Source organism: Streptomyces sp. NPDC102270, assembly GCF_044766405.1.
Classification (GTDB): domain Bacteria; phylum Actinomycetota; class Actinomycetes; order Streptomycetales; family Streptomycetaceae; genus Streptomyces.
Genome location: NZ_JBIWLX010000013.1, coordinates 227,529 through 282,131, shown reverse-complemented (window position 1 = coordinate 282,131; position 54,603 = coordinate 227,529). Strand labels below are relative to the sequence as shown.

The window sequence follows — 54,603 nt, the reverse complement described above, 5'->3', positions numbered from 1 at the left end:
TGTCGAGACCGATGGGCAGGCGGTGATAAGTCTCGTGGAGGCGGACGACGGGGACAAAGCCGCTGCGTTGAAGGATGCTGTGGGCTTCCGGATCGCCGCCGCGGGCGAGGACTTCTCCGGAGTGCGCGTCGCGCTCCAGGGTCAGGAAGCGATCGGCAAAGGCCAAGAAGCTGTTCTTTCTGTCGGGTCAGCGGGTCAGCGGGTCAGCGGATCAGCCGGGCGCCGGGCGTGGGAGGCACAGCAGTCGTCCGGGTCGAGAGGGGCACCGGCCGTGCGGTGGCGGGCAGGGCGGCGGCGGTCGCGTCGAGGTCCTGCTGGATGCCGTGCAAGCGGCGGGCGATCAGCTCCAGTTGGTGTCCGGCGTCTGGACCGTAAGCGTGCGGGAGGCGGTCGAGACGGTGGGCCGCGTGTTCGACGAGGCCGCGCACGGTGGCGAGCGGACCGGTGTTCTCGTCGGCGAGCTGCCGTAGCAGTCCTGCGAGGTGTGTGGTGGCGTCGGTAGTGCCTGGTGAAGCGCCGTTGGCCGGTTCGGTGGACCGCTCCGTGAAGCGGGGGGTCTGCTCGGGATCAAGATCGGGCCGGGGAGAGCGGAGAGCCAGCTCGGCCTCGATGCGCCGGCACTCGACTCCCAGGAGCGGAAGAAGCTGGCGGTGCTGCGTGATCCAGGTGCCATCCGACCGGATGAGGTTGGCGAGCAGGTCGAGGCGCCCGGGCTGTGCCTGGACGGCGATCCAGCGGCAGCCCTGGTCGTCCCCCGGCCGCTGGATGCCCGCCATGCGGGCAATCCGGTGGGCGATCTCGGACCACTCGGGGCCGGTGAGGTCGCGATCGCTGGGGTGCAGGCGCACATCCGCGTGCCAGATGGCGCGGCGGTCGTCCTGCGGACTGACCGCGAAGGGGTGCTGCCAGCTGGGGTCGTTCAGGTGCTCGGCCCACTCGGCGGAGGTCCAGGTCTTCTGCTCGTCATCGAGCGTGTAATAGTCCAGCCCCGGCCAGTGGGCGACCACGGTGTGCTCGGTCAGGCCCTCTTGGCCGCTGGCCGGGCGGCCGAGGGCTTCGGCGAGCGGCGCGGTGGGGCTGATGTCGCGTGGATGTATACGGATGATCATTGTGATGTGGGCTTCCGACGCCGGTGGGCGAGTTGGGTCAGGTCGTACGCGGAGGTGATCAGGGTGAAGCCGCGCAGGCCAGGTCCGTGTTGCGCCCGGGGCTGGGGGTCATCGCCCGCCTCGGGCGTCGGCGACGTGTACCACCTGATTGAGGTGGTTGACCGAGTACCAGCCGCAGTCGACGTCCTGTTCGGCGCCAGCCAGGCGCGGAACCAGGTAAGTGCGCAGTGCCTGCTGGTAGATGAGGCAGTCCGGGCAGCGGCTGGAGAGATGGGCGAGGTAGCGCGGGTGAGCGGTGAGGTACGTGCGCTCGCCGCCGACCGGGTCGTACAGCCGCCACCCGTCCTCGTCGGTCGGTGTGTGCCACGAGGGCGTGACGACCCTGTAGGAGTCTCCCCACAGTTCGCTGCTGGCAACGCCCTTGAGGATGATGACCTGGTCGCCGGGCCGGAAGTGCTGGTGGGTGATGTCCCGTTCGGGGGTGACGACGTCACCTGGAGCATGCGGATGGCGGGAAACGGCGTCGGTCACAGCGGGGGGTTCCTTCCACGATCAGGCGCAGGGGAGGCGGTGGGAGGAACAAGGATCCGGACGATCCCCGGTTTCGGTAACCGGGGATCGTCGGGTATAAAACCCCGCGTCTACCGGAACGGATTCTCGGTTCCGATGTCGTTGCTGGTGGCGGCGTCCAAGAGTTCGGGCAGGTCAGTGCCGTCGGCGTCGCGCTGATCGATCCACCACCCAACGCGGGTGACGGTGCGGATCGTGTCCTCCAGGACGGCCCAGTCGGCCTCGTCCCAGCTGCCTTCGGTCACCAGCGCGTTGTACGCGGTCGTGACGAGCTGGTGGCGGGAGCGCTCACCCCAGGCGAGGGCCTTCTCGGGTCCTTCGAGCGGCGGCATGTCGAACTTCTCGGCCCACTCGGTGGCGGCCTGCTGTTCCTCGGCGCGCTTGGCGGCCAGCCACTCCTCCTTGCCGGCGCTGTCCTCGTCGTGGGCGGCCTTCCAGCAGTCGGTGCAGTCGCGTCCCTCCAGCCAGCGGGCGAATCCGGCCCGCCGGTCGGCGGGGCGGTTGGAAAGATCATGCGAGATTTCGTGTCCACAGCTGTGGACGATGTTCCACGTCGTCTGGACGGCCATATAGGGGCGAATCTCCTTATTGTCATGGGTGGTTCGGTGTGTTCCGGGCATTCGGCGGGACCTGGGCGTGGTGCTAGCACGGGCAGTGGCCCTGGTGATGACCTTGGCCTGGCAGTGGCGGGTCGTCCGGTGGAGCTTGGTGAGCGCCTCACGTGCTTGGGAGTGGTTGTCGACAGCGGGTGGACCTCGTCCTGTGCCGAGTGAGTCCCAGTTCCAGGTCAGTGGTCGCCCACCGGTGCCGCTCCCCGCTGGAGAGCACGACCACCGTGTTGCCGGCGGCGCGGTGCAGGGTGATCTCGCCGAGGAAGTCAGGGCAGCGGGCTTTCGTCTTGGAACGCCGGGTCAGCGCCGTGGCCGCTGCGGGGTGCCAGCGGGCGAGGGCTGCGCGGTCATGGCAGTCTTCGCGCGGCGCAGCGTCGGCGGTGCGGACGCTGCGGCCGGGGTGGGGCGCAGGTCAGGGTCGAGGTCGACGCTGTAGAGGGCTGCGGTGAGCATCTCCGCAGCCCAGGTGGCGTGTTCGTTCTCCCAGGTGCGGCCCAGGTCGAACGGCAACCGGATCCACACGCCGCGCAGCGTGGAATAGGTGTCGAATCCAGCACGGGCCAGGACGCTCGCGGCGAAGGCATCGACCGGGCCATCGACTTCGACTTCGCCGCCCAGGCCGCGGGTGATGCGGATCGCTTCGTCGCTCATCGGCTCCGCCCCTTTCCGGCTGTCTGTGCTCGGTCGCCCACGGGCACAGCGGCGGTCTGCGGCACAAACTCAGGGAGGGTGGCTGTCGGGGCGGTGAGCCTTTGCGGGGAGCGGGTGGCCGCTGCCTGCGCGATGGGGTTGCGCCGCTCCATCAGCTTGTTGGGCACGGCCGGCTGCGGTGGGCCGGCGGTGAGGGCGGGGTCGAGGGGGTAGTCGGCCTGCACCTCGTAGCCGTGTCGGCGAAGGTCGAGGACGGCCTGGCGGGTACGGCGGACCCCGTCCTGCTGGGGGTGGGTGAGCCGGTACAGGCCCGGGGTTTCGGGGACCGGCTCGAACTGTTCACGGACTAGGAACCAGTCGGCCAGGTGCGCGGGGATGTTCGCGGTGGCGGCGGCCACGAAGCCGTGGTCGGGATGGGCGCCGAAGCGAAAGTGGTCAGACAGAGGCGAATCCTTTCTTTGAGCGGTCAGCGGTGCGGTGCAGCGGAGCGCGGGGCGGGCAGTGGCGCGGGGCGGGCGGTGAGCAGTCGCGGGCTGGGCGCGGACAGCGCGGCCGGCCCGCCCGGTACGGCGGCGCGGGCCTGGCGCTCGAACGCTTCGCTGTCGGCGAGCCACGTTTCGATCGCGGGCAGGACGGCGAGGCCGAGCTGCCCGCGGACCTGGCTCCATTCGTGGGCCGGCAGTGTGCGGGGGATCGAGTACAGGTCATGGCGCAGGTCGTTCCATTCGTTCCAGGCGTCCTGGCTGTGGTCGAGTGCCTCGCGCAGGCGGGTCAGGGCCGCGGCGTCTTCGGGCCAGGGGGTGGCGGCGGGACGGCAGCGGGTGAGCAGGATCGGCGCGTGTTCGAGCACGTCGCGGTAGGACAGCCAGGCGTGGTCGGCGAAGTCCCGTTCCAGTCCTGAGATCAGGCGGGAGTTGCCGAGCGGAACGCCGTCGCTGTACCGGCCGGAGTCCTTGATCGCCTGGAGGGTCTGGTGTTCTTCCCGGATGCGCTCCAGGGCGCGCAGGACGTTGTTCAGGTCCTGGTTGTGCAGGGCGCGACGGTAGGCGGGCAGGAACGTGCGCGTGACGGCGTGGGCGGCGAGGCCGGGATCGGCGGGCAGCACGATGCTGTGAGGCGTGGTGGGGTCGTCGTGGGGGTCCTCTTGCTCCCGGTCGGTGAGAGCGCCGAGGAGATATCCGCTGCGGTGGCCGGGGCGCTCGATCAGCAGCAGCTCGATGCCGGTGCCATTCTTCAGGACGGACGCGAACGGGATGCGGTGGCCTTCGAGGGCCCGGTATATCTCGCCAGCTTCCCAGAGCATGGGCCAGAGGTCTTCCTGCCACAGCGGGTGGCTGTAGATCTCCAGCTCGGCGCTCCAGGTGCCGGGCAGCCGGGCGGCGATCGCGGTGCCGATGTCGCCGAGGTAGGGCCGGCTGCTGGTGATGATGGTGGCGCCGTGTTCGTGGGCGTGATGCACCAGGGCGCTGGCTGTGTCCCGGGCAGCCTGCGCGTCGGCCAGCGGAGCGGTGAACACACCGTTGGGCAGACGCCTGAACCCGGCGTCTTCCAGCGCTTGATGGGCCTGCGGGTACTTCTTGCCGGAGGCGATGGCGACGAGCCCCAGGGGGCGGCTGGTGGTGAGGGTGATCTCGGCGGAGGGGATGGGCATCAAGGTCCTGGTGGGTCGAGACCGCGGGCGAGTTCGTCCAGACGGACCGGGCTCAGCGGGTCTTCGGGGCGCGCTTGGGCTCGGGGGTGCGCGGTGGTTCGGCGTGCGGAGGCTGCGCCGAGGGGCGGCGGGATGGCGATGAGACGCGTTCGATGGTCACCAGCGGGGCGACGGCGCCGGGGAAAGGGAAGGACATGGAGCGCAGGGTGGGCCGGGGATCGAGCGTCTCGGCGACGACCGCGTGCATGAGGAAGGGCGGCGTCTTGTCCGTGAACGAGATGTCCCACAAATGGCCGAGGTCTTCCGGGGAGGCGGCCAGGTGCCAGGTGATGGATGGGTCTCCGTGGATGGGCGGCGCTGGCGAGTCCACGGGGCGGCCGACCACGGCGGCGTGTCCGTCATGCGAGATGAATCCGGAGAGCCCGAAGTCGTCGAAGTGGGTCCAAGAGTCGACGTCGACGTAGAGCTCCCGCAGGCCGGGCTCGGCGCCGATGCCGTAGACGACGTGATCCGGATCGGCGGCCAGTTCGCCTGCCAGGGTGCCAACGAGCCTGGCGACGAACTCGATCGGCACATTGCCCGCGATATCCGCACGCCAGCGCTCAGCAGCTTCTTCGTCGGTGCGGGCTGAGATCACCATATGAGGGCCTCGGCCCACCACTGCTTGGTCGTGGCGGATCGTGATGCGTCGGCATGGGCTGGTCACGGTCAACGACGACGCGTCGGCGTGTGCGCTCCACGCAGTTTCCTCGGCGAAGATGTCCAGGAGCTGATGGTGGTCATTGGGGAGGCTGGCGGCCAGGTAGCGGGGAGAGATGAGGATCTTCTCTCGGGGACTGTCCTGGTCGGGGTCGTTGGGCATGGTCCTTCCGGTGGGATCGGGGAGCGGGCGACGAAACGGGGCGCCTCAACTACGCGGCGGAGGAGGCGGAATCGCGGAGAGCACGCGCTGCGGCGTGCAGGCTGGCACCGAACCGGTGGGCGAAGACCCGTGCCTTTCCCTCCAACTCGTCGTAGGAGTCCTGCGCGGTCATCTGCGCGGCATGCTTGCGGTACCGGTAGACCGGAACGGGCAGCAGGATTCCCGGGGCGAGGCAGGTGATCGCGAGAGCGCAGTAATCCTCGCCCTGTACGAGACCGCCCATGGGGGCCGCGCGCACCAGGTCAGTTCGGGCCAGGAGGGTGGTCGGGCCGAGCGGGATGGTGTCGGCCGGGTCCTGCCAGTACCGCCATACGTCCCCGGCCTCATGCCGGCCGGGCGGCGCCGGGCACCGCCACAGGGTCGTGGACCCGTCCGCGTGCAGGTCCTGGCTGTATCCGGCACACCAGCCCACCCCGGTCTCCTCCAGCGTGCGCAGCCGCAGCGCCATGGCCCAGTCGGTGAACTCGTCATCGTCGTCAGCCCATTGGACGTACTCGGTGCGCACTTCGTTGAGGGCGAAGTTGCGGGCGCAGGCCGCGCCGACCGAGCGCGGCAGGGCGAGGGTGCGGATGCGGGGGTCGGCGGCGAGCGCGGCGGGCAGCCGGGTGGGTTCGGCGCCGTCGAGGGCGACGACGGCCTCCCACGGGACGCTCTGGCGGCACAGGCTCGCGTGCATGGCGGTGAGGAACGCCAGCCGCTCCGGGCGGAGTTGGGTGGCGATGACCACGGTGATCTTAGGGTGAGGGTGCGGCGACAGGGGCTTCTCCGGGCGGGCTTCGGTAGGGACGGTGCGGGCTGCCGGGGCTATCGGCGGGCGCCCTTGCGGGGCGCCGGCGCCGATGCGGGAGCAGTGGCGGACAGGCGCGGGGCGGTACGCGGCGGCACGACCGGCGCCGAAGAATCCGGGTTCCACGCGCTGGGATCGGCGACGATGCGGCTGCGCGGGTCGGTGCCCCACCCGACGACGGGTCCGCGGTCGTACGCCAGCAGGCCGATCACTTCGATGCCAGACTCGTGCAGGACATAGGCCCACTCCAGGTCCTCGGTGCCGTCCTGCGTGATCAGTTCACGCTCGGCCGGGGTGCCGTCGGTGTTGTACACGTTGGTGAGCTGGCGGCTGGGGTACTCCTCGCCCCCGGTCAGGGAGCGGCGCAAGGTGGCGGGAGCACCGTCGAGGAGGTCCGTGCCCAGTTCCTCCCAGCCGTGGTGCACCTCGTCGATCAGGTGTCGGGCCATCGCCTCCACGTCACCGGCGAACCGGTGCTGGTAGGCGGCCAGGAGCAGCGGGAGTTTGCTGTCGGGGTAGCCGTCGAAGTGGACGTACATGCCGGCATAGCCGTCGGCGGTGGGGCGGGCGATGACCGCACGGGTGGACAAACAAGTCTCCTGGGGGATGGGGCGGGTCAGTGCGAGCGGGCGCGCGGCGCCGGAGCCGAGGCGGGGGCCGGCCGGGCTGCGGCGGGGCCAGGTGTGCTGGTCCGCGCGGTGGTCGGGGGTGGTGTGGTGGCCGGGATCGGCTGGTCGGGCTTCCACAGCACGGGGGTGTCGCGGAGCCGGACGCGGGGGTCGGTGCTCCACGCGACGAGGGGACCGCGTTCCACGCCGGGCGCGCTGATCACTTCGATGCCGCGTGTGGAGAACGTATCCCCAGTTCAGGCGGGACGCCGTCCGCTCCGTGTAGACCAGAGGCGGCACGGTCGGCCGGGCCGAGTAGCGCTTGCCGGGCCGGTCGCAGCCGGCGGCGAGGCGGTCGCGCAGGGCGTCGGGCGCTCCGTCGAGGAGGTCGGTGCCGAGGGAGGACCAGCCTTCCGGCGCGTCGTCGATGAGGTACGCGGCCAGGGCCTCGGTGTCGCCGGCGAACCGGTGCTGGTGCGCGGTGAGCAGCAGCGGCAGGTGATGGCTGGGGTAGCCGTCCCAGTGGACGTACGTCCCGACGTAGCCGTTGGCGGTGGGGCGGGCGATGACAGAACGAGTGGACAGAGAATCTTCCTGTCGACGGGGCGGGTCAGCGGGAGGGGCGGCGTGCGGGCGCGGCCGGTGGCGCGGGTGCCGCGGCGGGGCCGCTCGTGGGCGGTGCCGGTGCTGACGGGTGCGTGCGCCTGTAGGTGTCGGCGAGGTGGTCGTCGGTCAAGTAACCGAGTTCGTCTCCGAGTTCGGACAGCTGCTCGGCGTGCCGGCGGTACCGTTCGGCGATCTCCGGCTCGTGGTTGCGCTCGCACCACTCGGCGGCCGTCTCCAGGAACTGGTGCAGCTCGCTGAGAGCACTGTGTCCGTCGCCGAGGACGGCGGTGGCGACGGCCTGGAACTCGGCGGTCGTGCGCACCCCGTACAGCTGGCGGGTCCAGGCGATGACGCTCTGCCCGGCGTCCTCGATCGTGAGGCCGTCGGTGAACTGCTTGGCGTCGTGGGCGGCCCAGCGGTGCAGGTCGTCGGTGGTGGGCCGTTTGCCGCGGTGGTCTTTGATCTGCTCGCCGGTACGACCCACGTTGTCGGACAGCTCGAAGTTGGGGTGGGACAGGGACAAGGAACTCCTCCGGGTGTGGAACCGGGCCGCGGTGCTACGCGTAGGTCGTCAGTCCGGAAGCGACGGGCGGCCCGGAGGCGTCGGTGCGGGTGGCCTTCGTCATGGCGTCGTGGCTGCCGGTGTCGGAGGTCGTGCAGGCGGACGCGGTGAGCGTGACGGTCGCGAGCGTGGTGAGCAGCAGGGCGGCGCGGCGGGCGGGGGTGTGTGAGGGGATGAGGGCGCTCCGGGGAGGGGATCAGCGGGATCGGGATGGAGGTGTGGTGGCCGACGGGGAGAGCACGGCGGTCGCGGCCGGTGGCGTGCGGGTGTCGGCAGCGGCGCGCAGGTGCTTCGCAGCGCGGGCGAGGTAGATGCGGCTGTCGCCGAGGCGGTCTTCGAGCCGCTGGCGCTCGGTGGTGATCGCCCGGTCGCGGGCGGGCACAGGGATCTGGTGGGAGAGGTTGGCGAGATGGCCGAGGTGGTGAACGGCGGCGCCGAGGGCGGCGAGCGCGAGCCCGGTGGGTTCGGCGGCGTTCGCGAGCGCGAGGGTCGTGCGGCGCACCGTGGTCGTGGGCCGGGCCGGGGAGCGGGTGGCGGCCCGGTGACGGAAGGCGCTCTCGCCGGCCAGGAATCCCAGCAGGCGGCCCAGGTGTCGGACTTCGTCGTCCAGGATCTCGCTCAGTGCTGGACCAGGGTGGATCTGGTCGGGGAGCGGAAGGTGGTCGGCGACGGTGTTGAGCCGGTCGGCCACGTCGTGCAGCAGCATCCGCTGGTCGGGATCGGACAGCGGCAACTCCTTAATACGGGCGCCGGGTTCTACCGGCGGAAAGTGGATTTCGGGGAGGAGGACACCATTGGCAGCACCTTGCTCGCGGCTGCTGATGCCGCAGTGGGAGGCAGGAGGGGAGCGGCGCGGCGGAAGTTGACCCCGATGTCCTGGAGCGTGAGCCGCAGGGCCGCCCCACAGGGAGCAGCAGGCTCTGGGTGATCGCGGCGGCCCGGATGGGATCGTTGCGGATCGCGATGCCGTCCGGCTCCCGCACCGGAGTGATCTGGTGCAGGGGTCATGTCCTCGGGTTCCAGCGGGGTCACCGCGAACTGGTGGCGGTAGTGGGGCCCAGCCGGTGACGTAGAGCTGCTCACCGTCGGGAGCTGTGCAGGACGGCGTCGTGACCTGGGGCGCGCTCGGTGGTGAGGCATCCGACGTGGCTGGCGTCCCAGGGGCGGTCGACGATGGGCGCCTGGTCCGCGGGGGCGGGATGGTGGTGGTACTCGCTCGTCCAGGTGCCGGGCAGATGATCGGCGAGTGCAGACAGGTCGGTGCGGGGTGTGGACATGGCTTCCTGAGGTGCGGTTGTGCGGCGGGTGATCGATCCGTCGGCGCACAGCGTCGGGCCCGGCACCCCTGGCCGGGGCCGGCGGGGGGCGGGGCGGGGCTGTTTAAGGAGCGCGTCGAGGGAGGTGCGGGGAGGTTCTCGGGCGGGCACGGTGCCAACCGCCATTCGCGGCGGGGTGGTTGCGTGTCCGAGATCATCCGCTGCCCGTGTGGGCGTTGTTCGCAACCGTGTACGGTGCAAGGGGTGTTGGGTCGGATGCGGCGAGGGAAGCGTTGGATATTCGGCATCAGACGGAGAACTTCGTCAACGCGTCATGGTCCTTGGTGGAGTTGCGTGACCTGATTTTCAACATGCTCAGCCTGCTTTCCGCGGAACTCGGCGAGAGTGGGGGCATGGCCGGCGACGACGAGGCGGGACGGGCCTTCGCCGCCGTGTACCAGGAAGCGGTCAAGACGGTCTTCGAGCAGGCCGGCTTCGCTCATCGGGTGATGGCTAATGGCGCGGGTGCGCTGCTGAAGTCCGCCGAGGAGTTCCTGAGGACGGAGAGCCGGATCGCCGAGGAACTCTTGGCCAATAGCCCTCAGGGCCCCGAGATCGGATCACAACCGTCCGGTCCGGACTGCAGCCTGCGTACGAGTCACCACGCCGAGGACCTTCCCGAAGTAGTCGGCGAGACCAGCGGAGTGGACCAGTACGTGTTCAACGAGCGCTTCCTCGGGCAGCCGGTCAAGCTGCGGGCGGTGGCCGGGTCCTGGCGCAGCGCGGGCAAGATCCTAGAGAGCGCGTACTGGGACTGCGAGACTGCGTGGAAGACCGCCACCCTCGACGAGGTGGGGGCGACGGCCGATGCGGTCGAGGAGTTCTTCACCAGGTTCGTGGGCAAGCGGTCGCCGTCCAGTACGGTGAGCGAAGACGAGACCCTGATGGCGAACCTGCCGTCCGCGTGCAAGATGCTCGCCGATGCCTGCGAGGCGTACGCCGATCACATCGAGACAGCCAAGCGGCGGCTTCCGTACGAGCAGACCTCACCTGCCAGCGAGGTGCTGATGCCGTGGGAGCAGCCTAGGTTCGGCGGGGACGGCTACGACGGTGGACTGCACGACCTGATTGCCGCCGACACTCGGATCACCTCGCTGGGTCAGATCCCGCCCGCGCTGGACAGCTCCCAGGCCCGGGTGAAGATGCCGCAGCCGGACAAGCACAGCGTTCTGCCGGGTCTGCCCCCGTTCCTGGCTCCGCTGATCCGGGTCCCGACGCTGGTCCCGGTGGCCTACCGGCCAGCCAACGGCCCCCGCGTCCAGCCGATCTCACCGGCCATCCCGCCCGACCCGCGTTTCCCGCCGCTCTCGCCGGGCGAGCGCACGAAGTTCCAGACCTGGCTGAGCTCGCTGCGCGAGGGCGACTTCTCCGGGGGACGGCCGGCAGAGATCGCCTACCAGCGGCGGGTGGCCGGCTATCCCGAGTTCGAAGTGCCGATCCCGCCCGGGCTGAGCGCGAAGAGCACCCTGATGGTGGACGGCTTCCGCGACAGCGACGGCATGGCGATCGAGGCCAAGTACGTCAACAAGCCGGACCAGCGCTGCTACCGCTCCCTCGACGAGCTGCGCGAGAACCATGCGTCGGGCAAGAAGGACTTCCTCTACCGGTCGGACCGCGACGAGCTGAAGAAGTACGCCGCCGCGCTCCACGACCCGCGCAATGCGCAAATGCGGGGCGTCGAGACCGTCACCAACAATCAGGACGCCGTCCAGTACTGGCGCGTCATGATGGCCGCCTACGGAGTCCAAGGCCACGCCCGCTACGTTCCATGACCACTGTTCACACCGCCCGCAGCCCAGGAAGCAGCCTGTCACGATGGAACCGGAAGAGATCGCAGCACTGCGCACCATGTACGTCTTTACCCCGCCGGAAGGTGAGAGCTGGGGGCTGACGTACGAGGATCTGGCTGCCAGACTGCGCGAGCGTAACCCCGATGAGTTCATCCGTACCGACGATGGTACGGACGGGCCGGTCACCGGTTCCTCGATGCACTTCGGCGTCACGGTGGACGGCGAACAGATGGAGGGCATGGCCCTACTGTCGCCCGAGGGTGTGTCCGCCATGGACTGCACCGTCGGCTTGGCGGCCGGCTTCGTCACCTGGCTCAGGTCCGACGTGGTGCCGGAGGGTATGGCCGTCACCTTCAACACGGAGTGGGGGCTGGAAGCCGATCTTCCCGACGCGACCGTCCCGGACGCCGATCCCCTGCACATCGCCGCCGTCTTCGCCGAACATCTCGTGGAGACGGGTGACCTGGACTGACCGTGTAGAGACGCCTCTTGCGGGCTGGTCCGCATTCCGGAACCTTTCAATGCATGCGGGTGTCGGTGTCGAAGAGCGCCAGTTCGTGGGGGTGCAGGAGGTGCTGCACGATGAAGCTGCGCCCGGCCACTTTCCACAAGCCTCGGCCCCGGTTGAGGTGGGAGATCGCGTCGGTCTCCACCGAGGTCAGGCCCAGCAGGGCTGCTGCGGCATGGAGTTGGTCGGTCTCCTGCCGGTAGATGATGCGGGTGGAGCAGTCGGCGAGCAGTCCTTCGGCCAGGGCGCGGCCGCGGGATCCGGCGTCGCCGGCGCTGAGCAGGTCGGACAGCCGGTGGATCACCATCAGGTTCGCGATGCCGAGTCCGCGGCTCAGCTTCCACTGGGACTGCATGCGCTGCAGGAGGCCGGGGTGGCGCATCAGGCGCCAGGCTTCGTCGTAGACGATCCAGCGCCGGCCGCCGTTCGGGTCGGACAGTGCGGATTCCATCCACGCGGACGCGCAGGTCATCGCCAAGACCAAGGCGGTGTCGTCGCCGGATCCGCCCAGGCGGGACAGGTCGATGGTGAGCATTGGCGAGTTGGGATTGAAGGCCACCGTGCTCGGTGCGTCGAACATCCCGGCGAGGTCGCCGTGGACCAGCCTGCGCATGGCGTGGGCGAGGTCGCGGGAGGCGTCGCCGAGGCGGCCGGACATGATGCCGCCGGCCACGTCGAGTTCGTCGGGGTTGTTGAGGGTGGCGGCGATGTCGCCGAGCAGCGGGGTGCGACCGGTGGCGGCGGCGCGGGTGACGACGGCATCCAGCGCGACGTCGAGGCCGGTGTGCTCCATCGGCAGCAGGTCCCGCCCGAGCACGGTGCGGGCCAGCGAGCCGAGCAGCAGCAGGCGGCGCTTGCGGATCTCGCCCGCCCAGTCGGCCTCAGAGACGCTGTTGGGCCGCGGCGCCGCGTCCAGAGGGTTCAGCTTTCCGGGCAGGCCCGGCCCGAGCGCGATGGAGGTACCGCCCAGCGCCTGCGCCACGGGCGTCCATTCCCCTTTCGGATCACACGGGACGTAGACCCGGTACCCGAAGGCGATCGACCTCAACGCGAAGCTCTTGGCCAGCGCCGACTTGCCCTGTCCGATCACCCCGGCCAACAGCACGTTGGGGTTGGTGAAACCCTCGACCTTGCCGTACAGCGCGAACGGATCGAAGCAGAAGCTGGCTTCGGCGTGAACGTCGCGGCCGATGTAGATGCCCTCGGCGCCGAGGCCGCCTTCGGCGAGAAACGGGTACGCCCCGCTCGCGGTAGCGGTGGTCATGCGGTGGGCGGGCAGCTTGAGCCTGTTGTTGCGCGAGGACGCGGGGCCGGGTCGCCCGGCGGGTGGGAAGAGGGGCGCCGGCATCTCCTGTTCTGCTACGCCAGCGCCGCTGGTGTGGGCGGCTGCTTCGAGGCGGGCCTTCGCGGCGGCCTCGGCGAGCTGCCGGCGGGCAGCCTTGCGGGAGGCGCGATCGGTGCCGTGCGGGGTGAACAGGGGGCTGGCGCTGGCGCGGCGGGCGCGGCGCGCAGGCCGGTGGCTCATGACGGGGCGGCTTTCAGGTGACGGCGGTCTGGACGCGGCGCGGGGTCAGACGACTGGCGAAGCGGTGAACAGAATCGGGCTGCGATAGCTCTTGCCGTCGCCCGACCAGTCCAGCTGGATGTAGCCGTCGGCGAGGTAACGGCCGGAGTCCGCCTTGGACTTGAGGGTTCCGGTCGAGTAGGAGCCGTTGCCGTTGCCGCTGCTGTGTTCGAGCGCGTGCTCAAGGCCGGTGTAGGCGCCGGACTTCACGACCGGGTCCGTGCCGCTGACGCTGCGCTTGGTCTGGAGCTGGAACTTGGCCTTGTTGAAGGTCAGGGTGCTGCGGTTCTTGGCCGTGTACGGGCCGTCCCAGTACACGGTGGCGGTGGTGTAGATGTAGCCGCCGGACCGCATGGCGCAGAGCGTCACGTCGAAGTCCCAGTTGTCGGAGTCGGGTCCGCAGTAGCTCGGGTCGTCGACCGAGTGGCTGCTGGTCTTGCAGTGGTAGCTGGCGGCGGATGCCGGGGTGGTGGTGGCCAGGGCGGCGGTGCCGGCGAGCGCGGCGATGACGACGGCGGCGGAGGTGGAGCGCTTCAGGGCGCGCATTGAGGGCCTTTCGGTGGTGGGGGTTACTGGCTGCAGGTGGTGGTGTGGCCGTGCAGCGGGGTGTTGAGGTCGCTCGGGGTGGTCTTGCGGCGGACGACGTGACCTGCGGCGAGGTGGCGCTGGCAGATAGTCAGGACGGGTGGACCCTCGGGCAGCCGCTCGGGGTGGCAGCCCGTGTCCGTCGGGGTCTCGTCCGTGACAGGCAGGCGGTGGAAGGCGTCGTGCACGGCGGCGGCGGCCTGGAACAGCCGGGTGTGCGCGGTGGCGAGATGGCGGCCGACGGCGGGATGCGGGGGCCGAGTGGATTCGGCGAGCTGGTCGAGGAACTGGTGCAGTGCGGTCAGATGGGTGTGCAGCACGTCGAGGTGCACGCGATCCACGGGTGAAGCGGTGTGCTGGGTGCGGGGGGTAAGGGTGCGGGCGTGGTGGCGGATACCGGCGCTGGCGGCCCGCAGGTACGGGTACGCGTCGCCGACGGGGATGGCAGAGGTCAAAGGGGAGAGTTCCTTCCTGCCATGGGGGCAGGACGTCGGCTGGTGCCGGAGTGGGGCTACAGGGCTGTGCGGGCGAGGGGGAGGGCACCGAGAGCGAAGGCGTCGGGCTGCTGGAAGAGCAGGCGCCGCAGGTCGACCTGGGCGGTGACGGCGGCGGTCTCGATCTGCGCGCACGCGGCGTCGAGCAGGGTGTCGGTCTCGGCGGACACGGTGAGCAGCCCGGTCAGCGCCACGTCGGCGTGCCCGGCGATCAACTGGCGCTCGCGGGCCTTGACGTCCGCGTATTCGAGGGAGTCGGCTTCGGAGTCGACCTGTCCGCGACGCGAGCGCTCGTTGGCGTCGGCGATGATCGCCGCCTTCTTGCGCTGCACGTCGCGCATCGCGGACTCGAGCCCCTGCGGTACGTAGAGAAGGGAAAGGGTGCGCCGGACGCCGGCGGTGAACATTAGGCCGTGCAGGAAGCCCGCGCTCGTTTCGGTGCGGGGCCAGTCCTCGACCCAATAGGTGGCGTGCCGGGCGGAGTCGGTGGCGAGCCGGTCGTACTCCTCGACCTGGACCACGGGCCCGGCGGCTGCCGGGTCGGCTTCCGCCCGGCCGGAGTGGGACCACTGCTGCAGCGCGGACAGCGCCCTGGGGTCGTAGGCGGTGCGGATGACGGCGGCGATCTCGCGGGCACTGAGCCAGCCGGTCACCATCAGTCCGGCGCTGCGCGCGGCCTGGGCGATGGAGGACGTGGTCTGTTCCATCACGGTGAAGGCGCCGGGCAGTCCGCCGCCGGCCTGACTGATGAGGCGCTTGGCGGCCTTGAGGTCGAGGGAGATAGCCAGGTACGCCTCGTGCGGGGCGGCGGCCGGGCCGGCGGAGGCGACAAGGTCGGCGTACACCTGTCCGGCGACCGGCGTTTCGGGTCGCCCCTGCTGGGCCCAGTGGCGGGCGAGGGTGTCGCCGGAGTCGGGCACGGTGCGCTCCAGGACCTGCACAGTGGCGACGTGGCCGGTGCGGGCGATGCCCGCCAGGGCCCGCCCCCAGCTGCTGACGTTGTGGTTCTGCCTAGCCGGGTCGAGGAGTGCGAAGGCCCTGCTGGAGACGTGGGCGACGGCGGTCAGGGTCTGACCGTGCGGGTCGTGCACGGCGGCGGCCTGGTTGGCGGAATCGCCGGGCGTGACCACGCGCAGTGAGGCGGCGGTGCCGGGCAGATGGAGGATGCCGTCCTGGCGGGGACGCGTGACGGGCCGGGCGAGCCACAGGGTCTGGCCAGTGCGCCGCCGCCGGGCGAAGCGCAGGACGATCGGCGCCCAGTCGATCAGCGAGCGGCCGTGCCGGCGGACGACGACCAGGGCGGAGACCGCGGCCCACAGCGGCGCCAGGGCGATGGCGCCGAGCAGCCCGGTGGATACCACCGTGACCAGCAGCAGAGCCAACGCGCAGGACACGAGGACGAGTTGGGGCAGGGAGAGGCCGAGCAGGATGCCGCGCCTGGACCGGTGGGGGAATTTGACGGTGAGTGGTGTGACGGTGAGATCTGACAATGGCCGTTCCGATGGTGCGCGGGGCGGTGGCCGGGGCGGCGCGCGGCGAGGAATACGCAGCGCGTGCCGCCCCGGAGTCGGGCAAGCTCACAGGCCGGTGGGTGGGGGCGGCGGTGCCCCGGTTCCGCTGGAGGCGCCGGCCGAGTTCGGTGCCGGCGGGGCGCCCTGCGGCGGTGGCGTCGAGGCGCCGGCGCCGGGCTGCGACATGAAGCCGCCGCCGTTGGAGGGCGATCCGGAACCGCCACCCTGTCCGGGTGTACCGCCGACCTGACCACTGGTGTCGTCATGAGGGCTGGTCGGTGGGGGCTGGACGGCCTTCTCCAGACCGCTCTTGATCCCCTCGCCCCCGGACGACGGGGCGTTTGAGCTGCCGCCTTCCTTGCCGGTGTCCGGCGTGGGGTTGGTGGCGATGTCGCCGGGGAAGCCGCCCGGAACGGAGTCCGGGCCCTGGGGAGCGGCGCCTGCTCCGGCCGCGGCACCGCCACTTCCGGCAGTGGCGACCGCGGCGGCGGCCTTGCGCCCGGCGCGTTCGGCGTGCTGACGGGCCATCTGCGCACCGGCTCCGCCGGAGCGGTGCAGGGCCTCGGCGTCGGAGCCCTCGGAGGCGGCCCAGTGCACGAACTTGAACGTGGCATACGGGCACAGCAGGACCAGCGCCAGGATGACGATGCCGGCCATCACGTCGGCAAGGGCGGCGATGCCGTCCTTCGCCTCGGTCTTGCCCATCGCGGCGATCCCCAGGACGAAGATCACAGTCATCAGCAACTTGCTGACGACGAGGGTGGCAGTGGCTTCGATCCAGCCCTTGCGCCAGCGCCGGGCGACCTCCCAGCCGCCGCCGGCTCCGGCGAAGACGGCGAGGGTGACCATGACGAGGATGCCGACCTTGCGGACCATCATCACGCACCAGTAGAGGAAGGCGCCGATCGCGGCGCCGACACCGACGAAGACGGTGACGAGCCAGCCCAGGCCGGACAGGGAGGCGATCTGCCCCACCTTGACGATCCGCCGCACTGCCGTGGCGATGTCCAGGTTGGCGGCCTTGAAGAGTCCGGCGCTCAATGCGTCGACGACTTCGATGGCGACGGTGGTGAAGGCGATCGCGGTGAACGCGAACAGCACGCCGGTGGCGGTGCCGGTGAATGCCTGGGTGAGCGCCTGGCCGTCGCGGCGGATCGCGGCGCGCACGAGCTGGGCGCAGAACGTGGCGACGAGGACGACCAGGCCGATCGGCAGGATCATCTCGTAGTTGTCGCGGAACCACCCGGCGTTGAGGTCGACCTTGGTGGTGGTGTTGACCGCCTCGGCTGCCAAGTCAGCTGCGGCTGCGGCGAGTTCGCCCGCGCTCTTGGCCATCCAGTTGCCGATGGCCGTGCCCGGGTCGGAGGCGAAATCCACGGCGTCACCGACGGCGCAGAGTTTGTCCGCGAGGGGGAGGTCGCAGAAGCCCAAGGGGGAACCCCTCCTTTCTCAGGTGGGCTAGGGGCAGGTCAGGGCACGACGCGGGGGGCGATGGAGACCAGCGAGCAGTTCGCGTTGGGGCGGCACTGCACGGCGAGGGTGATGGAGCGGTCCTCGGCGCCGGCTCCGCCCTTCTTCCAGGCGATCTGCTGCTTGCCGGTGACGGTGACGGCGTAGATGTACGCCTCGGTGATCGCCGACGGATCGTCCGCCAGGGCCTGCTTGAACGCCGAGGGGTAGTGGGCCTCCGTGACGGTGGCGGTGGCGTACTGGTCCTGGTCGGCCATCCGCGACCACAGCACCGGATCCGGCACCTGTGTGGCGATCGAGGACCAGTCGGCGTACTTCGTCTCCGCCGTCAGCCACGCCCTCATTCCGGCGAGCTGCTGGTCACGGCTGGTGGTGCGGGTGTCGTACGACCACAGTGTTGCCGCGGCCGCCTTGGCGAAGGCGACCGGGTCCGCCAGCTGCGGGGGCTTGGCCACCGAACCGGCCCCGGCCGACGCCGTCGGGCCAGCGGACGCGGAGGTACTGCTGCTCGGCCCGGAGGACGGAGCGGCGGCCTGGCTGTTGCCGGCTGTGGTGCGGCCGGTGAGCAGGGCGACGACGACGGCGAGGGCCAGCAGGACGGCGAGGCCGGTCGCGAGGACTGTGATGCGCTGGCGGGTCGACCAGCCGAGGCCGTAGCCGGACAGGGAGGGGAATGGTTTCGGCATCAGTGGACCTGCGACCCCAGGGCGGAGAAGAACGCCACGACTCCGTTCGCGGCGCCGAGACCAAGGGCGGCGCCCGCCGCGACGACCGCGCCCTTCTTGCCGTTGGCCTCGGCCTGGTGGCCGCCGGTGTGGTGGCCCCACGCCCACACGCCGAGGGAGACGGCGAGCGCGCCGACCACGGCGACGATCGCGAACAGGTTGATCGAGTTGACGACGTTCTTGAGCACGGCGAGGCCGGGCAGGCCACCGCCCGAGGGCGTGATGCCGGGGTCGTAGGCCAGATACTGCACGGTTTCGAGCAGGTGCAATGAGGCTCCTTGGGTACGCCGAAACCCGGCGCGCGGGAATCACAGAAAGAGGGGAGGGATGAGGCGACCGCCTCGAGCAGGAAGGCCGGCAGCGGTGCGGGAGACGGCTGGCCCGGTCGGCGCCCGCGAAGGGGCGACGCGGTGCGCACGAGGACGCGCAGCCTTCGTGCCGAGGCCGGGGCGAAGCCACAGGGGGGCCGGGGCTGCTGTCGACGGCGCGTCGGCTCAGGCTCCGAACCGGCTGCCGGGGAGCCCTACTTCGGGATCTTCGGCTTCGGCGCCGGGTTGGACTCGTAAGGGTTTGCGCAGTTGTAGATCATGTAGCCGCGAATCTGCTTGCCGTCGGACTTCCGGGTGACGGTGCCGCGGGTGTACCAGGTCTTCTCGGCCTTCTTGTACGCCCACTGGTCGTAGACGACCTTGTCGTGCCGGTAGCCGATACCCACGACGGTGGACGTCTTCGACGGGGCCTTGCGGATCTTGACAGCACTGCAGCTGATCGTGGTGGTGCCGGTGTCGTACGCCTGTGCCGTGCTGGCGGTGGCTAGGCCGCCGGCGGCGACGGCCAGGCCCAGAGAGGCTGCCGCGAGGGCACGCTGGGTGCGGTGGCGGGTTATCAAGTAGGTGCTCCGTGCTGTCAGGGGAATGAGGGTGGGCAGGACGGCGGGTCCTGCGGGGCCCGTCCGAGGTGAGTTCGGAAGAGGCCCAGGGGATATCCCGGTCAGGGGGTGTGCCGGGGATGTGGCGCCCCGACCGGGGTCAGATGACGCGGCGGGCGGCGAGGATGTCCCAGTCCGCGAGCGGCGTGATCCGCACAGGCTTTCCGGTACGGGGTGCCTCGATCGCGAGGCCCGAGCCGATGTACATGCCGACGTGTTCGGGGCGGGTGGCGCTGCCGCGGGAGAAGATCAGGTCACCGGGCTTGAGTGTCTTGGGGGACACTGCCTTGCCCTCGTCGACCTGCGTATACGTGGTGCGGGTGAGCTGGATGCCGGCGTGCTTGTACGCCTGCTGGGTCAGCGAGCTGCAGTCGCAGCGGCCCATCGGGTCGGGGCCGTGCGGCGCGGTGCAGGCGCCGCCCCACTGGTACATCGTGCCGAGCTGCGCCATCGCCCAGGCGATCGCCTTGCGTGCCTTCGGATCGGCGTCCTTCGGGATCGAGTAGCCCTTCGGTACCGACCCTTCCGGGATGGTGCCGTACCCGGAGCCGTCCTCGGCCGCCGCACAGGGCGCGGTACTGGAGGTGGTGTTCGTCTCGCTGGTGTCCTGGTCGGCTTCGGGGAAGGTCGCGGCGATCGCCTTCTGGAGGGCGGTCGCCAGCTCCTCCCAGTCGGCGTAGGCGTCGGGGTAGCCGGAGCGCTGGACCTTCTGCGCGGCCTGGGCGACGGTCAGCTGCTGCCAACCGTCCACCGCGAGCAGGTGCTTGTAGAACTGTTCGCTCGCGTAGACGGGGTCGTGGATCTCCGTAGCGGTGCCCCAACCCTGGCTCGGCCGTTGCTGGAACAGACCCAGCGAGTCGCGGTCGCCAGAGTTCAGGTTGCGCAGCCGTGATTCCTGCATCGCGGTGGCGAGCGCGATGATCTGCCCCTTCTTAGGCACGTGGAGGCCGATCCCGGTGGCCACGATCGTGCGGGCGTTGGGGATCTGTTCCTCGGGCAGGGACAGGCCCTCGACGCGCACGTCCTTGGCGGTCGCACCGTTGAGGATCTTGGTGACCTGCTCGACGACCGTGTCGGTGTCGACGTCGCCCACGCAGCTGAAGGACGAGTAGGTAGTCTTCGCGGCCTCGCTGCTGGTGGCCATCAGCATGGCCGTGCCGGCGAGGAGGAGAGGAGAGAGGACGAAGACGCCGATGCAGGCGGCCACGCCCTTCAATCGGGGACGCCTCCCGGGCGGCCGTCACGGGCCGAGGATCGGTGCGCGGGCAGGGGAGGGTAGAGCGATGTCACAACGAGGTCCTTGGTGAAGTCCCGGCGGCGCGTGCGTCGTTGAGGAAAGGGCGCGACGGCCGGGTGGTGGGTAAATCGGGGGCCCAGGTGCACGTGCGCGAGTTGCCGCTCGCACCGGCACGGGGCGTCGGGTCAGGTGTGCCAGGACATGGGGATACCTCCACGAAGGCAGGGGCGGGGATGCGCCATCGGCGTGGTCTGCCGGGCAGTTCCAAAACACTAAGGGCGGATCCCCGGTTGCCGAAATCGTCTCTGATCAAGGCTCTATTTCGGGGTTTTCGGCGGCGATAGCGCTCAACCGGGGATCGTGCCCTACAGTTTTGGCTCCTCCCCTCGCCCCCGCCGCTGCGCGGCCCGCAGTGCCTTCCTGCCCGCATGCGGTCCCGCGGGTTATCCAGGCGGGCCGGAGCGTCTCTCCCTCACCTCACCGACCCGAATTGGGGTATCTCTTTGCCTTTTTCCCTGCACCAGGGCGACGCGCTCGGCGTCCTCGCCGAACTGCCGGACGACTGCGTCGACTCCGTCATCACCGACCCGCCGTACAACAGCGGCGGGCGAACGGCCAAGGAGCGCACCTCCCGCAGCGCGAAGCAGAAGTACACCTCCGCCGACGCAGGTCACGAACTGCCGGACTTCACCGGCGAGAACATGGATCAGCGGTCGTACGGCTTCTGGCTGACCCAGATCATGACCGAGGCACACCGGCTCACCAAGGTCGGCGGCACGGCGCTGCTGTTCACCGACTGGCGGCAGCTGCCGATCACCACGGATGCCATCCAGGCCGCCGGCTGGCTCTGGCGGGGCGTGCTCGCCTGGCACAAGCCGCAGGCCCGCCCCCAGAAGGGACGTTTCACCCAGAACTGCGAATTCGTCGTCTGGGCCAGCAACGGACCGATCGACGCCTCCAGGAACCCGGTCTACCTGCCCGGCCTGTACAGCGCCTCGCAGCCGTCGGGCAAGAGTCGGCAGCACATCACGCAGAAGCCCGTCTCCGTCATGCGTGAGCTGGTGCAGATCTCCCCGCCCGGCGGAACGGTGCTCGACTTCACCTGCGGCTCGGGCTCGACGGGAGTCGCGGCCCTGCTGGAGGGCCGTGATTTCATCGGCGTCGAGAAGACCAGGCACTACGCCGCGATAGCCGCCGACCGGCTCACCGAAACGCTGCAACAGACTTTGTCCCAGGACGACTTGACCCTCACGTCCTGAGTCCTGTCGTGCAGCGCGGCACGGCCTGTCGTGCGTGGCCCGTCACGCCGTGGTCGTGCCGTGCGTGGCGTTATAGCAGCACAGTCCCGGTTACCGAAACCGGGGATTCTCCGGATGGTTTGAGCCGCAATTCACGCCCAACGGCCGCGGCTCAAGGAGGCCCTTTTCGTGCCTGAATCCATAGACCCCCCGGAGGACGGGGAGACGGAACCGGTCCGGCTGCCGGAGTCCGATCTGGAGAGCATTGAGGCGAGCGTCCGCAGACTGCTGGACCAATCTGCCGAGCAGGCCCGCCAGCTCGACAGCCTCGCCTCCGCACCGCCGCCCACGGACTCACCGTTCGGCGCCTTCGGCATGCCGGGGTTCGCGGGCCTGCCGCCGCAGCCCGTCCCGCCGGAGCCCCGCCCGATCCTGGAGCTGGAGGGCGTGGAGTACGAAGACGAACTCGACGCGCTGTCGGACTGGGTGGATGACTTCCTCGTCCGGGTCTACGGGGCGGAGATCACCACCGCCGCCCCGTGGTGCGAGCAGTGGCAGGAACACGCCGACGTCGTCGCCTGGCTCCACGCCCTGTGGCTGGCCTACCAGCAGCACAAGGATCCCGAGGCCGGTCTGTCCGGCCTGTTCGTCTGGCACCGGGACTTCCTCACCCACGCCATGGCCACGGTCAGGGCTGCCGGCGGGCCGCTGTCCGCGTGCATGACCGATCCGGACCGACCCGCCCACCGCCTGCTTCCCGGCCCGCCGCCATCGAGTCGGACCACCGCCGAAACCGCAGCGTCAGAGGAGAACGGCGCACCCGGCCAGGGGGCCGGATGAGCGGCCACGACCGGCCCGCCTTCGGTCTCTCCTTCGACCCGCGCGCCCTGACCGACCTTCTCCAGGCCCCCAGCGACATCCGCGACCTGGCGCTCGCCCAGCTCCAGGACGTCGTCAACGCCCGCCTGTTCGGCGCCAAACTCACCCGAGATCTCGCCGGATGCCGCAAGGTCTACGTCGATCACCGCAATGCGTGGCGCATCGTTTACGCCCAGCGGCCGGCGCCTGCCAACTACACGCACACCACCGAGATCCACGTCGTGGCCGTACGCCCGCGGGAGGCGCACGACGTGTACGACACCGCCCGCGCCCGCCTCGGCATCACCCGACGGCCCCTGGGCGAGCGCACCCACGCGGCCCGCACCCGCTCGCCGCAGCTGGAAGCGCGCCGGCCCATCCCCAAGCCAGGACCACCGCCCTACGCGATGCCCGGCCTTCCCCGACCCGCACTGCCCCCGACCCTGAAGGGCCCCGTTCGTTGACGCAGTTCCCCACCCTGATCGACCAGGTCGCCGCCGCCGTACTGGCGCCGGCCGATGTCTCCGAGAACCCGCACCACCGCGCCATCGTCGATGTGTTCGTCGAGATCCAGGACCTCGACCGGCAGCTCGCCGCCCTATCCGGCGCCGACCGTCCCGCCCACGTCAGTGCCACCGAGCAGCTCGACACGCTCACCGACCTGCTGATCGAACGCATGGCAGCTGGAGCCGAGTTGAGCGCGCTGCTGTCCACCTCCTGCTGTTGTGAGGCTGCGTACCAGCCCGCACCGCCCAGCGAGTACGAGCCGGTGGAGGACGAAGAGCCCGACTTCGATCCGGACCTCGATCCCGACTTCGAGGATCTGGAGGGTCCCGACGACTTCGACGGCTTCGACGGCCTCCACGAGGCCACGTGCGAGGAGTTCCTGACCTGCCCGAACCGGCTGAGGACGATCGTCCACGCCTGCCTCGACGTCTTCGACGTCCTGGGCGCAGACGAGTACGTCAGCACCGCGGAGCTGGTCGCGCGCCTGCGCGAGCTGCCGGGCGAGGCCGATGGACGCTGGCGCTACGCCGACCTCACCCCGGTCCGGCTTGCCCTTCTCCTGCGACCCTACGGAGTCCAGTCCCGCAAGCCGCGCGCCGCCGGCGGCAGCCGATACCGGGCCTACCAGCGCGGCGACCTACTGGCCGCCCGCCCGGACTGCTCCTGCTGACCCACCCCGCCCTCGCGCGTACGCACCCGGTGACAGCGGCGGACTGGGACCTGGTCGCCGCCTTCCACGCGCAGTGTTCCGAACAGAGCCTGTTGCGCCGCTGGGGCCGCACCCGCCTCACACCCCGTGATCTGACACGGCTGCTCGCCCAGGCGCAGTGCTGGATCGGACTCGACGCGGACGAGCGGCCACTGGCCCTCGTCTGCGTCGGGCCCGTCAGCGGGGAGCCCGGCGTCGTCGACCTCGGACTTCAAGTCGCCGACGACCGCCACCGGCAGGGCATCGGAACGGCCCTGGTCCGGCAGGCGGCCCGGATCGCCCGCACGCGCGGGGCGCGCACCCTCACCGCGTTCACGCAGGCGTCCAACGCGCCGATGCTCCGGCTCCTGGAGCGTCTGGGGCCGACCCGGCACACCCGCGACGGCCCCTACGTCGAGGTCCGCATCGCCCTGGACGCACACGCCTCGGACACTCTCCCGCCCACACGAACCGCTCCGACATGACCTCACCCCCCGAACCCTCGCCCGACCGCCACCCGAGCACCGTGCTCGACCAGCGGATCGAGACGGCCGTGGGGCGCAGCATCGAGAAACTGTGGCGGCACCGCGACGACGGTCTCCTCGACGCACCGCACGCGGCCTTGGCGGACGCTCACCGCGGCCTCGTCCGGGCCGAGCGGGACGTCACCTTCCAGCGCGCCCGTCTCGCCCGCCTGGTGTCCGGCGAATTCCCCGTCGATCAGGCATTGTTCGCCCGGATCGAGCGCACGGTCGACCAGCTGGCGCATGCCATCGACGAGCGCGACGCCGAGCAGGCCACGGCCGCCGCCGCGCTGGAGCCGATCGAGGCCGCCGCCCCGCGGCAGGCGCCACGGCAGGTGCCGACGAGAGACTTCGCGGCCCTGCTCGCCATCGCCCAGGGCGCCAAGCTCCACGAGAACCTCGTCACCCACCGGCTCGCCGTGGCCACCCCCTCCCGCACCCGCATCTCCTACGCCCAGCTGCAGCGCCTGCAGGCGAACGGCCTCGTGGACCGTGACACCTCCCACCCAGTGCACGCCGGCCAGCCCGTCACCCTCACCGACGCCGGCCGGGCCGTCCTTGCCGCCCCGCGCCCCGCAGGTCCGCCTGGCACCACGTCGTCGCCCCGGCCAGCGTCATCACCCGCTCCCGCACACCTGCGTCGCTGAACAGCTCAACACGCCCTGCCTACGGCGCCCATGGCGCCGTCGCACCGAAAGCACCGATGCCCACCAACGACCCGGATTTCCGCCTCGACGGCTACGAAGCCGTCAACGACCACGTCGCCGACCAGTTCTGGCAGCACATCACCATCGAGCAGGACATGCTCACCCTGCTGGCCGAGCACCACACCGAGGATGGCGAGCACAGCTTCTACGTGATGCACAACCGCGCCGTCACCTGGGGCATCCCCGGGGAACCGCAGCTGATCGCCCTGCACCTCAAACGCGACTCGGCGGCGCGCACCTTCCGCTTCACGCACAAGGAACTGCCGCTGCCGTCCATGGCCCAGTCCTGGCTGATCGCCCGCGGCTGCCCCGAGGACAAGATCCTCCTGCCCGACGGCATGGGCACCACACCCGCTAACCAGGCCACGCGCGCCCTGGAGAAGCGACTGCGCAGCGACGGCGACCATTTCGCCCTGCTGACCAGCTACACGCACGACGCCGAGCCGATGGAGACCACCGTGCTGCTGCGCGCCATCGACGAGAAGGCGCCACTGCCGTTCCGGGTCCTGCTCGAAGAGGTCGACACCGACGCGTGGACGCACACCCTGTGCGAGGGCGCCTTCGCCACCTTCGAGGCAGCCACCCAGTGGTGGGAAGCGCACTGGAACGGCGAGGCGATCCCGCTGCCGGCCGCATCACCGCCAGCCCGCCACACCACCGCTCCGGGCGTCCCCGCTCTGCCCGCGCGCCCCGCTCCACCGCGCGGTCCGAGCCGCTGAATTCGCGGCTACCCACCGGCTTTCCCCTTCCCCGCTCGGTGAAATGCCGGCTGCCCTGAGCTGGGCGGCGCGGAACATAGCACGCAATCCCCGGTTACCGAAACCGGGGATTCTCCGGACTCTTGTTCTCGGCCCGCACGGCATCAGCCCGGGTTCATTTCCGCATTCCCTTCCCCGTTTCCATGGAGGTCAATTCCCCATGCGCACCAGCCGCATAGCCGTCTCCGCCGCCGTTCTCGGCGCGCTCGCTCTCCCGCTCGTCTCCATCCCCACAGCCAGTGCTGCACCCGCCGTCAGTAGCTGCTCGGCAAAGCCGCTCCCGTACAAGGTGCACGCGAAGGCTGTGACGATCCGCTCCAAGGCGTCCTCCAAGTCCACGGCGCTCGGCGTGCTCTACCGCAGCCACAAGTTCACCGTCCACAAGAGCAGCGGGAACTGGCGCTACATCACGGACAAGACCACCGGCGTAAAGGGGTGGGTGTCCGGAACGTACGTCTACCGCGACACAGCCATGTGCCTGGACTAACAGACCGGACCCCAATTCCCCTATCCGGCAACCGGGGTTCGCGGACCGCTCCCGCACGGACTGGATTTGCAGTGCATTTTTCCGCCCCCGAACAGCGAATGAAAGGAGCCTCTCCGTGCCCGAGTTCAGCGAGGACGTGATGGGCGTCGTCACTGAGCGGATCGAGGACCGCTTCCAGATGCCTCTCGCCGATCTGCGCCGGGCGGTTCAGGCGGCACCACAGGCCAACCCCGATGCCACCAGTGTCGTGCACTGGTACGGCCTGCTCGCCGAAACCCAGAACGCACTCGACACCGCGGAGGACGCGCTCGTCGAGGCACTCGGCACGCAGCCGGGCGAACTCGACGACGCTGTCATGGAGTTGGCGCACCAGGTCAACGCCGCTGTCACTGCACGTGATGGTCGCGTGATGGTCGTGAACTACCTCCTCGACCCCGTCGCCCCTGGCAAGCGCGGGCCTGGCGCCTGGCGTGGTGCCAGCCCCGCCGCGCGCCGCGCTCCGGCGCTGCCCACCTCGGCGCCCGCGCTGCCCGGCGAGCGGGGTATCCCGACGCGCGGGGTGACGCGATGAGCGTCATCGACAAGTCCACCAGCCGCGACACCGCGCTGGAGGAGGCGTTCGGTGCCTCCGTCGCCGAGCTGTATGCGCAGGCAGCCCATCTTGAGGTCTGCGCCGCCCTCCACCGTGCGCTGGAACTGCGCAGCTTTCTCGCGGTCGCCGAGGAGCAGGTCGTCCGCGTACGTGATCGCGTCCACGCCTCGATGTCCTGCGACCGCGACCTGGGCGACCTGTCCGCCGAGGACCTGCGCTGGGACGCCCAGTGGCTGGAAGCGGCCCTGGCCGGCCGGGACGGCTACGTCGCCGCCCTCGACGACCTCCTGCGGACCATGCCCGCTCCCGATCAACGCCCCGCGCAGCCGGTGCAGTTCGCCCAACCGAAGATCACCGCCACTGCTCCGCCCGCCCCGGCAACCCACCGTGCCGGGGCGGTGCGGACCCGTCGCCCCTGAAAGCCCGCCGTTTGCCCGAGCCCGACGCCACCGCCCACGCCATCTCCGAGATCATCGCCCAGCGCATCGAGGCGCTGTACGGACAGTCGCTCGGTGAGCTCGAAGCGCTCGCCGACAGCACCCCCGATGCCACCCTGCTCGCCGCGCTCACCGGCAGTCACAGCGATCTGGTGCTCGCTGAGCGCAGCATCGCCTTCCAGCTGGAGAGGCTGCGCGAACTCATCACCCCTGAGCGGGAGATCGGCCGTTTTGCCGCCGGTCACATCGTCGACTGCGCCCGCCGTATCGCCGAGTCCGTCGCCGCCCGTGACGCCTACGCCAAGAACACCGGCGCGGTCCTGGCGGGACTGCGCCGCGCACCGGCCCCCGACACCCCACCGCCGGCTGTACCCGTACCCGCCGCCCCGGCGACCGCCGCCTCCCGCACCCGCTGATCTGCCCGCACTGCTTGAGGAGCCCCATCCTTGGCCACCACCGCTCAGCCCCCCACCACCCCGAACGACTACTCCAGCGTCACCAAGACGCTGGATCTGCTCGCCCCGCGCTGGAGCGTGTGGGTGCTGATGACCCTCTCCTCCCAGCCGCTGCGCTACGCCGAGATCAAACCCCGGCTGCCGTGGCTCGCCGACGGCCAGCTCCACCCCCGGCTGCGCCACCTCACCAACGCCGGCGTGGTCGAACGCACGGAGTACGCCCCGCGCCACGTCACCTACGGCCTCACTGGCCGCGGTGCCGAGCTGCTCCCCGTCCTGGCCGTGATCGCCTCTTGGGGCGACACCTACCTGGAGAAGCAGCTCGTCACGAGCAAGACCACCGGTGAGCTGGAGCCCGAGCGGATCCCTCCGGCCCAGAACATCGACGACACGATCACTCTGATCGCCCCGCGGCACGCCACCCCGATCCTTATGACCCTGCAGGCCCGGGGCCGTGCGAGCGCCAAGGCCCTGGCCACCGAGGCTATGCCTGGATACGGGCTGACTGCTGTCTACAAGCCCCTGGACCGACTGGTGGCCGACGGCCTCGTCACGGTCACAGGCAGCGGCGACTTCCAGCTGTCCGCCAGCGGCCAGGCACTCGCCCCCGTCTTCCAGGCCATCACTACGTGGGCTGTCCTCCCGTCCGCCGGGGCCGACCCGCTTCGCCGACCGGGGACCGCCCCGTCGCAGACCCGCTCCGGCACGTGGGCGACCACCCCGACGCGCCTTCCGGCACCCGCCATTCCGGCCGCATCGTCTGCCGCCCCTGCCCTGGCAACCACCCCGCCTCCGGACGGCCCGGCGTGGAAGTCCAGCGACCTCTTCTCCCACCAGATACCCGCCCGCCCCATCACCCCGGCAGGAGGCCCGCGCCGATGACAGCCGCCCTGCCCACCAGCGTCCTGCGCGAACGCCGCGCGATCCGGACCCTGTCCCTGCCCGGCCTTATACGCCTGATCACCGAGATCGACGACAACGGCCCAATCAGTCGTCAACGCGGCAGCCTGCAGGGCGCCCTCGGCGACCTCACCAATGGACAACTGCGCCACGCCATCGACACCGCACGCGACCTCGGCCTCATCCACGCCCGCGGACACGCCTTGGCCCGCTACCAGCTCACCGCGAGCGGCAAGGACCTAGCCGAGGTGTACGACACCGCAGCATGCTGGGCCCGAACCAACCAACTCCCCAGCCGCACCAGTGACTTCGTCGCGCGCGTCCAGCACGCCTTCCAGATGCAGGACGGCGGCCCGGGGCAATCCGGAGCAGCGACCGAACCGTCGGCTCCGCGCGCGGCGCTGTCAGAGTGGCTTACGGCGTACCCCCGCGTCCTGCGCCAGGACATCGCCCGCTCCTCCTGTGCGGCGGAGGAATCGGGGCGCGCTGCGTGAGATCCCGTGTCGGACCCTGGCATGCCCGTCGCCCGGTCCCCACTCTGCTGCGCGGCATCTACCTGCCGCGCAGCACGGACGCCGCAGCGTTCGCCATGGCCACCTACGGCATCCCGCTGCTGGTACTGGCCACCACCAACTCGGCCACCCTGACCGGCCTCGCGTTCGCGCTGGAATGGGTGCCGAGACTGGGTTCGTTCGCCTTCGCAGGGGTTCTGGTCGACCGCCACGGGACCACCGCCGTACTCCGTTTCGCCTCTGCGGGCCGGGCCGTGGTTGTCCTGGCCACCGCGTTCATCTTGCCAACGCAGGCGGGCCTCAGCGCGACGGCCACCGTCATGCTGCTCGCCGCGTCCACCGGGATCCTCACGGAATGCTCCTACATCGCGGCCGAGACCGCGGGCGGAGTCGCCGGCCGCGAGGCCGGCGCCCGCGCCCACCGCGTTCAGTCGGTGCTACTCGGCATCGACCAGTTCGCCACGCTGATCGGCCCCGCACTCGCCGGGCTGCTCCTGCAGCGGGCCGGCGCGACCGGAATGCTGATCGTGATCGCCGCCTTCTCGATGCTCACCAGCGTCTTGGCCCCGCGCCAGTGCCACCGGAGCAAGCCCACCGCGCCGCAGCCCGTCATTAAGGGGCTGCACACCGGCTGGTCGACCCTCCGCGCGCTACCGGCCCTCGGCTGGCTGGTGACCGGACTGACCGTCTCCAACCTGACCGTCGGCCTGCTGCAGGCCGCCACCCCAGTGATCATCGTCAAACAGCTCGGACACTCCACGGCTGACGTGGGGCTCATCTGGTCGGCAGCCGCCGTCGCCTCTCTCCTCGCGGTCGCCTTGTGCCGCCGCGCGATCGACCGCTTCGGCCTGTGGCCGATCGGCGCCGTGTCCGCCACGATCGCCGCGTTGGCGTGCCTGGCCATCTCCTTCGCCGACACCTACGGCAGCTATCTCACCCTGATCGCTGTCCTCATGGCCGGCGAGGGCGGCATGACCGTCGTGCTGCGCACCCTGCGCTCTCGCCTCATCCCCGAACCGGTGTTCGGCGCCACCCTGTCGCTGACCATCCTGCTGCTCCTGCTGCCCTTCCCCCTCGCCGGTGTCCTCGTCGCCACCGTGCCGCCCGCCCAGCTCGGCCACGTGATCACCATCTGCGCCGCACTGCAGGCGCTGGGCCTTGTCGCCGCCTTCGCCCGGCTGCGCACCACCCCCGCCCTGCGCACCTCCTGCGCCTGACCCGCCCGGTCACCCTCCCGCTCACCACCGGAGACCGCCGCCATGCCCACGTCCCACACCCTTGCCGACCCCTACGCCCTGCCGGTATCCCGAGCGTCGTTTCGAGCGGGCTCGCGCCCGACGCTGACCGACCGGTTCTTGGCCTTCGATGCTGAGCATCCGTACGTCTACAGAGCCCTGGAGCGCCTGACGGCTGACCGACTCGCCGCCGGCGCCACCCGGGTCGGGCTCAAGGCCTTGTTCGAGGACCTGCGCTGGCAGCTGCCCGCGGGCGTGCGCGGACTGAACAACTCCTTCACCGCCCTGTACGCCCGCAAGTTGATCGAGGACCACCCCCAGTGGGCGTCTGCCTTCGAGCTGCGGCGCCGCCGCACCCCCTGACCCAGGCCCCCTTGCCTCAGCTCTCCGTTCCCCTGCACTGTTTGGAGCCTTGTTGTCCTCTCGCCCCGTCGTCCTGGTCGTTGCTGCCTCCGACATGGAGGCCCAGGCGTATCGCGGCACCTGCCTTCAGAACGTCGCCACCCACTACGACGTCGTCCTGATCTCCGGGGCCGAGCCGACCTGGGAGAAGGAGCTCCTCCTCGACTACGAGGTCGCCGACCCCGCCGATCAGGCGGCGCTGACCGCGGCCGGGCACGCGCTCGCCGAACGGCACGCGCTGGCCGGCGTGATGACGTGGACCGAGTGGTATCTCATCACCGTCGCCCGACTGGCCCGCCGGCTCGGCCTGCCCACCACCGCTCCGGAGGCCCTCCAGGGCTGCCGCAACAAGCACACGAGCCGTAGCTTGTTCGCCCGCCACGGGGTGCCCTCCGCCGCCTCCGTCAGCGTGCGCACCGAGCACGAGGCGACCGATGCAGCCCGGCGCATCGGCTTCCCCGTCGTCCTCAAACCCGCTGCGCACGCCGCGAGCATGGGCGTCATCCGCGTCGACACCGCCGACCAGCTGCAGGCCGCGTACGCCTTCGCTGCCAAGACCGCCAGCCACGGAGTGGAGAGCACACAGGTCCTGGTCGAGGAATACCTCGACGGCCCGGAGGTGAGCGTCGAGTGCGTCACCCACCAGGGACAGACCACTGTCGCCGCTGTCACCCGCAAGACCGTCGGCATGCCGCCCCACTTCGAGGAACTGGCGCACGTGGTCGACGCGAACGACCCGCTCCTTGCCGCCGTGGCCCCGGCCGCCGTCGCGGCCATCGACGCCCTCGGTGTCACCGACGGCGTCAGCCACGTCGAGATCCGCGTGGTCGACGGCCGCCCCCGCCTCATCGAGGTCAACGCCCGCCTCGCAGGCGACATGATCAGCCACCTCGTCCACCTGGCTACCGGCGTCGACCTCGCCTGTGCCGCCGCAGACATCGCCTGCGGACGTACTCCCGACCTGACGCCGACTCGCCACCAGGCCGCGGCGATCCGCTTCATCTACCCCGCCTACTCCGGCACCCTCACCGGCCGCCGTGTCACGGAACCCACAAGGGGAGTGGAGCGCGTGCGCTTCCAGCGACAGGCTGGCGACCAGCTCGTGCTGCCGCAGGACGGGGGCGATCTGTTCACCGCTCGCATCGGCTACCTGATCACCACCGGGCCGACCGCCACCATCGCCCAAGCCCGCGCCCAGGAGGCGTACCGCAACCTCGACGTCCAGGTGGCTGCGGTCGCGCAGGCAGCCCCGGTCACCCGGCAGCACGCCGCGTGAACCAGACCGCGGGGCCCGAGCTGGCGCGCAGCCGCCGGCTGCTGACCGGGTACTTTGTCGGCTTGGGTGTGGTGATGGCCGTCTGGGGCGCACGCATGCCGGCCGTTCAGAACACCGCCGAGGTGTGTTGAACAGCGCTGAGTGGTTCAGTCGCGCACGAAACAGTTCAGCGGTTGGTTCAGTAGCGCAGTGAACTGTTCAGCGACGGTGGGTGCTTCATAGGCGAGCCGGGGCAGGCGGCGCCGCCTGCCCCGGCTCGCCTATGAAGCACGGGTGTGAGCAGTTGGCGTACAGAAATTAGCGCCGAGGCAGTACGCGCACGAGGCCAAGGCGCTCCCCGTCGAAAGCTTCGAGGTTATCGACTCAGACGGCTTCCAGCTCCGGTACGCCGGCGACCGTTCATGCCGATCGCCTGCCGATGCCGCCTGCACTAACCTATTTGGGATTATCTGGACTGCCGTCTTCGTCATCGCGTGCCGCCTGTTCTGCACTCGCTCACGCATGTTACGCAGTACCGTCTTCGCCGTCGCCTGGTTCGGTTTCTCCGGTTGGTTCATCCTGTACATCGTCACCTAAGCGATGTGCAGGACACTTCCTTACTTGCACCTGGGGGATTTCGTGAATTTGACCCACGCAGCCGAGGGGCGGATAGTTAAGTCTGGCTTCCAAACCCATGTCTGTAGATCCACAGTGGCGGGATCTCCTCTCTCGCGTCGATTGAATTCGTCATAGGATCTACTCACGAAAGCAGTGTCTCCGCTCGAGACCCACCCCTTGCTGTTGCGATCCTCAAAGTAGGCGCTCGGCCGCCCACTTTGCTTCTGTTTGGCGAGATCGGATGGGATCTCGAGTTCTTGAGCATGCGCCATGGCACTTGCGAAGTCGGCTCTTACGTAGCTGCATGCTGGCAGTAGCATAGGATCGGAGTTGATGTTGGTTAAGAGGGTCGTCCCCTCGGCCTGCTCTCTCGCGGTGACGCGAAATATCACGTAACTCAGTGCGAAGGGATTCGGGTTGTCGAGCGTGACGGACCCGTCTAAGGCAGTTACGAATTCAACTCTCTGGGCAAAATCCACATCTGCATTCTTCTTTTGCTCTGCCTCCTGTTGGCGCTGCTCCTGATATGTAGCCAGCGCAACGTACGATGTCGCTGCAGCGGTGAATACCGTCATCAAAGCAGCGATCCCGGCAAAGGCCGTTCCCCAGGCGTTCAGCCCGGAATGGCGACTCTCTCTGGCACGGTAGTCCACCGGTTCAGCATTGGCCTGGGATGAAACTGCGACGGTCTGAGCCGACGCTCCCGCGGCCGACGGTTCTTCCCCTGACCCCTGTGGTGGCGTTGTCGTGCTGCTCGTCACCTTCATCACCCCTGAGTTGGGTCATACCCGTACCCGTGGGCATCAACCGGTGTCGCACTATTGCTCGATGACGAAGGCGCCGGGGGGGCTGGTACCCGCGCGTAGTCCCTGTCACGAACGTGCCGAGCATCCGCACCGTCCAAGGTCTACGCACTGATCCGATTAGTGCGCAGATCCTCAATCCCAGCAGCCCAGAAGAGAGTTCAGTGCCCAGGACAGAGCCTCGGGCACTGCATTGTTTCCTCCCGTCCGACAAGGTGAGCACCGCCGGGCTCGCCCTGGTCCTGCTGGCCGCTGCCCTGGGCATGGTCGCTGGACTCCAGACCGGCGGACGCCTCGCCCACCCGGCCCGCCTGCCCGCACTACTGACCGGCGGTGCCATCGCCCTCGCCGTCTGCCTTGCCGTCCTCGGAATTTGCCGCAGCCTGGAGAGCCTCCTGGTGGCAGCGTTCGTCTTCGGCGCCGCGCACGGCGTCCTCGACGTCGCAGTCAATGCCGCTGCGGTCCGCTGCCAGGACGCTCACGGTCGCCCCATCATGGGCCGGTTGCACGCGAGTTTCAGCCTCGGCGGCCTCACCGGTGCCGTGCCGACCTCAGCCACCGCCCACACCCCGCACACCGTCCTGTTCGCCGGCGTCGCAGCCACTGCCGCCACGGCGGCAGGTGCAGCGACGCGCCTTACCCGCTGTCTTGCCAGCCCTGGACTCGAGCCCGTCCACAACCATGTGGCACCGGGCTTGGACGAGCGCGGGAGTCTGTCGCGGCCCCGGTTGTGGCTGCTGGGCGCACTGGCGGCCGGAACGCTGCTGGGAGAGGGGGCCGCGGCCGACTGGGCTGCCGTCCACCTGCACGACCTCGGTGCGACCGCCGCGACCAGCGCCGTGGCGTACGGCGTCTACAGCGCCGCCATGGCCGCCGGTCGCCTCGCCGGAGACCGGCTCACCGCCCGTTTCGGCGCTCCCGTTGTTGTCCGGGCCGGCGCCGCCCTGGCCTCGCTCGGCCTCGCAACCGGGCTCGCAGGCTCCACCATCGCCTTTGCCCTCCTCGGGTGGGCGGCCTTCGGCCTGGGGTTGTCCGTCACCATCCCCAGCCTGATCACCGCCGCAGGCATCGGCGGCCCCCGCGCGGTCGCCACCGTCGCGGTCACCGGCTACGTCGGCCTGCTCGCCGGACCCGCCCTCATCGGCGCCGTCGCCACCGTCACCGCCCTGCCGCACGCGCTGCTGCTGCCCGCCCTCCTCGCCGCCGCCGTCGCTGCCCTCGCTCCCAAAGCCCTGGAGAAACCCACCCCTTGACCCACACCTCCGTCTCCCCAAACGGCGTGGACGCCCTACTCCTCGGCTACAACGGAGTCCTCGGACTCCAGCCCAGCACCGGCATGTGGACCCGCCTCGCTGACCTCGCCGAGTGGCCCGACCGACACCTCCCTTCCTTCCAAGAAGCCTTCTGGGCCCCCCGGAACGCGTACGACGCAGGCGAACTGAGCGATCTCGCCTACTGGGCCAAGGTGCTCGGGCACCACCCCGGACCGCGGTGGCTGCGCACCCTGCGCGCCGCCGACACCCAGATGTGGACCCGCACCGACCCTCGCGTCCTCGACATCCTGTACCGCGCCCGAGCCCAGGCCGCAGGGCTGCCCATGGTCCTGATCTCAAACGCGCCCGCTCACCTCAGCATCGTCCTGGACGCCACCGACTGGCGGCGTGAGCTGATGACCGACGCCCTGTACTCCGCCCGCCTGGGCCTGTGCAAGCCCGATCCGGCCGCCTACGAACGAGCCCTGGCCGCCACCGGCGTCGCCGACCCCGGACGTGTGCTGTTCGTCGACGACCGCGAGGACAACTGCTTGGCCGCCGCCGAGCTGGGCCTGCGCACCCTCCACTACACCGGCCCACCCGCCGACCTGGAGCAGCAGTTGCTGCCGATACTCGCGGACCGCACCAGGCTCTGACTCGGCACCGCACTGCTCACCGCCCAGCCTCAACCCCAGGACTTTCGTGCCCGACACCGAAGAGATCGACGGCGACGTCTACGTCTCCCCCCGCTACCTCGCCGGCAGCACCTACATCGGAGACCCTGCTCTGGAGCCGCTCCTTGCGCTCGGCTTCGACCTGCACAACGACGACCTTGGTAACGCCTACGTCACCGCTCCCGACCACCGCATCCGCCTCGGCTTCCTGCCCGAGGGAGACGACGACGGACTGTGGCGGATCAACGCCTACCGCGACCGCTTCGGGCCACCCGCATGGGGCGTCAGCTTCAACGACTCCGCCCCGACCGAGTTCGTCACCGCCCTCACCACCGCCCTCGCCCAGGCATACACAGCCGGCCCCGACACTTACCTCGCCGAGCCCGACCTTAAGGACCCCGAGCTCGGCGCCTTCGACGCCGTCGTCCCGCTGATCAAGAACGGCTGGCAGTTCCAGCACCCCCGCTGGGGGGTGATGGAACTCAAGGCCCCGGACGGCATGGCCACCTGCGAATACACCACCGGCCACCTCAGTGCCGAGAAGGAACTCACCACCCTTCAGGCCCGATGGCACCTCTGGGGTGGCCCGAAGAACGGCTACGCCCGCTGGTACGCCACCGCCACCACCCACACTCCCATCCCGCTGGTGAAGGCCATCACCCAGAGCGTCTCCGACCCGGCGCCCCTGCCGCGCTGGAAGGACTCAATGCTCCCCTGGCTGCGCGAGGCCGCACAGCTCACCCCTGTCACACCGCCCGCGCCCCAGGTTCCGACCCCGCTCGACGTCCAGCGCGCCCTCACCTGTCGACCGCCGGCACTCGGCACCCGCAGCGTCCCGCGCTGGAGCACGGCCACTCTTCCTCCGGCGTCCGCCGCCCCACGCACGGCAGCGCGCCGCTGATCCGCTGCCGCCCGCGACCAGCAACTCCCTCCCGCCGAAAGGACCTTGTGTCACTGAGCCCTCTGGACAATCTCGACGACCACGACGTGGTCGAGGTCCTTCCCCGCCACCTCGCCGGCCCCGGCATCCACGAGCTCGTCGACGTCTGGCCCTTCCCTTTCGATCAGGGCTGGACCCTCCACCACTCCGGAGACGGCCCGGCCATCGTGATCAGTCCCGGCATGCGGCTGCTCGTCGGGCACGTATCGTCCGAGGATCACGTGCGCGGTGGTGAGTGGTTGGTCGCCGCACACAAGGACCCCTTCCGGCCGGCCACCTGGACGGCCACGCTGGATGCCAGTACCCCCGTCGAACTCGTTCGCGACTTGTATGCCGAAGTGCTCGCGCTGTGTGAGGCGGACAGGAGGGGCGAACGCGACCTGCTGCGCCCAGACGACGTCCGCCCCCAAGACGTATACCTGCCGCTGCTCACCGCTGGCTGGCAACACACGGTCAAGACGGACGGGGTCCAGTATTTCCGCAGCCCGGATGGCTACGGCGTGCTGCAACACGCCTACGTGCGTAAGAACGTGGCCGCACCCGTCTGGTCCGCGTGGGGCGGGCCACGGACTACCCGCTGTGGAAGGCCACGTTCTCCTCCGCCGTGCCCGCCTCCCTGGTCGCGGCGTTCGCCTCCTCCCTGGCCTCACTCGTGCCGCTAGCCCGGGCCGTGTGGAACATTCCGGCCGACACCCGTCTCCATCTCACCCTCCCCGCCGCTCTGACCGATGCCGCCGCGCGCCAGGGTGCCCCGGTACAGAGGCGAGCGTCGGCACCCTCGTCGCCGACCCTGCCGTCCGAGCACGCCGGTGTCGCGGCCCCGGGCACCGGGCCCGCGCCGACTGTCCATCCCGCCCCGTCGGCCGGCCGACGCAGGTAGCCGCCCCGCAGAACTGTCCGCTGCCGAGGAGTACCACCACCGTTGTCCCTGCACGCCCAGCACTTCTTCACCGACTTGCTCGACCTGCCCGTCCACGAACGCCGAGTGATCGGCGACGCCTGCTACGCCGTCGTCTCGCCCGACTCCCCGCTGCGGCTGCGCATCGAGTTCGCCCAGACCATCCGAGAACGTGAGTACGGCGGACTGCGCCTGAGCATCCTCCACCCGGACCGTGGCGCCCTCGACCACGCGTACCTGTCCTTCGCCGACCACGGCACGTTCGCCGTCCGGGATGCCCGCCTCGGCAAACAGCCCGGACATGACGGCTACGGCGTTGTACGGGACTGGCACCACGACGACACCTCACCCTGGATCGGCGCCGCCGTCATACCCCTGAGCCATGCCATCCAGGACTACCTGAAGGTCTGGACGCCCGAACCGCCCCCGCCCGGCAGCGCCGACAGAGGACGGCGGCGACCGGCTCAGCTCGATACGGATCCTGAGCCGTACCAGGGATGCTGGCTCACAGACGCCGACTTCCTCACTCGCCTCCACCGGGCCACACCGGTCTGGCTGGACATCGTCGACAGCGTCCTCGACGACGGACTTCCCCTCACTCAAGCACTGACCGGCAGCCGCGAGTACGCTGCCCAACTGCTCGATATTCCACCGGCGTTCGGCCTCCTGATCGAAGCCGAGGCTGCGGCCCGGATCGTGCATGCCGCCGGCCTACCGGTAGGCAGACTGCGCGGTGCCTCCGTCGCGCAGGGCCTATCCCACATCGCGACGTTGCCCATCGAGGACCTACACCACCTCGTCCGGGCCGCCGCCCGCGGAAGCACGATCGACGCCCCCGCGCACCTTCCAGGGCGAACCCGTCCGGCCCCGCCGCCCCAGCCGTCGCCAGCCCCTACCCGCTGACCGGCATTATCCCGCTTGCACCGACCGGCAGCCCTGCCCTCGTACCCTCCAGGAGAGTTCCTTCTTGCGTATCCGTTCCACCCGTCGCCTGTCCGCCGTGGCCGTCACCGTTGCCACGGCGACCGGCGTGATGGCCTTGGCCCCAGCCGCCTCCGCGAAGACCCCCGAGCCGTCCCCGTCCACGTCCATTACTCCGCTGAGCGCGGCCGGGAACGGCGGCGTCACCATCCTGAAGAAGGACTCGGGCGGCGATGTTCTCGCCGGCGCCACGTTCACCCTGCTCGACTCCACTGGCAAACAGGCCGCCAGCGGCACCACCGACGCCGAGGGCCAGCTGACCTTCCAGGACCTCGCGCCCGGTGTCTACCAGCTCAAGGAAGTCTCCAGCGGTAGCGCGCTGCACGAGGTCGTCGACGACCAGGACGTCATCGTCACCCCCGGTGCCGACACTCCGCTGACCATCATCGACCCGTTTAAGCCCGCCTCAGTTCTGCTGAAGGCCAACGACGACAAGACCGGCAAGCTGCTGGCTGGATCCACGGTCAACATCGGCAGCGGCGACAAGACCATCCTGACGCTGACGACCAGCTCCGACGGAACGGCCACCGGCAAGCTGCCCATCAACGCCCGCACCGGCACCGACTTCTGGGTCAAGCAGGTGAAGGCGCCCGAGGGCTACGACATCTACAAGCACTCGAAGGCGTTCAAGGCCAAGCCGGGCGCCCCCGTGACCGTGACTGTCACCAACGCCAAGAGCGCCACCACCGCGGCGCCCACGGAGAAGCCGACCGACAAGCCCACCGACAAACCGAGCGCCCAACCCACCCCGGACAAGCCCGGCCAGGAAGAGGACACCGCGACGCCGTCCGCCTCGGGTCCACCGACCTCCGACGAGACCGAGTCAAGCACCGTGGCCCCCGCCCCCGCAGGCTCGCTCGCGCACACCGGCGCCGACGCCACCCCGTGGCTGATCGGCGGCGCCGGAGTCCTGATCGCTGCCGGCGGAGGCGCCCTCTTCGTGGCCCGCCGCCGACGCACGGAGAACTCCACCGACGACGGCTCCACCGCGAGCTGACCTCACCCGCCCCACTCCCCAGAGCCCCCGGAATCGAATCGTTCGATTCCGGGGGCTCTGGCGTGAGCGCTGGGACCATCGAGGGCGCGGGAGAAGTCGCCGACCAGCGGACGAAGGGTCAACCGGCAGCGCTGTGCTCGGCCTCCGGCACCGGGGGCAGCCAGTGCACAGCGTTGTCGCGGAAGGACGCGTGAATGGGCACAAGGTCTGTGCCGCTGGTGTCGTCAAGGGCGGTGACGTTGATGCCGATCTCCGGGATGTCTCTGTCGATCGCCGCTACGCGGCTGCCACAGGTCGGGCAGAAGCCGCGCCTCGCCTCGCCCCCGAAGGTCTCGTACCAGGTCGGCTCGCTCTCGCCGGTCCAGGTGACCGTCTCGAATCCCACCCACCACATCACGGGGGTGCCGCCGAGCTTCTGGCAATGCTCGCAGGCGCAGGTGTGGGGAAAGACGGCCGGACCCCGGGTGGTGAAGCGGATACGGCCGCACAGGCAGCCGCCGGAACGTCCCTCGGCTTCTTCGGCTCCCTGGGCGTCGGCGGCCGGGGTGGCGTTCATCAGGTGATCTCCCAGGCGCGATGGGCAAGTTGGGCCCATCAGTGTGCCATCGGTTCCATGATCGTCAGGACGCTGTTAGCAGCTCTGGCCTGGCCCCGACCGCGGGCGCCGATTACAGAGGCGTCACGGGCCGGGCGGCAAAACTGCGGCTCAGCGGCGTCCGAGGGCGCGGACGGTCCATCCGGCGTCGCGCCAGGTGTCGGCGTTCAGGGTGCCGCGGCCGTCGATGACGCGCGGGGTGGCGTCGCGGCATCGGGGCAGTAGGCGCCTCGTTAGCCTGCAGCAGTGATCGAGCCCTCCTCTCTGCCCGGCGACCCCTCCGAGCTACACCTGCGCATCTCCTACGACGACGAGCTCTGGGACACCCCGCAGGCTGACACGCTGGAGCGGTGGAACGTGGCCGTCCTGCACCGTCGGCGAACGCATGACGGCGGCCAGGACCCGGTGCCGAGCAGCGGCTGCGTCACCGTGAACTGCCCGGTCGTGCACGGTGGAGGACGTCGCCGTCGGGTCGATGACCTTCTATCGGGTGCATCTCGACCGCGGCCGGAACGCTTACTGGGCCATGGAGGACGAGTCCGAGGAGCTGTACGAGACCGCCCAGGTCCTCCTCGACCGGCAGACTGGTTCGTTCACCAGCGAGGTCGGCGAGCTGCTGGAGTACGTCGGCTCCGCACTGCTCGTCATGGACCGGGTGACCCTGGAACCGCAGCGGCGCGGCCAGGGCCTGGCGGCCGTACTCGGCATCGAGGCGATCCACCGACTCATGCCCGGCTGCCGGGCCATCGTCTGCTCACCCGGCATCACCGACCTCAGCAGCCAGCGTCTGAGGGACCGATCCGAGTGGGACCGCGTGAACGCCAAGATCGCCCAGGGGTGGGAGAACATCGGGTTCCGCCTGTACCGCGACAACATCTATCTCCTGTCGCCCGCCTCGCAGGATCTGGAGGAGCAGCGCGGCGTGCTGCGGGGGCGGCTCGCGGAACTCGGCGCGTCCTGGCGGACCGCGGCCTCGTGACGGGCGCCGACGACGCGGCGAGAAGCATCGTGTTGTGACGGGGAGCGGCTGAGGATCACCAAGACCGATGCAGCTCGTCCTGGAACAGCACCCGCAGATCCTTGGGCACCTGGTCACCGGCAACCACCACACCTTCGTTAGACACCAGGTGCGGTTCGCTGACAAGTTCGTGGCGGACTTCGTAATCGGCGGGGTCACGTCCATGGGCGTGATCTGGCGGCTCGTCGAGTTGGAAAGCCCCACAGCGCGGCTGGTCCTCAACGACGGGCAAGCCTCAAAAGAGCTCCGCAAGGCCACGCAGCAGATTCGGGACTGGCGCCGGTGGATCACAGAACACTTCCACACAGCCGGCGCTCCCGAGGACCGCGGCGGCACAGGGCTTGAAGGCATCCGGGTGAATCCCCCAGGACTCATCATCATTGGACGCGACAACCCTGGCGCGCCGACCGAGGCGATGCGCAACGAGTTCTTGGAAGAGAATCGCATTGAGATCCGCACCTATGACTGGCTCGTCCGAGCGGCTACGTCCCGTCCGCCGATGCGCATCGGAGCTCTGGACATCGAACTCGATGAATCTTGGGACGAGGAGGACTGACACGCCGGACACCGGACGTCTGCCGACTTGCGGTCTTAAGGATCAAACGCGCAGTTCCCCCAGGCGAAGCAGAAGCCCTCGGCGCCTGTGGGATCTCAAGGCCCGCATCATGTCCCGATGCTGCGACCTGCCGGTCTCCTGTCTGTCTCACAGCGATGGCCACGCTCCTGTATCAGGAGTGTGGCCATTTCCCCACTCTGGTTAAGTCGCCCCGCGGTTCCGGGGGCGACGGGGTGCCGCCGCAGCCCCGGTCTCATTTTGCGTTGACGTGGGCCAATGGCGGAACGTCGGGGTTAATCCCGCCGCCGCCCTGCATGACTATGCTGCGCCATGCCGCCCCCGCGCTCTTTGCCAAGGAGGTACTCCCTGATGAGCCGCCCCAGAACGTCCCCCTCGTGGGCGCGTTCGGTGAAGACGGCTCGTCGGAAGGCGTCGCGCTCCTCGCGCTCCAGGAAGGCCACCATGTGCTCAGCCTTCGGGTGCTGGTAGCCGCAGCACATCAAGTGGGTACAGACGTTCCGTGACGTGCCGAGCTTCGGCGTGCGCCAGGGATAGTGCGGGTACCTCCGCAACTCCGCCTTGCAGCTTGCAAGGATTTCGGACAGCTCGGTTTTGTTCCGATGCCGCTCATCCCCATAATGCAGGCGGAACCACTCGCGGCGATCCATGTCCGCTATCTCCCGCTGTACGCGCTCCACGCGCCTCGTGATGCCGGCGTAGACCGCGGGCCGCATAGCCCGCGTTGCAAAGCCCGCCTTCGGATACCTGTGGTGCAGGTCCATGTCCACTACCCAGCGCCTGGCACTGCGGCCCTTCTTCCAGCGATTGCAGTCATCGCAGGCCGGAACGAAATTCCACCAGATGTCCGCTCCCTGGTCAGCGATGGGCTCCTCGTGGTCGATCGTCGTAGCAGCCGACCGGCCACAGTAGGTACACAGTCCGCGCTGTGCTGTTAAAACCATGAGCCATTGCCAGGTCTTCTGCTTCCCCCGCTCGCCGCGACGGATTGAGTCCATCACACGCCCTCCCTCTGATCAATCGAGAGGATCGTAAGGGGGACTGGCATTCGACGCGCGTACCACCGACTTGGCCGGGTGAGCCATCTCAGTCCGTTTCCCAGGTCGGAGATCACCCCGCGGTCGGTGAAGGTCCTGAGCGTGCCACGACCCGGTGGGAGAGATTTGCGCCCAGATCGATCAACTTCGAAGCGATGTAGTGGTGATGTGGTCGAAGATGGGAGCGGTTGATCATTCTAGGCGGTCGGTGGATCGACTGAGGCTAGGCTGATCGTCACATAGTGGCCACCCTCGGTGAGCCGTGAGGCTCGGGAGACGATGGGTGGGGGTAGACAGGTGAGCGAGGAGACCTTTCGCCGCCAGGGCGCCCCCTCATCTGCCCGTAAAGAAGTGGCAAGCCTCGCTGTGATCGAGCTCCTCGCGAACGGGGCAGGGTGTCATGTCAGCGACCCTCGCCTTGACTACAACTGCGTTGATACAACCCTTGTATCCGATGAGCCGCATAGGTACGCCTTGCCCAGGTTCGACATCCAGGCCAAGGCGAGTAGTAGTAAGTCGAAGGTTCGTCGACTGAAGAACGGCGACTACTCGTTCCAGCTTGAAGCAGACGACTACGCCGTCCTGCGGCAGCCGCGCATCACCCCCGTGAAGTTCGTGCTGATGATCCTCCCGAGAGGGGTAGACGTACCCAGGCTCAAATCGAGAGGAGGGCGTTGGAGCATGGATGGCATCATGCTTTGGTCCGACCCTCGTGACTGGGCACCGCTCAGGCCAGGTCAGAAGTCGGGCACTGTCCGCCTTCGAGTCGAGGACGAGTTCAGCGAAGAGTACATCCGAAGTGAGCTGAAGAAACTGGGCGATGGGGGTGCAGCATGAGCGAACGCGACATCGGCGATTTCCACTCGCTCGCTTCAACGCTCCCGCCACATCGCGTCTCCGACTTCCTAGCGCTGCAATCTTGGGTACTTGTTGAAAAGCGCGAAGGACTGTATGAGCGATGGGCGCCACCTGGATTCGATCCAGATAGCTACCCGCAGACTCTCTATCTTCTTCCGCTCAATAATGGGTACGCCGATTATGAGCGGCGTCTTGTAGAGATTCTCGTCGAGCTTTCACGTATCTATGAGTGTGATGCTGACGGTCTCCTGCAGCGAATCCAACACGGCAGATCGGATTCACTGTTGGTTCGCCTAATTCATCACGATTCAAACAGTGAATCTGTGGGGCTAGCTGAAGCTAAAGATACATTGAGTGTAGTTCATAGACTATTTGATCTGTCGGCTCGATACACATATGACTCGAATAGCTCCTTTAAGGGGCGACCTAATCGCGTCGTTGCCTCCTATTTGAAGGATAGGGTTGCGCTTGGTCATACGCTTCGAGGGAGCTTCATCTTCCCCTTCTACTCGCTACTGCATGCTCGAGGAGACTCGTCACAAGGGTTCGCTCGCGGTGTCTTTGACAATCTCGCTAAGGGGTTGCAGTGGATCAAGGGTGATATCTCTGACCTGGTTGAAAGGGAAGCGGAGACGTTGGATTTGAGCCGCCTCGGCCTAGCCCTGGCCGCAGCCTTGAAGCCAATCGCAAAATTCCCTGATCTGGCATCATTCGACATCTCCATTCGTAGATATCAGGTGTTTGTTGGTCGGGCTGATTCGCCTGTAGCTTTGGGATTGGCCTTCTCGTTTACGCCCGATGAAATCAGGGGTCCACGCTCTCTAAGGCGATCTTCGCCGATCAGTGGAAACGTTGAATCCCCTCGCTTGACTCAAGCAATGCAAATGGCAAGTGAATCGAGATCGATAGATTTCACTGGCCTAGTGGTGGCTGTCACTCTCGATGAGAGAGTGGCAGGTAAGAATGGCGGTAGCGGGTACTCTGCCGTTGTTCGCCGAGTTGGAGGCGATGAAGATTCCCACGAAGACTTTTATGTCGAGATTAGTGAAGATGACTATTGGCGTGCAATTGAGGCCAACCGTCAACGCGACGAAGTGAGAGTAGTTGGCTTTGTTGATAGGCGTCGTGGTGTGAGGAGGGTTCGCGGGGAAATCGATTTCTCCCTGAGTTCCCCCAGGGGTGATGACCTTCCACTGGACCTGCCAATACGATTGAGAAGCACGCGCAGCCGAGAAGGCGAGTAGCGTACCTGGACCGCTGCCCATAAGATGAGGCCGCCACCACGGCATATAAGCGGCTAGGGTTTGTGCAGCGCCAAGAACAACGCCTCGGCACGGTCAGGCGATTAAACTCTGCATGCTCTCATCTGTGCCTTGCTCTCCACAACCACGTGTCCGTCGGCGTTGTAGCTGGCCGCGGCGTCGTGAGCTGGGTCGCTGCCTGGCGATTTGGTACGGAGCCTCAGCGGCCCCCCGTGACCGGGTCGGGCTTGGCTCGGACCGCGAGCCACGTCTCATTGTGCTCTCGTCATGGCCCGGGGACTCGGACCCATCAAACCGACGACCTGTTTCCCGGTGGTACAACCCTCGGGTTTGTTACACCGGGCCGGCGAACTCAGGCCGGGATCTGAGACGTTGGAGGCTGTCCCAGCCGGTGTGCCTTCAAGGCCGGCTGCGGTCTCGTTGTGTTGGCTGCCGCCCGCGTTCTCGCCCCACACGACCAGTCTCACTGATCACGCGAACCTCCCCGCCCCATGCAATGGCCGCATCGCCACGATGCCCGCCCACACCGGGGAGGAGGTCAATTACCGGTTGCCGTCATTCAAAGGGGGAGCAGTCCGAACAGTGAGTCTCATCAGCGCTTCACATATGCAGCCGATGTGCAGTCGAGCCTGAGATTGTGAAGCGCATTTTGAGATCCAACAGCGCCGTCCAAGGACAAGTTCGCCGGTGGCAGACAAGGAAGATCACCCAAAGGACTGGTGGACGCTGCAACGGCATGTCAACCTGAACGACCTTCCGGAAAATCCCTGGTCAGAGAGGTGATGCTGTGGCATTGGATGCGGCGCATTCTGGATTCGCCACGACGATCGCGGCTCTGCGGATCCGCTCCTGGAAGCTCGGTGCCGGCCAGCCGATGGAGGTGATCGACCAGTTCTCGGAGCCCGACTTCACGCACATCGTCGACGACCGTGGCGACGTGCACGTCAGCTCGCGCGACGGCCGGTTCTACCTTGGCTACTTCCCGAACGGTCGGCCCGGCGGCGCTGACGAAGACTGGGTCATCGCCGTCACTGGTACCGCCAACGTCCCCGGCTACCGGATGGCCTTCGGTACGGACACGCCGGCGGAGATCGTCGCTGGCGTCGTGTCCCGGATCCTGTCAACCTCCCGGCCCCTGTGACGGGCGCATCCTCTTCCTTAATACGCGACGCGTACCCTGCCCCTGCTCTCGCGGCCTTGCCCGCTACTGCTAGGAGAACGCCTTGGACCCGCACTCGCCCGAGATGACCGTCGGCGACATCCTCGACCTGCTGTCCACCTGCGACCGTGACACACCCGTCCGTCTTGCCATCAACCCCTTCTTCCCCATGGCCCACCGTCTGGGCGGCGTGGAGAAGGCCGTGGACGAGCACGGTCGGCCGATGGTCTACATCGCCGAGTCCCCGGAGGCCGAGCAGTTCGGCACGCTGCCGCCCGCCGTGGCCGTCGCTCTGACCTGGCAGGACCCGGTCGAGGCGCCCCCGCGCCGCCGGCGCGGCGCGACCGGGCCGAACGACGACCAGTGATTCACCCCCGAACCCATGGAGGCGCCCCTGCATCCGCACCACCCCATCGATCCCTGCCACCCCACCTCGCCGGACCCGGTGTACTGGGTCACCCCGCGCCACCTGGCCGGTGATGACGGCGTCCTCGCCGAGCGAATCGGCGGCACTCTGACCGAGCTCGGCTGGCGCATGTGGCCGACCTCCCGCAACACCCTGCTCTATGTGAGCCCCGACGGCCTGCGCGGCGCCGAGTGGATCCTCGCCGCCTACCCGTTCGAGCTGGGCGGCCTCGCGGTGGCCTGGCAGCTCTCCGCTCGCCCGCACGCCGCCTCGGCTCTGACCGAGTGGAACGCGTACTTCACCCCCGGCGTACCGCACGAGGCGCTCACCGATTTCCTGCTCGCGCTTGACGCCAGCGCGACACCCGATGCCGGGCTAGAGAACGCCGAGTCGGTGCTCACCGCACTCAGCGCGCGGGGCTGGCTGCGCGACATGGACCGTCCCCGTACGACCGCCACCGACCCCGGCTTCTCCACGAACGTCTCGCTGGAGATGCTGCCGCCGCTCATCCACGACGCCGACCCCCGTGACGACCTTCTGGGGTGGCAGGCGTGGGCGGAGCCCGTGCTCGGGGCGCCGTACCTGTGGTGCGCGAGCTTCAGCGCGAGCGCCCCGCACGAGCTGGTCGCGGCCTTTGCCTCGTCCCTCGCCGCACCTGGCCCGGTACCGCGCCGCACGCTGCCTGAAGGCGCGGAGAACCGTCTCACGGTCGTACGCCGCGGCTGACGAGCTGCTCATAGCCGGTGACCGAGGCGGGGGGATCGACGGGGGATGCCGCCCTCTTCCTGGCCCGGTGGTTCCACTCCCTTCACGGGAGTGAACCACCGGGCCTTCGCCGTACCGGCATCAGCGAACCCCTGACGGCACCCTGGAACCAAGATCCAGGCCGTGCATAGGATCGCCGTCGCGGCAGGCAAAGTAATCGGCAAAGGACCACTGCGCGGCTACCTCCTGGAGGAGGTGCTGGCCTGGTTGTTGCGGTCCAGCGGCTTCGAAGTCCTCACTGCTGACGACGACAAGGACAAAGAGCCGTGGAAGGTGCTGAAGGAGGACAAGAACGGTCTGCTGGTCCGTGGACGCGGGGCATGGCATCAGGTCGACGCGCTCGGACAGTTCCGGTACGTCCCGCCGTTCTCACTGCCTGTCCGCCTGTTCGTGGAGGCAAAGTACCTGACCACAACGCCAGTTGGTCTCCCCACCGTACGCAACGGCCACGGTGTGATCCACGACGTGAATGAGGGCGAGACCACAACGCTCACCGCCCCGGGGACTGGCCGGCCGCGGACGCGATACCGCTAGCTACGCGATCTTCTCGACGTCCGGCTTCAGCCCGGAGGCACAGGACTACGCGCTGGCCCACCAGATATCCCTGATTGACCTCTCCGCGCCGGACTTCGCTGTACTGCGGAATCTCGTCAAGATCACGGCTGACACGATTCACGCAGTGCTCGACGCCACTCCCGCGGCCGAGCGGCCGAAGGTGCGCGAGATACGGGCGTATCTTCGCGGGCCGCTGCTGGAAATGGACGCCGGCGACGTGGACCTGCCCGATACGATTCGCGGCCCACTCGATTACCTGGCTCAGGCCCTGCATAGCCGGTCGCAGCTGGGCCTTGTCCTGGCGTTTCCGGCAGCGCCGTTCGTCTTGGGACTGGCCTCGGATGATCTGTACGGCTTCGTGGATTACGCGAGAGCGCACCCCACGCACGCGGTGCGCCTGCGCCACATCAATCAGGCAGCGTCACATCCCGTTTGGGAACTGCGTTCGGCGGAGCACCCACAGGCATACGCGTTGAGGTTCGGTCTGCCGGAGCGGGTGGAAGCCTGGATCGTCCAACAGGACGAAGGAATGCCCTCGCGAACCCGGTACATCAAGCGCAGCATGCTGTCGACCATGACCCTGTACTGGATGGATGGGGAGCACGCGCAGACATTCCAACTCCGCTACGAGCCACGCGAACTCCGTCTCGACGGCTGATCGCCTCACACGCCGAAGCCCCGGTGTCCGGGCCTGTCGGGAGGACAGGCCCGGACACCGGGGCTATGGAGGAGCAGATCAGCGTGCAGTGCGCGCCTTGGCGAGCGCCTTGTCCAGGTGGGCATCCACGAGGCCCGGCGAGCCGGAGACGATCACCAGGATGTTGCCGGTACGGATCGCCGTCTGCTTGACGACGCTGCGCTGCCCGCCGACGGAGAAGGTGAGCAGCTGGCTCCACTGCTCGTCGCCGAGGTCCGGCGCGGCCGTCTTCTCGGTGGCCATGTCGACGACGGAAGTGCCCGACGTCACCTGGTAGGAGGGACAGGAGAGCATCGCATCGAAGACCACCCCGATGCCCTTGGACAGCTTCGTGGCGCTGTCGCTATACAGCTCCTCGCTGACCTCGGAGGTGCTGCTGCCGGTGTAGGTGAAGGACGCCTTCGCCTTGCGGGTGAAGGCGAGGCCGGACCCGGTGGCCGCGTCGCTGCCGAGCTTCTCCAGCGCCGGGCAGCCGATGACGGTGACATCGTCGTTCCGGCGAGCGGTCTCAGGCTTGCGGGTGTAGCCCTCGCCCAGGTCGCTCTCGTTCAGCAGCAGCTTGTTCAGCTGAGCCGAGGACACCGGCGCGGATGCCGAGGGGGTGCTGCCGCCCCGGTGCACGGGGGCGGAGGACGCGGCCGAGGAGTCGGCGGGCTCAGCGTGGCTGGCGCAGCCGGTCAGGGCGAGGACGGTGAAGACGGTGCCAAGGCCGAGGGCGGTCGTGGTGGAACGGCGCATGCGAAACCCCTTGGTGATGCGAGACGGATGGTCTGACCGGGTCGGCCTTCCGGGTGCCGACGAACGCAGGGGTGAGGGGTAGGGGTTTCGCGCTTTCAGTGGCCGAGGTGGCGCAGGCCGTCTTCGAGGGTCGGGTGGAAGTGATCGACCGGACCGGAATTGCGGTTGTACCAGGCGGTGTCCAACCGGGTCTCCTCCGCTTCGTGGCCGGCCTCGCAGCGCAGCCACACCGAGTCGTCGCGCATGTTGAAGATGATCCAGTTCCGGTACGCACCGCAGTGGCACACGTGGACCTCGCCGTCGATGACGAGCGGCAGGTCCCAGCGCATCATGAACCCCGAGACGTTCTGGCGGCACGGTGCCCGGAAGTCAGGCGGCAGGAAGTCGGGCACCCCCGTGGCGCAGGCGGGCGCGGCCGGGGCCGGCGCCGCGACCGGGCGGGGTGCGTCCGGCTGCGGCCACTCGGTGTGCATTGCCAGCACCGCCTGGCCGGCACGCTGGGTTTCACGGAACTCTCGATCCGCACGGTTGCGTCGGAACATGCCGCCTCCATCTCTGTCGTCTCGCCTGCACGAGGAGAGTGCCGCAAGTCCCTGACCTGCTGCAACTCTAAGAATGTTGAATTCAGCGGGACTTGGCGGAGCGCTCCTTTCGGTTCGTCGGACGCTGCGCAGAACCGCGGGCAGCGGTGGGCGCGGTGGCCCTGTGCTCGGGCATGGCGGAAGGGTCGGCGGGCAGATCGGCCATACGCCGCAGCCGCCACACGAGCACGTCGCTGATCGAGTCGGCGGTGTCCAGCTCCCGCCGCTCGGCAGCCTCGGCCAGCAGCGCGGCCGGATTGTGCCCGGCGCTCTCGACATCGGCGAGCGTGGCGGCCAGGGCGTACCAGCCCTGCTCGGTGAGGACCTGCTCGGCCAGTTCCGGCACGGCCTGGCGCAGGTAGGCGGTTTGCTTGCGCTGCAGGGGCTGGGACAGACGACGGCCGCGCTGGTGCATGACGCCCAGATACATGGGTGCGGCGGCCTGGTAGGCGGCGCGCAGGTGCGCGGCGGCCTGGCGGGCAGCAGCGGCCTGCTGGGCGTGCTCCTTCATTCCGTGCCAGTGGGCGGCGGCCGTGACCAGGAAGAACACCATGTCGATCAGCATGGCGGTGGTGGCGCCGTCCTCCCCACGGCCAAGCGCCGGCCCGCCGTGGACGAGGTCACGGGCGGCCTGCCGCAGTCCGCGGGCGTGGCCTCGCTCGGCCCGGACGTGGGAGCGGGTGGCCCGCTCGAACGCGAAGGCGGCGTCTCGCAGTTCGCGGCGAGTGTGCGCGGCCGAGGTCTTGGCGAGCGCGTCGAGGACCTCGCCGCCCGCGGCGATCAGCGCGGCGATATGTCCGTCGTCGGCCTGGTCGATGACGAGTACGGCCTGCCAGGACGCCGACGTCGCCTGGCGGCGTGCGGTCGAGGGGGTGACGCGCGCCGAGCCTGAGGAGCGGTCGGTGGTGGCGTCGCGGTCGGGTTCGGAGGCGTTGGTGGCCCACCGTTCGCGGATGCGGGGCAGGGAGAGGTCGGGGGCGAGGGTGGAGCCCGAATAGTAGATCGGCTCCTGGTCCTCATTGCGGTCGTTGATCAGCGCGACCTTGTAGCCGAGCAGGTCTCCGGAGGGCGCGACGCGCTGGCTGACCAGGAGGCCGGCGGCGGCCAGGCGGTCGAAGAACTCTTCCTCGCTGGCGACGCCGGCGGCGGCGCGGCGTACCGTCTCGCGCAGTTCCTCGCGTGGCGTTCGTTCCTTGCCCTGGCGGTTCGCCTTGTGGCGTTCGGCGCTGGTGGGGCGTTTAGCGGCGGTTCCGTCGCCGGTGTTCAGCCGGCGTAGCCCGTAGTCGATTTCGATCTTCCGGGCCTCCGCCTGGGAGCGGGCACCATCCTGGCGGATGCGGGCCTGGCGGCCGTCGTGGCGGACGACGGTGGCGATGATGTGGATGTGGTCGTCGGCGTGGCGGACGGCCGCCCAGCGGCAGGCGGCGTCGTCGCCTTCAGGGGCGATGCCGGTGGCGGAGACCATGCGGCGGCCGATGTCTGCCCACTGCTCGTCGGTGAGGATCGGGTCTTCGGGGGCGGCGCGTACGGACAGGTGCCATACATGCAAGGCGGGTCTGTCGCTTTCGGGCAGGGCCATGACGGGCTGGTCGAGCAGGCGCTGCAGGGCGCCCTTTGTCGCCTTGGGGTCGCGGCCTGGGTCGGGGGCCAGGCAGTCCCACGCCGCGACGAGGTGCGGGTCGATGTGCTCCTCGGCCTTGCCAGGGCCGTAGAGGTAATCCACCAGGCCGTAGGTGTCATCGCCCATGTCGTGGACTTTGGGGATCATGTCGCCGGACGCCCGCCGTCCTGGTAACGCTGGATGAACGCGTACACCTCCAGGGCGACCTGGTCGACACGAGCGAGGATTGCTCTGGCCTGCGGCGCGGGTTCGTCCGAATTCAGGGCTGCCGCAACCTGGTTGAGATTGTTGCCGATCCGGCTCAGCGCGGGGCCCAGGGCGAACAGCGCGCGCATCATTTCGCGTTCGCCGGCGACCTGGGCTTCCGTGCGCGTCAGATCGCGGGCTGCGCTCAGCGCGGCGTGGGCGAGGAAGCCGGACGGTGTCATGGCACATGCTGCCGCGGCATCGAGCACGGACTGCTTCTCGGTGTCGTTGAAGCGGCTGGCGATCAGATGCTTGCGCTTGCTGGACTTGGTCTTCGGCGTGCGATTACGCGCGGGCGGCTGGCTCTGCGGCGCACTCGCGTGCTGTGCGCAGTGCGGGTTGTGGCACGGGTGCGTCATCTCCTCCTTGGGATGCGAGCCGCCCTCGGTCGCATCCCCACGGTCCAGTGCCCCCCGGCGCTGGACCGCCTCCGCCACCCCCGGGGCGGAGGACGCGAGAGTAATACTCCCAACGGGAGTATTACTCTCGCACCAACTTGCTCCCGCTGAGGTCGAGTTGGCTTCCGGCTCACCGGGCGTGGGAGCGGGGTTTGTCCTCGGGTTCGTCATCGGGTGTCGTTCCTCGTGGTGCGGATGCGGTGCTGGATTTCGGCGGCGAGTTCGACCATGGCAGTCGCGCCGTCGAGGACGCGGACGGACGAGTCCGGGCGGTGCTGGATGAGCCACTGGCCGTTGGGGGTCAATACGGCTGCGTGCAGCAGCTGGTGGTGCACGAGCACGTCTGCCCAGGCGCTGGCTTCAGCGGTGGACGGTGCGTGTGCACGCGGGTGACGGGCAGAGATGGCGATCACTCCAGTGCGGGGGCGGTGACCCGGCCGAGGCCGGGCCACCGAACGGAAGGGCGGAATCAGGCGTCTGACCTGCTTGTTTGTGATCGTCAGCCGCACTCGGGGCAGCGGTCGAGGTGCCGGTTCAAGGCCCGCGCCATGTTCCGTTTCACCGACATGGCGTTTTTCGCGCTGGTCTTCGCCGGCGCGGATCCCTGGTAACGCTCGGCGTGAGCGTGCAGGAAGCGGATGTCCTGCTCGAAGCCGGACTTGCTGTGTGCGAAAGGCTGGCAGGTCTTCATCGGGCCGTACTCCGTGCCGTGGTGGTGCCCGTCTCGTCACGGAGCCGCTGCAGAACCGGCGTCAGACGCTCGTTCCGCCCTCCCCGGATCTGCTGGGCACGGAGGATCTCCCGCAGCTGAACCCGGGTCAGCGACTCGTTGCCGTCCCGCTCCAGCAGGGCGGGCACATGGGGACGGACCCGCTCGACCATCTCCTCCACGCTCAGCTTCGGCTGCTTCCGGGACCGTTGGGATTGACCACCGCGCGGCCGGTTCCGGGACTCCCTCGCCTTCGGCGTCCGCCGTACGGGGACGGTGTGGGGACGGTCCCCGTTGGGTTCGGTCCCCGTTTCGGCGTCCGGGTGCTCCCGGCCCTCGCCCCCGACGGTGATGGCCGCCGGGGACGGGCCTGTGCCCTCCTGAGCAGCGGCTTCGTGCACATTTTCGGCACTGCCGATCGCGCCGTCGTCGGGCTCCTCGGTCCCGGCAGGCACGGTGTCTCGGTCCCCGACTGCCACCTGTTGGCCCTCGCGCAGCAGGCTTGAGCCGGACTCGGAGGCTCGGTCCCCGTTGCCGACGGAGTCTGGGTGGGGACGGTCCCCGTCCGGCTCACGTCCCGTCCCCGGCTCCGGACGGTCCCCCTCTATACGGTCCCCGATCGATGCGGTGCTTCGGGGACCGTCGCCGGGGACCGCGCTCACCCACGCAATCGACTGCGTCCCGTTCGTCGACGGAGTCGCGATCGACGCAGGGAGAGGGGACCGGTCCCCACGATCGGCGTCCTGGTCCCGCGCGGGCTGAGTCCAGGGCGACGGCAGGACCACGGTGGCGAGCGCCGTGGCGTGCCGACGGGCGGCCAGCTGCTCCAGAAGCGCGCGACGCTGCTGCGGGTCGGTGCCGACACCGGATCGTGCGAGAGCCGACTGGAGCCGCCGCGTGATTCGGCTGCCACGGCCGTTCTCACGCTCCTTCTCCGGTATCCCGGCCAGCCGGGAGGCCAGGGCCACGGCCTGTTGAGTCGCGCGGTCCTTGGTGATCTGCGCGGCATCGCGGTTGCGGGTGGCGACGCCCAGGCGCGAAAGGAGACGCTCCCGCACTTCACGTCCGAGCGTGGCCAGGAGCCCTTGGGAGGCGGCGTCCGGCTTGTGAAGTCGCAGCTCGATGCCCATGGCCAGGTGCCAGAGCACGGCCGCCATGACCGGGCCGACGAAGGCCCGCACGGTGCCGCCCACCGTGCCTGACTCGGCGTACGCCGGGATGACCTGCACCCCGGTAATCACCCAGACGAGGCCACCCGGCAGGCCGGGTGCTCCTTGGGTCTTCAGGTTCTGCCGGGCCATCAGCGCCGTCGCGAACAGCGCCAGCTCGGCCGCGCTGAACATCATGGCCCGCTCCATGGTGCCGGCCATGTCGAGGTAATCGGCGGCGAACCGCCAGCTGGTGTCGGCGCTGTAGGCGGTGCAGTTGAGGGCGGCGAGGGCCGCGACCCAGACCGCGGGGGTGCCGGCGCGCGGGCTGCTCGCCCGGGTCCGGTTACGCCGGATCGACCATCCGCCGAGCATAAGGGCGAGCACGCCGACGGCTGCGACGAGGCGGACGGGCTCGATGCCAGAGAGGAGGGAGGGCATGGCGATGGGGTGAGTCATGCGGCCTTTCGGAGAGCGGCGATCAGGGCGTGGGTCTGCGCCTGGCGGGGCACCTGCACCGGTGAGGCGGCGTCCTCGGCGGCTTCGTCCTCGACGTACCCGTCTTCGGCTGCCTCGGCCGGGTCGACTTGCCCCCAGTAGCGGTCGCGGTCGGCGACGGCGTGTGCGGCGTTGCGCATCAGGTCGCGCGCCCAGTCGAGGTCGAGCCGCAGTGCGTAGGCGAGGCGCTCGGGGCTCCAGCCGCGTACGTAGGCGTGGCGGGTGACGGCTTCGCGCTCGGCGTCGCTGAGGTGGACGTCGCGGCCTTCGAACGCGGCCTTGACGCGGCTGTAGTCCAGGCGCTTGTTGACTCGGGCGTGCCAGGGGCGCCGCTCGTCCTCGGTGAGCCCGCCCCACATGCCCTGGCGGATCTCGTTGTCGAGGGCGTAGTCGAAGCACGCCTTCTTCACTGGGCAGTTGCCGCAGATCGCCTTGGCCGCGTCGATGGCCGCGCGGTCGCGGGCCGCGTGGAAGAACAGCTCGTCGATCTCCTTGACCGGCAGTCCGTGGCACAAGCCCCGTTCCTGCCAGCTGTGGTCGGCGATGCCCCGGATCGTCGGGGGCGGGGTGTCGTTGGTGGTGATGTGGCGCATGACGGTCTCCGGAAGTCGCCTCGGTGGGTGCGGGTCGCTCGGCACCGGTGGCGGGACGGGGTGCGGTGGGCGCTGCGAGGCGGGCTCGGGGTACGGCGTGGGGCCGTACCGCAGGCGGAACGTTTTGGTGGAGAAGGGGGCTGCGGTCAGGCGGCGGATGCCTGCTGGGCCTGCGCAGCCAGGGCGCGGTCGATGCGGCCGGGGTGGGCCGTGACGCGCGG

Annotated in this window: 68 protein-coding genes and 1 pseudogene (2 of these 69 running past the window's edge); 35 read left to right on the top strand and 34 right to left on the bottom strand. The window is 69.2% G+C overall.

All coding sequences use genetic code 11. The features are described from left to right. From ACIRP7_RS28155 to ACIRP7_RS28095, 13 genes are all read right to left on the bottom strand, one after another. Positions 1-166, bottom strand: the 5' portion of a protein-coding gene (locus ACIRP7_RS28155) for a hypothetical protein (protein WP_403664866.1). 545 nt of this gene lie to the left of the window's left edge; the window shows 166 of its 711 coding nt (coding positions 1-166); its start codon is at positions 164-166; the stop codon falls past the left edge of the window. A 37-nt stretch (positions 167-203) separates the two neighbouring features. Next, positions 204-1,109: a hypothetical protein gene (locus tag ACIRP7_RS28150; RefSeq protein ID WP_403664864.1), complete on the bottom strand. Its 906-nt coding sequence runs from the start codon at positions 1,107-1,109 to the stop codon at positions 204-206. Between the two features lie 108 nt (positions 1,110-1,217). Beyond that, complete coding sequence (locus tag ACIRP7_RS28145; RefSeq protein ID WP_403664862.1) at positions 1,218-1,640, bottom strand: hypothetical protein; 423 nt, start codon at positions 1,638-1,640, stop codon at positions 1,218-1,220. A gap of 110 nt (positions 1,641-1,750) precedes the next feature. Next, positions 1,751-2,248: a hypothetical protein gene (locus ACIRP7_RS28140; RefSeq protein ID WP_403664860.1), complete on the bottom strand. Its 498-nt coding sequence runs from the start codon at positions 2,246-2,248 to the stop codon at positions 1,751-1,753. Between the two features lie 342 nt (positions 2,249-2,590). Beyond that, positions 2,591-2,941, bottom strand: coding sequence for a hypothetical protein (locus ACIRP7_RS28135; RefSeq protein ID WP_403664859.1), 351 nt, complete (start codon positions 2,939-2,941; stop codon positions 2,591-2,593). Further along, a complete protein-coding gene (locus tag ACIRP7_RS28130; RefSeq protein WP_403664857.1) occupies positions 2,938-3,339 on the bottom strand; it encodes a hypothetical protein in 402 nt (133 codons plus the stop codon). Before ACIRP7_RS28130 ends, ACIRP7_RS28135 begins: the two co-directional genes overlap by 4 nt. A 68-nt stretch (positions 3,340-3,407) precedes the next feature. Continuing rightward, positions 3,408-4,592: a hypothetical protein gene (locus ACIRP7_RS28125; protein ID WP_403664855.1), complete on the bottom strand. Its 1,185-nt coding sequence runs from the start codon at positions 4,590-4,592 to the stop codon at positions 3,408-3,410. A 52-nt stretch (positions 4,593-4,644) separates the two neighbouring features. After that, a complete protein-coding gene (locus ACIRP7_RS28120) occupies positions 4,645-5,454 on the bottom strand; it encodes a DUF317 domain-containing protein (RefSeq protein ID WP_403664853.1) in 810 nt (269 codons plus the stop codon). A 49-nt stretch (positions 5,455-5,503) separates the two neighbouring features. Beyond that, entirely contained in the window at positions 5,504-6,241 is a 738-nt protein-coding gene (locus ACIRP7_RS28115; protein WP_403664851.1) for a glycosyltransferase family 2 protein, read from the bottom strand. Positions 6,242-6,318: 77 nt separating this feature from the next. Further along, positions 6,319-7,047, bottom strand: coding sequence for a hypothetical protein (locus ACIRP7_RS28110; protein ID WP_403664849.1), 729 nt, complete (start codon positions 7,045-7,047; stop codon positions 6,319-6,321). Positions 7,048-7,519: 472 nt separating this feature from the next. Beyond that, positions 7,520-8,038, bottom strand: coding sequence for a hypothetical protein (locus tag ACIRP7_RS28105; protein ID WP_403664847.1), 519 nt, complete (start codon positions 8,036-8,038; stop codon positions 7,520-7,522). Between the two features lie 235 nt (positions 8,039-8,273). Then, the gene (locus ACIRP7_RS28100) at positions 8,274-8,810 is read right to left on the bottom strand and encodes a hypothetical protein (RefSeq protein ID WP_403664845.1); all 537 of its coding nucleotides are present in this window, start codon (positions 8,808-8,810) and stop codon (positions 8,274-8,276) included. A gap of 346 nt (positions 8,811-9,156) precedes the next feature. Beyond that, positions 9,157-9,354 carry a hypothetical protein gene (locus tag ACIRP7_RS28095; RefSeq protein WP_403664844.1) on the bottom strand — a complete coding sequence of 66 codons (198 nt, stop codon included), beginning with the start codon at positions 9,352-9,354 and terminating at the stop codon, positions 9,157-9,159. 350 nt (positions 9,355-9,704) lie between these two features. Here ACIRP7_RS28095 and ACIRP7_RS28090 point away from each other — a divergent pair, with 350 nt between their 5' ends. After that, positions 9,705-11,165, top strand: coding sequence for a restriction endonuclease fold toxin-2 domain-containing protein (locus tag ACIRP7_RS28090; protein WP_403664842.1), 1,461 nt, complete (start codon positions 9,705-9,707; stop codon positions 11,163-11,165). 43 nt (positions 11,166-11,208) lie between these two features. After that, positions 11,209-11,655, top strand: a complete 447-nt coding sequence (locus tag ACIRP7_RS28085; RefSeq protein ID WP_403664840.1) for a hypothetical protein — start codon at positions 11,209-11,211, stop codon at positions 11,653-11,655. Positions 11,656-11,701: 46 nt separating this feature from the next. Here the strand turns inward: ACIRP7_RS28085 and ACIRP7_RS28080 are convergent, their stop codons facing one another. From ACIRP7_RS28080 to ACIRP7_RS28040, 9 genes are all read right to left on the bottom strand, one after another. Further along, positions 11,702-13,216, bottom strand: a complete 1,515-nt coding sequence (locus ACIRP7_RS28080; protein WP_403664838.1) for an ATP-binding protein — start codon at positions 13,214-13,216, stop codon at positions 11,702-11,704. Between the two features lie 45 nt (positions 13,217-13,261). Then, complete coding sequence (locus ACIRP7_RS28075; RefSeq protein ID WP_403664836.1) at positions 13,262-13,801, bottom strand: hypothetical protein; 540 nt, start codon at positions 13,799-13,801, stop codon at positions 13,262-13,264. Between the two features lie 23 nt (positions 13,802-13,824). Beyond that, positions 13,825-14,295: a DUF6238 family protein gene (locus ACIRP7_RS28070; protein WP_307169446.1), complete on the bottom strand. Its 471-nt coding sequence runs from the start codon at positions 14,293-14,295 to the stop codon at positions 13,825-13,827. 56 nt (positions 14,296-14,351) lie between these two features. Further along, positions 14,352-15,824 carry an SCO6880 family protein gene (locus ACIRP7_RS28065; protein WP_403664834.1) on the bottom strand — a complete coding sequence of 491 codons (1,473 nt, stop codon included), beginning with the start codon at positions 15,822-15,824 and terminating at the stop codon, positions 14,352-14,354. An 87-nt stretch (positions 15,825-15,911) separates the two neighbouring features. Next, positions 15,912-17,276: an ATP-binding protein gene (locus tag ACIRP7_RS28060; RefSeq protein ID WP_403664832.1), complete on the bottom strand. Its 1,365-nt coding sequence runs from the start codon at positions 17,274-17,276 to the stop codon at positions 15,912-15,914. 38 nt (positions 17,277-17,314) lie between these two features. After that, positions 17,315-18,001, bottom strand: coding sequence for a hypothetical protein (locus ACIRP7_RS28055; RefSeq protein WP_403664830.1), 687 nt, complete (start codon positions 17,999-18,001; stop codon positions 17,315-17,317). Beyond that, positions 18,001-18,309: a DUF6112 family protein gene (locus ACIRP7_RS28050; protein ID WP_033530972.1), complete on the bottom strand. Its 309-nt coding sequence runs from the start codon at positions 18,307-18,309 to the stop codon at positions 18,001-18,003. The genes ACIRP7_RS28055 and ACIRP7_RS28050 overlap by 1 nt, the downstream gene beginning before the upstream one ends. Before the next feature lie 254 nt (positions 18,310-18,563). Next, positions 18,564-18,929 (bottom strand): hypothetical protein, encoded by a 366-nt coding sequence (locus ACIRP7_RS28045; protein ID WP_403664828.1) that lies wholly within the window; start codon positions 18,927-18,929, stop codon positions 18,564-18,566. 139 nt (positions 18,930-19,068) lie between these two features. Continuing rightward, positions 19,069-20,184: a C40 family peptidase gene (locus tag ACIRP7_RS28040; RefSeq protein WP_403664826.1), complete on the bottom strand. Its 1,116-nt coding sequence runs from the start codon at positions 20,182-20,184 to the stop codon at positions 19,069-19,071. A gap of 524 nt (positions 20,185-20,708) precedes the next feature. Here ACIRP7_RS28040 and ACIRP7_RS28035 point away from each other — a divergent pair. From ACIRP7_RS28035 to ACIRP7_RS27955, 17 genes and pseudogenes are all read left to right on the top strand, one after another. Continuing rightward, positions 20,709-21,464 carry a DNA methyltransferase gene (locus ACIRP7_RS28035; RefSeq protein ID WP_391179732.1) on the top strand — a complete coding sequence of 252 codons (756 nt, stop codon included), beginning with the start codon at positions 20,709-20,711 and terminating at the stop codon, positions 21,462-21,464. A 168-nt stretch (positions 21,465-21,632) separates the two neighbouring features. Beyond that, entirely contained in the window at positions 21,633-22,283 is a 651-nt protein-coding gene (locus tag ACIRP7_RS28030) for a DUF4913 domain-containing protein (RefSeq protein WP_403664824.1), read from the top strand. Continuing rightward, positions 22,280-22,765: a hypothetical protein gene (locus tag ACIRP7_RS28025; RefSeq protein ID WP_403664822.1), complete on the top strand. Its 486-nt coding sequence runs from the start codon at positions 22,280-22,282 to the stop codon at positions 22,763-22,765. Before ACIRP7_RS28030 ends, ACIRP7_RS28025 begins: the two co-directional genes overlap by 4 nt. Further along, the gene (locus ACIRP7_RS28020) at positions 22,762-23,478 is read left to right on the top strand and encodes a DUF3631 domain-containing protein (protein WP_403664820.1); all 717 of its coding nucleotides are present in this window, start codon (positions 22,762-22,764) and stop codon (positions 23,476-23,478) included. The genes ACIRP7_RS28025 and ACIRP7_RS28020 overlap by 4 nt, the downstream gene beginning before the upstream one ends. Before the next feature lie 29 nt (positions 23,479-23,507). Then, a complete protein-coding gene (locus ACIRP7_RS28015) occupies positions 23,508-23,981 on the top strand; it encodes a GNAT family N-acetyltransferase (RefSeq protein WP_403664818.1) in 474 nt (157 codons plus the stop codon). Continuing rightward, complete coding sequence (locus ACIRP7_RS28010; RefSeq protein WP_403664816.1) at positions 23,978-24,667, top strand: hypothetical protein; 690 nt, start codon at positions 23,978-23,980, stop codon at positions 24,665-24,667. Before ACIRP7_RS28015 ends, ACIRP7_RS28010 begins: the two co-directional genes overlap by 4 nt. A gap of 56 nt (positions 24,668-24,723) precedes the next feature. After that, positions 24,724-25,446, top strand: coding sequence for a hypothetical protein (locus ACIRP7_RS28005; RefSeq protein WP_403664814.1), 723 nt, complete (start codon positions 24,724-24,726; stop codon positions 25,444-25,446). A gap of 199 nt (positions 25,447-25,645) precedes the next feature. Beyond that, positions 25,646-25,972 (top strand): SH3 domain-containing protein, encoded by a 327-nt coding sequence (locus tag ACIRP7_RS28000; protein WP_030661504.1) that lies wholly within the window; start codon positions 25,646-25,648, stop codon positions 25,970-25,972. Between the two features lie 115 nt (positions 25,973-26,087). Next, positions 26,088-26,543 (top strand): hypothetical protein, encoded by a 456-nt coding sequence (locus ACIRP7_RS27995; protein WP_403664812.1) that lies wholly within the window; start codon positions 26,088-26,090, stop codon positions 26,541-26,543. After that, positions 26,540-26,983 carry a hypothetical protein gene (locus tag ACIRP7_RS27990; protein WP_037706257.1) on the top strand — a complete coding sequence of 148 codons (444 nt, stop codon included), beginning with the start codon at positions 26,540-26,542 and terminating at the stop codon, positions 26,981-26,983. The genes ACIRP7_RS27995 and ACIRP7_RS27990 overlap by 4 nt, the downstream gene beginning before the upstream one ends. 11 nt (positions 26,984-26,994) lie before the next feature. After that, positions 26,995-27,417, top strand: coding sequence for a hypothetical protein (locus ACIRP7_RS27985; RefSeq protein ID WP_403664810.1), 423 nt, complete (start codon positions 26,995-26,997; stop codon positions 27,415-27,417). Positions 27,418-27,447: 30 nt separating this feature from the next. Further along, on the top strand, positions 27,448-28,338 hold the full coding sequence (locus ACIRP7_RS27980) for a winged helix-turn-helix transcriptional regulator (RefSeq protein ID WP_403664808.1): 891 nt from the start codon (positions 27,448-27,450) through the stop codon (positions 28,336-28,338). After that, complete coding sequence (locus tag ACIRP7_RS27975; RefSeq protein ID WP_037706261.1) at positions 28,335-28,850, top strand: hypothetical protein; 516 nt, start codon at positions 28,335-28,337, stop codon at positions 28,848-28,850. The genes ACIRP7_RS27980 and ACIRP7_RS27975 overlap by 4 nt, the downstream gene beginning before the upstream one ends. Then, entirely contained in the window at positions 28,847-30,085 is a 1,239-nt protein-coding gene (locus ACIRP7_RS27970) for an MFS transporter (protein ID WP_403664806.1), read from the top strand. Before ACIRP7_RS27975 ends, ACIRP7_RS27970 begins: the two co-directional genes overlap by 4 nt. 42 nt (positions 30,086-30,127) lie before the next feature. Further along, positions 30,128-30,466, top strand: coding sequence for a hypothetical protein (locus ACIRP7_RS27965; RefSeq protein WP_403664804.1), 339 nt, complete (start codon positions 30,128-30,130; stop codon positions 30,464-30,466). 94 nt (positions 30,467-30,560) lie between these two features. Beyond that, positions 30,561-31,781: an ATP-grasp domain-containing protein gene (locus tag ACIRP7_RS27960; protein WP_403664988.1), complete on the top strand. Its 1,221-nt coding sequence runs from the start codon at positions 30,561-30,563 to the stop codon at positions 31,779-31,781. After that, a pseudogene (locus ACIRP7_RS27955) lies at positions 31,778-31,906 on the top strand (MFS transporter); the annotation flags it as partial. The gene ACIRP7_RS27960 and the pseudogene ACIRP7_RS27955, both read left to right, overlap by 4 nt. 471 nt (positions 31,907-32,377) lie before the next feature. Here the strand turns inward: ACIRP7_RS27955 and ACIRP7_RS27950 are convergent. Then, on the bottom strand, positions 32,378-33,031 hold the full coding sequence (locus ACIRP7_RS27950) for a hypothetical protein (protein WP_403664802.1): 654 nt from the start codon (positions 33,029-33,031) through the stop codon (positions 32,378-32,380). 365 nt (positions 33,032-33,396) lie between these two features. On the opposite strand from ACIRP7_RS27950, the gene ACIRP7_RS27945 reads away from it, so the two are divergent. The 7 genes from ACIRP7_RS27945 (at position 33,397) to ACIRP7_RS27915 (ending at position 38,924) form a co-directional block, all read left to right on the top strand. Next, positions 33,397-34,434, top strand: coding sequence for an MFS transporter (locus ACIRP7_RS27945; RefSeq protein ID WP_403664800.1), 1,038 nt, complete (start codon positions 33,397-33,399; stop codon positions 34,432-34,434). Further along, positions 34,431-35,090: an HAD family hydrolase gene (locus ACIRP7_RS27940; RefSeq protein WP_403664798.1), complete on the top strand. Its 660-nt coding sequence runs from the start codon at positions 34,431-34,433 to the stop codon at positions 35,088-35,090. Before ACIRP7_RS27945 ends, ACIRP7_RS27940 begins: the two co-directional genes overlap by 4 nt. Before the next feature lie 46 nt (positions 35,091-35,136). Beyond that, entirely contained in the window at positions 35,137-36,009 is an 873-nt protein-coding gene (locus ACIRP7_RS27935; protein ID WP_403664796.1) for a DUF317 domain-containing protein, read from the top strand. A 221-nt stretch (positions 36,010-36,230) separates the two neighbouring features. Next, complete coding sequence (locus ACIRP7_RS27930) at positions 36,231-36,710, top strand: DUF317 domain-containing protein (RefSeq protein WP_403664986.1); 480 nt, start codon at positions 36,231-36,233, stop codon at positions 36,708-36,710. Continuing rightward, positions 36,602-36,928 (top strand): DUF317 domain-containing protein, encoded by a 327-nt coding sequence (locus tag ACIRP7_RS27925; RefSeq protein WP_403664794.1) that lies wholly within the window; start codon positions 36,602-36,604, stop codon positions 36,926-36,928. The genes ACIRP7_RS27930 and ACIRP7_RS27925 overlap by 109 nt, the downstream gene beginning before the upstream one ends. A 42-nt stretch (positions 36,929-36,970) precedes the next feature. Then, positions 36,971-37,849 carry a hypothetical protein gene (locus ACIRP7_RS27920; protein WP_403664792.1) on the top strand — a complete coding sequence of 293 codons (879 nt, stop codon included), beginning with the start codon at positions 36,971-36,973 and terminating at the stop codon, positions 37,847-37,849. 64 nt (positions 37,850-37,913) lie between these two features. Beyond that, entirely contained in the window at positions 37,914-38,924 is a 1,011-nt protein-coding gene (locus ACIRP7_RS27915) for a SpaA isopeptide-forming pilin-related protein (protein WP_403664790.1), read from the top strand. A gap of 118 nt (positions 38,925-39,042) precedes the next feature. On the opposite strand, the gene ACIRP7_RS27910 is transcribed toward ACIRP7_RS27915, so the two are convergent. Next, complete coding sequence (locus ACIRP7_RS27910; protein WP_403664788.1) at positions 39,043-39,480, bottom strand: GFA family protein; 438 nt, start codon at positions 39,478-39,480, stop codon at positions 39,043-39,045. A 514-nt stretch (positions 39,481-39,994) separates the two neighbouring features. On the opposite strand from ACIRP7_RS27910, the gene ACIRP7_RS27905 reads away from it, so the two are divergent. Beyond that, positions 39,995-40,498 (top strand): hypothetical protein, encoded by a 504-nt coding sequence (locus tag ACIRP7_RS27905; RefSeq protein WP_403664787.1) that lies wholly within the window; start codon positions 39,995-39,997, stop codon positions 40,496-40,498. A 67-nt stretch (positions 40,499-40,565) separates the two neighbouring features. Beyond that, a complete protein-coding gene (locus tag ACIRP7_RS27900) occupies positions 40,566-41,093 on the top strand; it encodes a Shedu anti-phage system protein SduA domain-containing protein (RefSeq protein ID WP_403664785.1) in 528 nt (175 codons plus the stop codon). A gap of 293 nt (positions 41,094-41,386) precedes the next feature. Here the strand turns inward: ACIRP7_RS27900 and ACIRP7_RS27895 are convergent, their stop codons facing one another. Then, positions 41,387-42,109, bottom strand: coding sequence for an HNH endonuclease (locus ACIRP7_RS27895; RefSeq protein ID WP_403664984.1), 723 nt, complete (start codon positions 42,107-42,109; stop codon positions 41,387-41,389). A gap of 336 nt (positions 42,110-42,445) precedes the next feature. Here ACIRP7_RS27895 and ACIRP7_RS27890 point away from each other — a divergent pair, with 336 nt between their 5' ends. From ACIRP7_RS27890 to ACIRP7_RS27860, 7 genes are all read left to right on the top strand, one after another. Further along, positions 42,446-42,985, top strand: coding sequence for a DUF4365 domain-containing protein (locus tag ACIRP7_RS27890; protein WP_403664783.1), 540 nt, complete (start codon positions 42,446-42,448; stop codon positions 42,983-42,985). After that, positions 42,982-44,250 carry a hypothetical protein gene (locus ACIRP7_RS27885; RefSeq protein ID WP_403664781.1) on the top strand — a complete coding sequence of 423 codons (1,269 nt, stop codon included), beginning with the start codon at positions 42,982-42,984 and terminating at the stop codon, positions 44,248-44,250. Before ACIRP7_RS27890 ends, ACIRP7_RS27885 begins: the two co-directional genes overlap by 4 nt. An 805-nt stretch (positions 44,251-45,055) precedes the next feature. Beyond that, positions 45,056-45,409: a DUF317 domain-containing protein gene (locus tag ACIRP7_RS27880; protein WP_403664779.1), complete on the top strand. Its 354-nt coding sequence runs from the start codon at positions 45,056-45,058 to the stop codon at positions 45,407-45,409. A 103-nt stretch (positions 45,410-45,512) separates the two neighbouring features. Then, the gene (locus ACIRP7_RS27875; protein WP_403664982.1) at positions 45,513-45,794 is read left to right on the top strand and encodes a hypothetical protein; all 282 of its coding nucleotides are present in this window, start codon (positions 45,513-45,515) and stop codon (positions 45,792-45,794) included. 15 nt (positions 45,795-45,809) lie between these two features. Then, positions 45,810-46,559 carry a DUF317 domain-containing protein gene (locus tag ACIRP7_RS27870; RefSeq protein ID WP_403664777.1) on the top strand — a complete coding sequence of 250 codons (750 nt, stop codon included), beginning with the start codon at positions 45,810-45,812 and terminating at the stop codon, positions 46,557-46,559. Between the two features lie 162 nt (positions 46,560-46,721). Next, a complete protein-coding gene (locus ACIRP7_RS27865) occupies positions 46,722-47,132 on the top strand; it encodes a hypothetical protein (RefSeq protein WP_403664775.1) in 411 nt (136 codons plus the stop codon). Between the two features lie 145 nt (positions 47,133-47,277). Continuing rightward, complete coding sequence (locus tag ACIRP7_RS27860; RefSeq protein ID WP_403664773.1) at positions 47,278-47,811, top strand: hypothetical protein; 534 nt, start codon at positions 47,278-47,280, stop codon at positions 47,809-47,811. A gap of 78 nt (positions 47,812-47,889) precedes the next feature. Here ACIRP7_RS27860 and ACIRP7_RS27855 read toward each other — a convergent pair whose 3' ends face one another. From ACIRP7_RS27855 to ACIRP7_RS27815, 9 genes are all read right to left on the bottom strand, one after another. Beyond that, positions 47,890-48,588, bottom strand: coding sequence for a hypothetical protein (locus ACIRP7_RS27855; protein WP_403664771.1), 699 nt, complete (start codon positions 48,586-48,588; stop codon positions 47,890-47,892). A gap of 95 nt (positions 48,589-48,683) precedes the next feature. Continuing rightward, positions 48,684-49,130, bottom strand: a complete 447-nt coding sequence (locus tag ACIRP7_RS27850; protein ID WP_403664770.1) for a hypothetical protein — start codon at positions 49,128-49,130, stop codon at positions 48,684-48,686. A gap of 82 nt (positions 49,131-49,212) precedes the next feature. Further along, entirely contained in the window at positions 49,213-50,937 is a 1,725-nt protein-coding gene (locus ACIRP7_RS27845; protein ID WP_403664768.1) for a relaxase/mobilization nuclease domain-containing protein, read from the bottom strand. Beyond that, positions 50,934-51,395, bottom strand: coding sequence for a plasmid mobilization protein (locus ACIRP7_RS27840; RefSeq protein ID WP_403664766.1), 462 nt, complete (start codon positions 51,393-51,395; stop codon positions 50,934-50,936). Before ACIRP7_RS27840 ends, ACIRP7_RS27845 begins: the two co-directional genes overlap by 4 nt. Before the next feature lie 206 nt (positions 51,396-51,601). After that, positions 51,602-51,775: a hypothetical protein gene (locus ACIRP7_RS27835; protein ID WP_403664765.1), complete on the bottom strand. Its 174-nt coding sequence runs from the start codon at positions 51,773-51,775 to the stop codon at positions 51,602-51,604. A 158-nt stretch (positions 51,776-51,933) separates the two neighbouring features. After that, the gene (locus ACIRP7_RS27830) at positions 51,934-52,125 is read right to left on the bottom strand and encodes a hypothetical protein (protein WP_403664763.1); all 192 of its coding nucleotides are present in this window, start codon (positions 52,123-52,125) and stop codon (positions 51,934-51,936) included. Beyond that, on the bottom strand, positions 52,122-53,750 hold the full coding sequence (locus tag ACIRP7_RS27825; RefSeq protein WP_403664761.1) for a hypothetical protein: 1,629 nt from the start codon (positions 53,748-53,750) through the stop codon (positions 52,122-52,124). Before ACIRP7_RS27825 ends, ACIRP7_RS27830 begins: the two co-directional genes overlap by 4 nt. After that, positions 53,747-54,382 (bottom strand): WhiB family transcriptional regulator, encoded by a 636-nt coding sequence (locus ACIRP7_RS27820; protein ID WP_037706294.1) that lies wholly within the window; start codon positions 54,380-54,382, stop codon positions 53,747-53,749. The genes ACIRP7_RS27825 and ACIRP7_RS27820 overlap by 4 nt, the downstream gene beginning before the upstream one ends. Positions 54,383-54,528: 146 nt before the next feature. Next, positions 54,529-54,603, bottom strand: the 3' end of a protein-coding gene (locus ACIRP7_RS27815) for a hypothetical protein (protein WP_403664759.1). The gene runs 618 nt beyond the window's last position; the window shows 75 of its 693 coding nt (coding positions 619-693); its start codon lies beyond the right edge, outside the window; it ends in the stop codon at positions 54,529-54,531.

Excerpts from the sequence above, each read along its gene's own strand:
- ACIRP7_RS28150 (WP_403664864.1), bottom strand. The coding sequence starts at position 1,109 with ATGATCATCCGTATACATCCACGCGACATCAGCCCCACCGCGCCGCTC.
- ACIRP7_RS28140 (WP_403664860.1), bottom strand. The coding sequence starts at position 2,248 with ATGGCCGTCCAGACGACGTGGAACATCGTCCACAGCTGTGGACACGAA.
- ACIRP7_RS28135 (WP_403664859.1), bottom strand. The coding sequence starts at position 2,941 with ATGAGCGACGAAGCGATCCGCATCACCCGCGGCCTGGGCGGCGAAGTC.
- ACIRP7_RS28125 (WP_403664855.1), bottom strand. The coding sequence starts at position 4,592 with ATGCCCATCCCCTCCGCCGAGATCACCCTCACCACCAGCCGCCCCCTG.
- ACIRP7_RS28120 (WP_403664853.1), bottom strand. The coding sequence starts at position 5,454 with ATGCCCAACGACCCCGACCAGGACAGTCCCCGAGAGAAGATCCTCATC.
- ACIRP7_RS28095 (WP_403664844.1), bottom strand. The coding sequence starts at position 9,354 with ATGTCCACACCCCGCACCGACCTGTCTGCACTCGCCGATCATCTGCCC.
- ACIRP7_RS28090 (WP_403664842.1), top strand. The coding sequence starts at position 9,705 with ATGCTCAGCCTGCTTTCCGCGGAACTCGGCGAGAGTGGGGGCATGGCC.
- ACIRP7_RS28085 (WP_403664840.1), top strand. The coding sequence starts at position 11,209 with ATGGAACCGGAAGAGATCGCAGCACTGCGCACCATGTACGTCTTTACC.
- ACIRP7_RS28080 (WP_403664838.1), bottom strand. The coding sequence starts at position 13,216 with ATGAGCCACCGGCCTGCGCGCCGCGCCCGCCGCGCCAGCGCCAGCCCC.
- ACIRP7_RS28075 (WP_403664836.1), bottom strand. The coding sequence starts at position 13,801 with ATGCGCGCCCTGAAGCGCTCCACCTCCGCCGCCGTCGTCATCGCCGCG.
- ACIRP7_RS28055 (WP_403664830.1), bottom strand. The coding sequence starts at position 18,001 with ATGCCGAAACCATTCCCCTCCCTGTCCGGCTACGGCCTCGGCTGGTCG.
- ACIRP7_RS28025 (WP_403664822.1), top strand. The coding sequence starts at position 22,280 with ATGAGCGGCCACGACCGGCCCGCCTTCGGTCTCTCCTTCGACCCGCGC.
- ACIRP7_RS28010 (WP_403664816.1), top strand. The coding sequence starts at position 23,978 with ATGACCTCACCCCCCGAACCCTCGCCCGACCGCCACCCGAGCACCGTG.
- ACIRP7_RS28005 (WP_403664814.1), top strand. The coding sequence starts at position 24,724 with ATGCCCACCAACGACCCGGATTTCCGCCTCGACGGCTACGAAGCCGTC.
- ACIRP7_RS28000 (WP_030661504.1), top strand. The coding sequence starts at position 25,646 with ATGCGCACCAGCCGCATAGCCGTCTCCGCCGCCGTTCTCGGCGCGCTC.
- ACIRP7_RS27990 (WP_037706257.1), top strand. The coding sequence starts at position 26,540 with ATGAGCGTCATCGACAAGTCCACCAGCCGCGACACCGCGCTGGAGGAG.
- ACIRP7_RS27975 (WP_037706261.1), top strand. The coding sequence starts at position 28,335 with ATGACAGCCGCCCTGCCCACCAGCGTCCTGCGCGAACGCCGCGCGATC.
- ACIRP7_RS27965 (WP_403664804.1), top strand. The coding sequence starts at position 30,128 with ATGCCCACGTCCCACACCCTTGCCGACCCCTACGCCCTGCCGGTATCC.
- ACIRP7_RS27960 (WP_403664988.1), top strand. The coding sequence starts at position 30,561 with ATGGAGGCCCAGGCGTATCGCGGCACCTGCCTTCAGAACGTCGCCACC.
- ACIRP7_RS27930 (WP_403664986.1), top strand. The coding sequence starts at position 36,231 with ATGCGGCTGCTCGTCGGGCACGTATCGTCCGAGGATCACGTGCGCGGT.
- ACIRP7_RS27910 (WP_403664788.1), bottom strand. The coding sequence starts at position 39,480 with ATGAACGCCACCCCGGCCGCCGACGCCCAGGGAGCCGAAGAAGCCGAG.
- ACIRP7_RS27905 (WP_403664787.1), top strand. The coding sequence starts at position 39,995 with ATGACCTTCTATCGGGTGCATCTCGACCGCGGCCGGAACGCTTACTGG.
- ACIRP7_RS27900 (WP_403664785.1), top strand. The coding sequence starts at position 40,566 with ATGCAGCTCGTCCTGGAACAGCACCCGCAGATCCTTGGGCACCTGGTC.
- ACIRP7_RS27895 (WP_403664984.1), bottom strand. The coding sequence starts at position 42,109 with ATGGACTCAATCCGTCGCGGCGAGCGGGGGAAGCAGAAGACCTGGCAA.
- ACIRP7_RS27885 (WP_403664781.1), top strand. The coding sequence starts at position 42,982 with ATGAGCGAACGCGACATCGGCGATTTCCACTCGCTCGCTTCAACGCTC.
- ACIRP7_RS27875 (WP_403664982.1), top strand. The coding sequence starts at position 45,513 with ATGACCGTCGGCGACATCCTCGACCTGCTGTCCACCTGCGACCGTGAC.
- ACIRP7_RS27870 (WP_403664777.1), top strand. The coding sequence starts at position 45,810 with ATGGAGGCGCCCCTGCATCCGCACCACCCCATCGATCCCTGCCACCCC.
- ACIRP7_RS27855 (WP_403664771.1), bottom strand. The coding sequence starts at position 48,588 with ATGCGCCGTTCCACCACGACCGCCCTCGGCCTTGGCACCGTCTTCACC.
- ACIRP7_RS27850 (WP_403664770.1), bottom strand. The coding sequence starts at position 49,130 with ATGTTCCGACGCAACCGTGCGGATCGAGAGTTCCGTGAAACCCAGCGT.
- ACIRP7_RS27845 (WP_403664768.1), bottom strand. The coding sequence starts at position 50,937 with ATGATCCCCAAAGTCCACGACATGGGCGATGACACCTACGGCCTGGTG.
- ACIRP7_RS27840 (WP_403664766.1), bottom strand. The coding sequence starts at position 51,395 with ATGACGCACCCGTGCCACAACCCGCACTGCGCACAGCACGCGAGTGCG.
- ACIRP7_RS27830 (WP_403664763.1), bottom strand. The coding sequence starts at position 52,125 with ATGAAGACCTGCCAGCCTTTCGCACACAGCAAGTCCGGCTTCGAGCAG.
- ACIRP7_RS27825 (WP_403664761.1), bottom strand. The coding sequence starts at position 53,750 with ATGACTCACCCCATCGCCATGCCCTCCCTCCTCTCTGGCATCGAGCCC.
- ACIRP7_RS27820 (WP_037706294.1), bottom strand. The coding sequence starts at position 54,382 with ATGCGCCACATCACCACCAACGACACCCCGCCCCCGACGATCCGGGGC.